46 protein-coding genes and 2 tRNA genes (2 of these 48 running past the window's edge) are annotated in these 57,671 nt (G+C 62.3%); 20 read left to right on the forward strand and 28 right to left on the reverse strand.

All coding sequences use genetic code 11. The features are described from left to right. On the forward strand, positions 1-1,376 hold the 3' portion of the coding sequence (locus ACR9Y2_RS11090; protein ID WP_435041316.1) for an Ig-like domain-containing protein. Its footprint begins 2,131 nt before the window's first position; the window shows 1,376 of its 3,507 coding nt (coding positions 2,132-3,507); its start codon lies beyond the left edge, outside the window; the stop codon is at positions 1,374-1,376. Between the two features lie 102 nt (positions 1,377-1,478). Here ACR9Y2_RS11090 and ACR9Y2_RS11095 read toward each other — a convergent pair whose 3' ends face one another. The 5 genes from ACR9Y2_RS11095 to ACR9Y2_RS11115 form a co-directional block, all read right to left on the reverse strand. Beyond that, entirely contained in the window at positions 1,479-1,835 is a 357-nt protein-coding gene (locus tag ACR9Y2_RS11095; RefSeq protein WP_435041317.1) for a YciI family protein, read from the reverse strand. 239 nt (positions 1,836-2,074) lie between these two features. Further along, positions 2,075-4,657: a family 78 glycoside hydrolase catalytic domain gene (locus ACR9Y2_RS11100; RefSeq protein WP_435041318.1), complete on the reverse strand. Its 2,583-nt coding sequence runs from the start codon at positions 4,655-4,657 to the stop codon at positions 2,075-2,077. A 64-nt stretch (positions 4,658-4,721) separates the two neighbouring features. Beyond that, entirely contained in the window at positions 4,722-7,802 is a 3,081-nt protein-coding gene (locus ACR9Y2_RS11105; RefSeq protein WP_435041319.1) for a TonB-dependent receptor domain-containing protein, read from the reverse strand. Beyond that, positions 7,789-9,360, reverse strand: a complete 1,572-nt coding sequence (locus ACR9Y2_RS11110; RefSeq protein WP_435041320.1) for an anti-sigma factor family protein — start codon at positions 9,358-9,360, stop codon at positions 7,789-7,791. The genes ACR9Y2_RS11105 and ACR9Y2_RS11110 overlap by 14 nt, the downstream gene beginning before the upstream one ends. Beyond that, entirely contained in the window at positions 9,353-9,934 is a 582-nt protein-coding gene (locus ACR9Y2_RS11115; protein WP_435041321.1) for an RNA polymerase sigma factor, read from the reverse strand. The genes ACR9Y2_RS11110 and ACR9Y2_RS11115 overlap by 8 nt, the downstream gene beginning before the upstream one ends. A 90-nt stretch (positions 9,935-10,024) precedes the next feature. Here ACR9Y2_RS11115 and ACR9Y2_RS11120 point away from each other — a divergent pair, with 90 nt between their 5' ends. From ACR9Y2_RS11120 to ACR9Y2_RS11140, 5 genes are all read left to right on the forward strand, one after another. Beyond that, positions 10,025-10,636, forward strand: coding sequence for an outer membrane beta-barrel protein (locus tag ACR9Y2_RS11120; protein WP_435041323.1), 612 nt, complete (start codon positions 10,025-10,027; stop codon positions 10,634-10,636). A 43-nt stretch (positions 10,637-10,679) separates the two neighbouring features. Continuing rightward, positions 10,680-11,183, forward strand: coding sequence for a hypothetical protein (locus tag ACR9Y2_RS11125; RefSeq protein WP_435041324.1), 504 nt, complete (start codon positions 10,680-10,682; stop codon positions 11,181-11,183). A gap of 223 nt (positions 11,184-11,406) precedes the next feature. After that, positions 11,407-12,042, forward strand: a complete 636-nt coding sequence (locus tag ACR9Y2_RS11130; RefSeq protein ID WP_435041325.1) for a DinB family protein — start codon at positions 11,407-11,409, stop codon at positions 12,040-12,042. 46 nt (positions 12,043-12,088) lie between these two features. Then, positions 12,089-12,571 (forward strand): DUF1579 domain-containing protein, encoded by a 483-nt coding sequence (locus ACR9Y2_RS11135; protein WP_435041326.1) that lies wholly within the window; start codon positions 12,089-12,091, stop codon positions 12,569-12,571. Between the two features lie 230 nt (positions 12,572-12,801). Continuing rightward, the gene (locus ACR9Y2_RS11140) at positions 12,802-13,314 is read left to right on the forward strand and encodes a hypothetical protein (RefSeq protein ID WP_435041327.1); all 513 of its coding nucleotides are present in this window, start codon (positions 12,802-12,804) and stop codon (positions 13,312-13,314) included. 17 nt (positions 13,315-13,331) lie between these two features. Here the strand turns inward: ACR9Y2_RS11140 and ACR9Y2_RS11145 are convergent, their stop codons facing one another. From ACR9Y2_RS11145 to ACR9Y2_RS11155, 3 genes are all read right to left on the reverse strand, one after another. After that, the gene (locus ACR9Y2_RS11145) at positions 13,332-14,024 is read right to left on the reverse strand and encodes a hypothetical protein (protein ID WP_435041328.1); all 693 of its coding nucleotides are present in this window, start codon (positions 14,022-14,024) and stop codon (positions 13,332-13,334) included. 60 nt (positions 14,025-14,084) lie between these two features. Next, positions 14,085-14,936, reverse strand: a complete 852-nt coding sequence (locus ACR9Y2_RS11150) for a hypothetical protein (RefSeq protein ID WP_435041329.1) — start codon at positions 14,934-14,936, stop codon at positions 14,085-14,087. Positions 14,937-14,971: 35 nt separating this feature from the next. Next, positions 14,972-15,045 (reverse strand) — tRNA-Gln (locus tag ACR9Y2_RS11155). Positions 15,046-15,132: 87 nt separating this feature from the next. Between ACR9Y2_RS11155 and ACR9Y2_RS11160 the strand changes: the two genes are divergently transcribed. Beyond that, positions 15,133-16,302, forward strand: a complete 1,170-nt coding sequence (locus ACR9Y2_RS11160) for a Gfo/Idh/MocA family protein (RefSeq protein ID WP_435041330.1) — start codon at positions 15,133-15,135, stop codon at positions 16,300-16,302. A gap of 73 nt (positions 16,303-16,375) precedes the next feature. Further along, positions 16,376-16,939: an outer membrane beta-barrel protein gene (locus ACR9Y2_RS11165; protein ID WP_435041331.1), complete on the forward strand. Its 564-nt coding sequence runs from the start codon at positions 16,376-16,378 to the stop codon at positions 16,937-16,939. 35 nt (positions 16,940-16,974) lie between these two features. Here ACR9Y2_RS11165 and ACR9Y2_RS11170 read toward each other — a convergent pair whose 3' ends face one another. Together ACR9Y2_RS11170 and ACR9Y2_RS11175 are read right to left on the reverse strand one after the other, a co-directional pair. Next, positions 16,975-17,751, reverse strand: a complete 777-nt coding sequence (locus ACR9Y2_RS11170; protein ID WP_435041332.1) for a thiazole synthase — start codon at positions 17,749-17,751, stop codon at positions 16,975-16,977. A gap of 45 nt (positions 17,752-17,796) precedes the next feature. After that, on the reverse strand, positions 17,797-18,810 hold the full coding sequence (locus tag ACR9Y2_RS11175; protein ID WP_435041333.1) for a hypothetical protein: 1,014 nt from the start codon (positions 18,808-18,810) through the stop codon (positions 17,797-17,799). A gap of 129 nt (positions 18,811-18,939) precedes the next feature. Between ACR9Y2_RS11175 and ACR9Y2_RS11180 the strand changes: the two genes are divergently transcribed. Beyond that, positions 18,940-19,015: transfer RNA gene (locus ACR9Y2_RS11180), tRNA-Ile, on the forward strand. Between the two features lie 18 nt (positions 19,016-19,033). Here the strand turns inward: ACR9Y2_RS11180 and ACR9Y2_RS11185 are convergent. Continuing rightward, entirely contained in the window at positions 19,034-20,365 is a 1,332-nt protein-coding gene (locus ACR9Y2_RS11185; RefSeq protein ID WP_435041334.1) for a M20/M25/M40 family metallo-hydrolase, read from the reverse strand. A gap of 386 nt (positions 20,366-20,751) precedes the next feature. Here ACR9Y2_RS11185 and ACR9Y2_RS11190 point away from each other — a divergent pair, with 386 nt between their 5' ends. After that, complete coding sequence (locus tag ACR9Y2_RS11190) at positions 20,752-24,462, forward strand: carboxypeptidase regulatory-like domain-containing protein (RefSeq protein WP_435041335.1); 3,711 nt, start codon at positions 20,752-20,754, stop codon at positions 24,460-24,462. 139 nt (positions 24,463-24,601) lie between these two features. Here the strand turns inward: ACR9Y2_RS11190 and ACR9Y2_RS11195 are convergent, their stop codons facing one another. The 8 genes from ACR9Y2_RS11195 to ACR9Y2_RS11230 all read right to left on the reverse strand — a co-directional run bounded on the left by ACR9Y2_RS11195 (position 24,602) and on the right by ACR9Y2_RS11230 (position 32,759). Further along, positions 24,602-25,753: an ABC transporter permease gene (locus tag ACR9Y2_RS11195; RefSeq protein ID WP_435041336.1), complete on the reverse strand. Its 1,152-nt coding sequence runs from the start codon at positions 25,751-25,753 to the stop codon at positions 24,602-24,604. Between the two features lie 13 nt (positions 25,754-25,766). Further along, entirely contained in the window at positions 25,767-26,900 is a 1,134-nt protein-coding gene (locus ACR9Y2_RS11200) for an ABC transporter permease (RefSeq protein WP_435041337.1), read from the reverse strand. Continuing rightward, complete coding sequence (locus ACR9Y2_RS11205) at positions 26,897-27,652, reverse strand: ABC transporter ATP-binding protein (RefSeq protein ID WP_435041338.1); 756 nt, start codon at positions 27,650-27,652, stop codon at positions 26,897-26,899. Before ACR9Y2_RS11205 ends, ACR9Y2_RS11200 begins: the two co-directional genes overlap by 4 nt. Continuing rightward, positions 27,639-28,550: an ATP-binding cassette domain-containing protein gene (locus ACR9Y2_RS11210; RefSeq protein WP_435041339.1), complete on the reverse strand. Its 912-nt coding sequence runs from the start codon at positions 28,548-28,550 to the stop codon at positions 27,639-27,641. The genes ACR9Y2_RS11205 and ACR9Y2_RS11210 overlap by 14 nt, the downstream gene beginning before the upstream one ends. 11 nt (positions 28,551-28,561) lie before the next feature. Further along, on the reverse strand, positions 28,562-29,740 hold the full coding sequence (locus ACR9Y2_RS11215) for an HlyD family efflux transporter periplasmic adaptor subunit (protein WP_435041340.1): 1,179 nt from the start codon (positions 29,738-29,740) through the stop codon (positions 28,562-28,564). A gap of 21 nt (positions 29,741-29,761) precedes the next feature. Then, positions 29,762-31,090, reverse strand: coding sequence for a TolC family protein (locus tag ACR9Y2_RS11220; RefSeq protein WP_435041341.1), 1,329 nt, complete (start codon positions 31,088-31,090; stop codon positions 29,762-29,764). Then, positions 31,087-31,776: a TetR/AcrR family transcriptional regulator gene (locus tag ACR9Y2_RS11225; protein WP_435041342.1), complete on the reverse strand. Its 690-nt coding sequence runs from the start codon at positions 31,774-31,776 to the stop codon at positions 31,087-31,089. Before ACR9Y2_RS11225 ends, ACR9Y2_RS11220 begins: the two co-directional genes overlap by 4 nt. 275 nt (positions 31,777-32,051) lie before the next feature. Next, positions 32,052-32,759 (reverse strand): hypothetical protein, encoded by a 708-nt coding sequence (locus ACR9Y2_RS11230; RefSeq protein WP_435041343.1) that lies wholly within the window; start codon positions 32,757-32,759, stop codon positions 32,052-32,054. A 389-nt stretch (positions 32,760-33,148) separates the two neighbouring features. Between ACR9Y2_RS11230 and ACR9Y2_RS11235 the strand changes: the two genes are divergently transcribed. Together ACR9Y2_RS11235 and ACR9Y2_RS11240 are read left to right on the forward strand one after the other, a co-directional pair. Continuing rightward, a complete protein-coding gene (locus ACR9Y2_RS11235) occupies positions 33,149-34,639 on the forward strand; it encodes a PAS domain S-box protein (RefSeq protein WP_435041344.1) in 1,491 nt (496 codons plus the stop codon). Beyond that, positions 34,611-35,264: a response regulator gene (locus tag ACR9Y2_RS11240; protein WP_435041345.1), complete on the forward strand. Its 654-nt coding sequence runs from the start codon at positions 34,611-34,613 to the stop codon at positions 35,262-35,264. Before ACR9Y2_RS11235 ends, ACR9Y2_RS11240 begins: the two co-directional genes overlap by 29 nt. A gap of 319 nt (positions 35,265-35,583) precedes the next feature. Here ACR9Y2_RS11240 and ACR9Y2_RS11245 read toward each other — a convergent pair whose 3' ends face one another. Next, a complete protein-coding gene (locus ACR9Y2_RS11245; protein WP_435041346.1) occupies positions 35,584-36,003 on the reverse strand; it encodes a hypothetical protein in 420 nt (139 codons plus the stop codon). A 387-nt stretch (positions 36,004-36,390) separates the two neighbouring features. On the opposite strand from ACR9Y2_RS11245, the gene ACR9Y2_RS11250 reads away from it, so the two are divergent. The 5 genes from ACR9Y2_RS11250 to ACR9Y2_RS11270 all read left to right on the forward strand — a co-directional run bounded on the left by ACR9Y2_RS11250 (position 36,391) and on the right by ACR9Y2_RS11270 (position 42,153). Further along, positions 36,391-36,933 carry a hypothetical protein gene (locus ACR9Y2_RS11250; protein ID WP_435041347.1) on the forward strand — a complete coding sequence of 181 codons (543 nt, stop codon included), beginning with the start codon at positions 36,391-36,393 and terminating at the stop codon, positions 36,931-36,933. Positions 36,934-37,169: 236 nt separating this feature from the next. Continuing rightward, positions 37,170-37,568 carry a hypothetical protein gene (locus ACR9Y2_RS11255; protein ID WP_435041348.1) on the forward strand — a complete coding sequence of 133 codons (399 nt, stop codon included), beginning with the start codon at positions 37,170-37,172 and terminating at the stop codon, positions 37,566-37,568. A gap of 20 nt (positions 37,569-37,588) precedes the next feature. Next, positions 37,589-38,413 carry a hypothetical protein gene (locus ACR9Y2_RS11260; RefSeq protein WP_435041349.1) on the forward strand — a complete coding sequence of 275 codons (825 nt, stop codon included), beginning with the start codon at positions 37,589-37,591 and terminating at the stop codon, positions 38,411-38,413. 100 nt (positions 38,414-38,513) lie between these two features. Continuing rightward, on the forward strand, positions 38,514-41,528 hold the full coding sequence (locus ACR9Y2_RS11265) for a hypothetical protein (RefSeq protein ID WP_435041351.1): 3,015 nt from the start codon (positions 38,514-38,516) through the stop codon (positions 41,526-41,528). Positions 41,529-41,583: 55 nt separating this feature from the next. Beyond that, a complete protein-coding gene (locus tag ACR9Y2_RS11270; protein ID WP_435041352.1) occupies positions 41,584-42,153 on the forward strand; it encodes a hypothetical protein in 570 nt (189 codons plus the stop codon). A 321-nt stretch (positions 42,154-42,474) separates the two neighbouring features. On the opposite strand, the gene ACR9Y2_RS11275 is transcribed toward ACR9Y2_RS11270, so the two are convergent. Further along, positions 42,475-43,935, reverse strand: a complete 1,461-nt coding sequence (locus ACR9Y2_RS11275; RefSeq protein WP_435041353.1) for a serine hydrolase domain-containing protein — start codon at positions 43,933-43,935, stop codon at positions 42,475-42,477. A 361-nt stretch (positions 43,936-44,296) separates the two neighbouring features. Here ACR9Y2_RS11275 and ACR9Y2_RS11280 point away from each other — a divergent pair, with 361 nt between their 5' ends. Continuing rightward, positions 44,297-44,974, forward strand: a complete 678-nt coding sequence (locus ACR9Y2_RS11280) for a hypothetical protein (protein ID WP_435041355.1) — start codon at positions 44,297-44,299, stop codon at positions 44,972-44,974. 40 nt (positions 44,975-45,014) lie between these two features. On the opposite strand, the gene ACR9Y2_RS11285 is transcribed toward ACR9Y2_RS11280, so the two are convergent. From ACR9Y2_RS11285 to ACR9Y2_RS11310, 6 genes are all read right to left on the reverse strand, one after another. Then, a complete protein-coding gene (locus ACR9Y2_RS11285; protein ID WP_435041356.1) occupies positions 45,015-46,379 on the reverse strand; it encodes an aspartate aminotransferase family protein in 1,365 nt (454 codons plus the stop codon). 21 nt (positions 46,380-46,400) lie between these two features. Next, the gene (locus tag ACR9Y2_RS11290; RefSeq protein WP_435041357.1) at positions 46,401-47,735 is read right to left on the reverse strand and encodes a Gfo/Idh/MocA family protein; all 1,335 of its coding nucleotides are present in this window, start codon (positions 47,733-47,735) and stop codon (positions 46,401-46,403) included. A 25-nt stretch (positions 47,736-47,760) separates the two neighbouring features. After that, on the reverse strand, positions 47,761-49,017 hold the full coding sequence (locus ACR9Y2_RS11295) for an MFS transporter (protein ID WP_435041358.1): 1,257 nt from the start codon (positions 49,015-49,017) through the stop codon (positions 47,761-47,763). Then, on the reverse strand, positions 49,001-50,086 hold the full coding sequence (locus ACR9Y2_RS11300; protein ID WP_435041359.1) for a LacI family DNA-binding transcriptional regulator: 1,086 nt from the start codon (positions 50,084-50,086) through the stop codon (positions 49,001-49,003). The genes ACR9Y2_RS11295 and ACR9Y2_RS11300 overlap by 17 nt, the downstream gene beginning before the upstream one ends. Positions 50,087-50,170: 84 nt before the next feature. Further along, positions 50,171-52,297, reverse strand: a complete 2,127-nt coding sequence (locus tag ACR9Y2_RS11305) for an alpha/beta hydrolase family protein (protein WP_435041360.1) — start codon at positions 52,295-52,297, stop codon at positions 50,171-50,173. Between the two features lie 11 nt (positions 52,298-52,308). Further along, the gene (locus ACR9Y2_RS11310) at positions 52,309-55,497 is read right to left on the reverse strand and encodes a carboxypeptidase regulatory-like domain-containing protein (RefSeq protein ID WP_435041361.1); all 3,189 of its coding nucleotides are present in this window, start codon (positions 55,495-55,497) and stop codon (positions 52,309-52,311) included. Between the two features lie 355 nt (positions 55,498-55,852). Here ACR9Y2_RS11310 and ACR9Y2_RS11315 point away from each other — a divergent pair, with 355 nt between their 5' ends. Further along, complete coding sequence (locus ACR9Y2_RS11315; protein ID WP_435041363.1) at positions 55,853-56,197, forward strand: hypothetical protein; 345 nt, start codon at positions 55,853-55,855, stop codon at positions 56,195-56,197. A gap of 44 nt (positions 56,198-56,241) precedes the next feature. Here ACR9Y2_RS11315 and ACR9Y2_RS11320 read toward each other — a convergent pair whose 3' ends face one another. Continuing rightward, positions 56,242-56,760 (reverse strand): DUF523 domain-containing protein, encoded by a 519-nt coding sequence (locus tag ACR9Y2_RS11320; RefSeq protein ID WP_435044855.1) that lies wholly within the window; start codon positions 56,758-56,760, stop codon positions 56,242-56,244. A gap of 805 nt (positions 56,761-57,565) precedes the next feature. Here ACR9Y2_RS11320 and ACR9Y2_RS11325 point away from each other — a divergent pair. Next, positions 57,566-57,671, forward strand: partial view of a hypothetical protein gene (locus ACR9Y2_RS11325; RefSeq protein ID WP_435041364.1) — the start only. It continues 1,433 nt past the right edge of the window; 106 of the gene's 1,539 nt are visible here — the first part of the coding sequence; it begins with the start codon at positions 57,566-57,568; the stop codon falls past the right edge of the window.

Here is a 57,671-nt window from a genome sequence, read left to right on the forward strand (position 1 = left end):
ACTTCACCGGCTACACCATTAACGTCACTCCGGGCGACCCGGTGGCGCCTGTGATCGTCCAGGGCAACAATCAGACCGGGAAGCCCGGCGTCACCCTGCCTCTGGCTCTCACCGCCCGCATCGTGGATCCCTCCGGCAACGTCCTGGCCGGCACAGCTGTCACGTGGGAGCTTGTCACCGCGAACAGCATGACGCTGATTAATACCATCTCCGCGGCCGACACCAATGGCCTGGTGTCCACCCGAGTCATCCTCGGGCCGACGCCTGGTAAATACAAGGTCCGCCTCAAGGCCGGCGCCAAGGAGACCAACTTCGACGTCACCGTCGAAACCTCCGCCACCGGGTTTGCCAAGGTTTCGGGCGACGGCCAGGCCGTGACCCCGATCAATACCGCCTTCGCGCAGCCACTGATCGTTAAAGTGACCGACGCCCAAGGCGCCGGTGTGCAGGGTGCGACTGTCACCTGGAGCACCACCGGATCCGTCACCCTCAGCGCCACCACCTCGGTGACCGGCGCCGATGGACGCGCTTCCGTCACTGTGACTGCAGGATCCGTGCCCGGTGGCATCACCGTCACCGCCGCGGTGGCCAACCTGCCCTCGCTGACCTACTCGCTGCAGTCCCGCCTGCCGGGCCCCAGCGTCACGGCCACCAGCTTCACCAACTTCGCCAGCGGCGTCGCTGGAGTTTCGCCCGGCTTGCTGGTTCAGCTCACCGGCGCCGGCCTGGCTCCAGGCGTCAGCGGCCAGGTGAACGCCAACATCCTCGCCGGTAAACTGCCTCTGACGCTGTCCGGCGTAACGGTGGAATTCCAGTGGAACGGCGGCTCCGGCTTCGCTCCAATCCTGCGCGTAGCCAACGAGAACGGCGTCGAATCCGTCCTCGTTCAGGCTCCGTTTGAGATCACCGGCACCACAGTGAATGCCGTGGTCAACGTCTCCGGCGGCAGCACAAACGTTCTGGCCATTCCGGTCAGCCTGGTCTCTCCGGGCGTCCTGGAAGATGTCAGCGGCACACGCCGTGCGGCGGTGGTCATCCGTTCCGACGGCCAGGCCGTTACCCTGAACACGCCGGCACGCCCGGGTGAAACCCTGCGTATGTACGCCATCGGTTTGGGTCAGACCTCTCCGACGGCTATCACCAACCAGGTCGGCACCCCCGAGCAGAAAGTGCTGGCGAATATCGCGGTTGGTCTCGACAATGCCGGCATCCAGGTGGTCTCGGCCCAGATGGCTGAGAATCTGGTCGGTGTCTACGAAATCGTGTTTGTGGTCCCGGTCGGAATAACGCCTGGCGACCACCCGCTCGGATTCGTCATGGAAGCCGTGCCCGGGCAGCCGGCCTATGCCAACGGTTCGATTCTGTTCGTTCAGTAATCGCCACCAAATCAACAACAGAAAGGGGCCTGCCGCCAACCGCGGCAGGCCCCTTTCTGTTGCTACACTTCCGCTCACCGGTATTCTTCAGGCGTCTCAGGACTACGCGCACGGCCCGTCTCCGGCCTCAAACACCTGCCGGATCTCTGTCTCTCCGTCGCCCGCGATCTCCATGAAACGCTTCGTGAATTCGATCGCCTGCTCCTTGGACTCCGCCCGGATCAGCGCGAAGCCGCCCACGATTTCCTTCGCTTCGGCGAAGGGGCCATCGGTGACGGCGAACCTGCCCGCTGTCATCCTCAGGCGCGCTCCGGCGATGCTCGGCAGGCATCCCTCCGTCGCCAGCAGCACGCCGCTTTGAAACGACTCCTGGACGAACTGTCCCATGCGCATCATTTCCTCGTGTGTGGGCGGAGTGCCCTCCGGTTTGCCGGGTCGGTATAAACACAGAAATCGCATTGTTCCATTCCCTTTCTGAATTTGGAGGCCGGCCGCTACCTCTCCCGCCCCGCTAGTGGTGTCTCTACTACTGCGTCGAACAACAGGTGGTCCCGATCGACATCATGTTCGCGGGAATTTTCGCGACTAGTCCCAGCGCAAATTGCCGGGGAATGCGGATCCTCGATCCGGGACCGCCTCACCGCCGTGACGAGCAGCGCCCTGCCTTCGAGCTCCTGCCCAGTACCACCGCGGCCGCATCAATCGCCCAGCTGATGCACGCCCGGCCCCACTCGCTGCTGCTCGGTCCCTCCAGGCAGGGTGACCAGTGCTTCCGTATTGGCCGGAACCGTCAGTGACATCCGGAATCGCCCTGAGGCCCGGGTCCAATTCACAGCGATCGTACCTCGTAATGTTCGATAATCCGCCTTTACCCACTGCAGGTCCTCCACCGGCCTGGGCTGGATGAGTACTCGTTCAAAGCCTGGTCTCCGCTCATCGGGAGTGATGCCGGCCAGACCCTGCCAGAACCAGCGGCACGCTCCGCCGAACATCGGGTGCATGCGCGAACCGCCGCCGTCCCAGTTCTCCCATAACGTCGTGGCGCCGGAGGCCAGCATGTGGCCGAACCCCGGCAGATCGCGCTGGTTCATCAGCCGGTACGCCAGGTCCGCGCGGCCCCACGCAGTCAGCACATCCAAAACCAGCGGAGTCCCCACGAAACCCGTGTCGAAGTGCTCCCGATTGTCGCGCTCCACAATCTCCACGGCGCGCGCGAAGACCGCGCCTTCCACCTCCCTGGGCACCAGGCCGAACGCCAGGGGGAAGAAGTTCGCCCCTTGCCGCCCGTCGACATACTGCCGCTTGCCCGCGTCGTAATACCGCGCCTGCAGCGCACCGCTGGTCCGCTGGACAAGCCCGGCCAATGTGGCCGCCTCTTCCTGTCGGCCCAATACCATCGCCGCCCGACCCAGGAGATCCGCGCAATGGGCGTAGTAGCACGTTGAGACGAACTCGGGCGGAATCGCGATCTTCTGCGGTGGACACCAGTCGCCCAGAAACCACCCCCCGGGCTCCTCCTTCACCACGATGCCCTGCGCATCCATGCGGCTTTCCAGATACCGTACCCATGCCCGCATCGCTTCATAGTGACGGGCCAGCACCATGCGGTCGCCGTAGTAGAGATACAGGTACCAAGGCATCAAAACCATGGCCGAGCCCCAGGGCGGACCGCCGCCGCCGCCCTCGAACGGAGCCGTGTGCGGCACAAAGCCTGTCTGGTGATTGCGCGAGTCGGCAATGTCGTCGGTCCATTTCGTGTAGAACCGCGCCATGTCCAATGCGTAGATCGCCGCCTGCGCCGCCACCTGGCCGTCGCCCGTGTACCCCAGGCGTTCGCGATGCGGGCAGTCGCTGGTCACGCCACCGTGCATGTTCGCCAGTTGCGTCTTCACAAACGTTTCGTGGATTTTGTTGAACAGCGGATTTGAACACTCGAAGCGGCCCGCTGCTTCCACCGCCGAATGCACCGACCGTACTTCCAGCTGCGGCGCTTCCGCCGCGCCTGTCACATCCACATACCGGAACCCATGCCACGTGAACCGCGGCTCCCAGGTCTCCACGCCCGCGCCCTTCAGCACGTAGGTATCGCGTTGCCCATAGTCGCGGCCGCTATCCTCCCGGAAGCGCAGCGTCACCTTGCGCCCGCGTGGTCCGCTGGTGCTGAGCTTGGCCCAGCCGGCGAGATTCCGTCCGGCATCCAACGTGAGTACGCCCGGGGCAGCCTGAACCGCCTGGCCCTGAATCACCTCCATTACGCGATCCGGCGGCGCGACCTGTGCGCACAGCACGCCCGTAGGCGCCCGCACCACCGCCGCTGGGGCCCACGCCGAATCGTCGAACCCGGCAGCGTTCCAGCCCGGCATCTCCAGCCGCGCGTCATACTGTTCGCCCGTGAAGAGCCCGCTGTGCAGAATCGGACCCGCCGTCGTCACGCGCCAACTCTCATCGCTCGCCACCAGCGGAGCTCCGTCGTCACCCTCGAGCTGCGCAATCATCCGCGGCGAGCCGTACCACAGCCAGCCCTCTTCCACACGGTCGCGCTGGTTGTACCAGCCATCGCCCAGCACGACACCGGCCGCGTTCGCGCCAGCCCGCAAGTAGGCCGTGACGTCGTAGGTCAGGTAGTTCACGCGCTTGGCCGTGCGGTCGTCAAAGGGGTACAGCACACGCCGGATGCGGCGCCGGTCATAGTCTGTCTGCGCCGGTGCGAGTACGTCCTCGCTCACCTTCCGCCCGTTCAGATAGAGCTCGAAAAAGCCCAATCCGCAGACATAGGCGCGCGCAGTCTTCGGGACCGAGGCCAGTTGGAACTCACGCCGGAACCACGGGCTGGGCTCCGTATTGACGCCCGACTCGCTTTCCGCCTCCGCCGCCCCCACCCACTTCGCCCGCCAGTCCGATGCCCGTAGCAATGCCATCTCGAACCACGCCGCTTCGCTCCACACGGACGCGACGCCCGCCTCGTTCCAGACCCGAACTTGCCATGAGCAGCGCTGCCGCGACCGCAGTTCCGCCCCCGCGTAGGGCACATGCACCGATTGTGCCGCAGTGACCTTCCCTGAATCCCAGACCGTCGCACCACCGCTCTCCACGACAATCTGATAAGCGCTCTGCATGCCCGCCGTCAGTTGCCACGAGAAACGCGGCGCCGTGACGTCGAGGCCCAGCGGATCCTTCAAATAATCGCAACGCAGCGCGACAGCGCCAACAGCATCAGCAGCAAAGGTGGAGGCAGCGGGCAGGGTAGCGCCGGCCGCCAGAAAACTACGTCGGGACAGCATGACCGATCAGCCGCGCCCAGGGCAGCGGCTGCCAAGCCGTAGTATATTCCAGCGCGCAGGGTCCTCAGAATCTCAGCCGTAGCTCCAGTTCCGCCGAACGCGGACCACCCGCCTGGAACAACGGAGTCAATCCCGAATTCGGAGTGCCTCCGCCGAACATCAGGTTCTGCATCGATGTCGATCGGCCAAACAAGGGGCTGGCCAGATACCGTACCGGATCCGCGAACGCCGGCCGGTTGGCCACATTGAAGATCGACACCGCCAGGTCGAGAGACCACTGCCCGGAGAACCGGAACTCACGCCGCGCCGACGCATCCACCTGCAGCACGCCGCGCCCCGTGATTGCATTGCGCCCCAGCGAGCCTTGCTGCGACTGCGAGGGCATCGCGAACGCGCCGGGATTCAGTCTCCGGCCGCCCGCGGTCGATCCGTCCTCCAACCAGATCGGAGCCCCTGTCACCAGGTCCGGCCGCCCCAGATTGCCGGGCGATACGCCCACGCCCCCGTCCAGCGTCGCGATATCGATGGGGAATCCGGAATGCGCGCGCATCACCGTGTTCAGCCGCCACCCACCAAACGGCCGCCGTAGCGCTTCCGGCATCGCCCGCCTCGACACTTCATAGGTCAACCCGAACGAAAGCGCGTGCCGCACATCGAAGCTCGATGATCCGCGCTCGTCCGCCCCCAGCGCATCGGGCCGCGCCAGCAGCACCGCTGAATCCTGCGAGCCATCGTCGATCGAATGCGACCAGGTGTATGCGGCCAGGCAGAACAGGCCCGGCGCGATCCGTCCGCTATACCGCGTCTGCAGCGAATGGTAGCTCGATCGCCCCTCCGTTTTGGCGAGGATGTACCAGAACAGCCCTGTGTCCGGAGCGACCCCCGCCTCCCGGTGCAGCAGATTGCTGCCCGCTGATCCGACATAGGCAGCCGACACCGTGCCGCCGGCCACCTGCTTCTCCAGCGAGGCCTTCCACTGCGTGGTGCGCGGCAGCCTGAGCGGGCGCAGCGGCTCGACTTGCAGCGGCCCGTCCTCCAGCGTCACTCCACGCACCTTCGCCAGGGAGGTGGTCTGCGTCCCTACGCTCCCAAACTGCCAGCTATTGAACGGCGCGCCGTTGAACGGATTGATCGCCGAGCCCAGCCCCGCATCGTAGTAGACGCCCGCGCCTGCCCGCACCACCACCTCACCCGGAGCCCGCCACGCCAGGCCCACGCGTGGTGCGAACTGTGTAAAACTGGGCCGCCAGATCCATTGGTCCAGCCATCCGCTTCTGAAGTTGGTGAGCCCCCCGTTGGGGTCCCCGTTCCACAACCCCGAGATCACGCTGTTCGACGCCGAATTGAGCGGCGGAGTGCCCAGCCACCGGACCCCATACACCAGGCTCCACCGCTCGCCTAGCCGCGCCGTATCCTGCGCGAACAGCGCCAGTGTGTGCATCGCCCGGCTGCCGCGCGGCAGTTTGGTCACGGTGACGGCCAGCGGTTGCCCGTTCAACAGCGAGTCCACGCTCGCGCTCGACATCGCAATCGCATCGATCGCCCGGTCGCGTGAAGGCGACAGCCGGATGTAGTCGGCGCCCGCCGAGAACTGGTGCCCGCGCATCGTCCTGGAGACCGAATCCACCACCTGCCACTGTGTCTGCGAAGCCGTCGCGCCGCGTCCCGACACCAACTGCCCCACGCCCCCAATCGCAAACCCCAGCATCGAAGCTCCACTGTCAACAGGCAGGCCTAACTGCGATCGGATCTCCGCTGGCATCAGAACGCCCAGGTCCACTGGAGCGCCCAGCGATACATCCGCACCCCAGTTCGAGCTGAACATTGAGCGCGAGAAGTTGAACCGGGCGTCGTGGATCAGGCCGCTGGCTCCGGCCACAGTAGCGCCCAGCGTGATGCTGCGCCAGCCATACTGGCCTGAACTCGTGCTGAGTTGCCGGGCCTCCGAAGACGAGGGCGTATTGCTGAATCGTGCAAACAGCATCGCCGACGATCCCAGCGCGTGGTCCACCCGCAGGCTCTGCGCGGCCACTGTGGAACGCCGCTCCAACTCGAGCGTACTCATCGCCAGGCCTGCGCCAAACTCCGGCTTCATCGGCAACGGGAACGCCCACAGCGCCGCCTGCATCCGCTCCGGAGCCTTCGTGCGCGCCTCCCACGACGGCACCACCGTCGTTTGCAGCGCCGTGTCCGTCATCGACAGACGGCTCGCCGACGCGAAGAAGAAGGTGCGGTCCCTGCGGATCGGCCCGCCCACCGTTGCGCCGAAATCGTAGTACGACGGCCGAGGGAAGGGCACACCCAGTGAATTCGCAAACCAGTCGCGAGCGCTCCAGCCATTGTCGCGGATGTGTGAATACGCCTCGCCGTGAACTGCATTCGTGCCGGGTCTCGTCCGCACCACAACCTCGGCGCCCGGCCGCTCGCCCGAAGCCGCCAGGAAGTCCGGAGTCCGCAGTTCCACCGCCTCCAGTTCCTCGGCTTGGCCCAGGCTCTGAATGCTGCCGATCGACGTCATCGCCGGCAGCGAGCCACCCGGGGCGGCGCCCGGCAGGCTGCTGCCGCCAATGCCATTGTTCACGCTGACTCCATCCACGCGCACTACGTTCGTGTTCGGCCGCTGGCCGTTGGCGCTGAACTGCCCACCGTCGCTGCTCGCGGCGGCCGTCTGTACAATGCCCGGCAGCAGATCGAACGCGCTCCGCAGGTCGCGGCCGTTCACCGGTAGATCGGCGCCCGGGCCTCCGCGGTGCATCAGCAGGCCCGCTCCAGGCGAGGCGCTCAACTCGCCCGCGTTGCTCTCCACGCGGATCTCCTCATGCTGGCCCACTACCTCCAGCACAAAGTCGATGCGCTCCACATGGCCCTCACGAATCGCCACATCCAGGCGCGCCACGGTATGGAACCCCGGCTTCGACGCTGTCACCTTGTAGCGGCCGTCCGCCAGGCCGGCGACGTGAAAGGTGCCGTCCGGCGCAGTCTCCGCAAAGCGCATCGCCCCCGTCTCATCGCGCTGCACGCGGATCCGCGCCCGTTGCAGAATCGAACCCGAGGCATCCATCACTGAGCCCTGGATCTCGCCTGGCCACTGCGCCGCCAACGCCAGGGGCAGCATCGACACCACCAGCAGTCTAGCGCCGCGCATTCGAGTCCATGGCGATCGCCTTCCGCAAATCCTGCAAATCGGGTCGCAACGCGCGAATCGCCCGCTCGCCCTCCGCCTGGTTGTACGACCCCGCAAACAGCAGGCTCAAGTCACGGTTCAGCCGCCGTGCCGCCGCTGTCAGGCGGATCTGGCGGGTGTCATGCAGTTCAATGCCAGCCCCGACCAGCGGACCCAGCAGCCCCTCCATCCGCTCCACCGAGTCCCTCAGCGCCCCATAATGCTGCGCCCGCAGCGATTGCAGCAACCTCCGGTCCTCCGCGGAAAGACCCGCCTCCGCCGAGCCGGGAATCCATTGCGCCAACACCTCCAGGGCATGCGCCCGCGCCAGGCTCACCCCGCTCGCCTCCAGCACCTCTTCCGTCACGGACTGCAGCTTCAGTGGTCCGCCCAGCCGCTCCTCCAGCAACGCCACAATCGTGCGCGGCCGCTGGTCCGACACCTGCGTCGACGGCTCGGGACTACTGCCCGTCATACGTGCGCCGCTCTGCCCCTGGATCCTCAGCTCCACGTTCGACAGGCCCGCCAGTTCGCTCTCCACACGCCGCTGCACTGCTTCACTCAGCCCCGTAGAACGGATCACCAGCCGCTTGCCCGCGGCATCCTTATCCAGCTCCAGGGGCTCCCCTACATCAGCTTCGGCCCGATTCAACGCCGCCAGGACGTGCAATGCATCCTCGGGGCGCAACTCCTCAGCTCCATCCTCCCGCGCCGCCGCAGCAGTGCCCTGCGGCGCAGCGGCATGACGCACCGGCGGTGTGGCCGGCTCCGTGGTCTCGCTGATCTGCACCTGCCCCAAACTGCCGAACTCAAAGCTGCCTTCGATCGGCCGCAGGTCGCCGCCCCGCAACGTGAGCGACGCCGTTCTCAGGGAACTCGCATCCGTCTCCGTGCGCACAATGTAGGTCCGATCCTGGGCCTCGGGCCCGCCCTTCACCAGCACAGCGTCATGCCGCCGGGCCAGTTGCCCGCGCCACGACAGATACGCCTTCGCGCTCAAAGGCTCGGTCCAGTCGTAGCGGGCGTTGACGAACATCGCGCGTACCCGCCCGTCTCCACCCTGCGCACCAGGCCCATCCGCAAGAACGGCCGGCCGGATCACGGCTCCGCCAAACGCGCTCACCCGCACATTGCGCCGGGCCGGTCGCCCGCTGTGCTCAGCTCGCGCCAGCACCTCGTCCACCGTCGGCTCCGTTCCGTTTGCCTGCCGGAACAGCACCACCCCCATCACGAGACTCGCCGCAAGCGCCAGCAGGCCCGCCGCGCCCCACTGTCTGGACCGCTGCCTTGCGTGTTCCTGGTCCACCTCGTCCAGCCTGGAAGCCAGCCCCGGCCAGTTCACCGCAGCCGGCCGCACCGCCTGCCGCTCCCATTCGGCGAACCCGTCGGATGCCGTGCGCAGCCCCGCCAGCCGTACTCCGCAATCCGCGCACTCGTGCAGGTGCGCTTTGACGGCCCGCGCTGCCCGCTCATCCAGTTCTCCATCCAGGAACGCCAGCAGTTGATCTTCGTCCACGTGCACCGACATCCGGTTACTCATTGAGAGACCTCCGCAGCTTGCAAAGTCCGCGCCGCAGAAACTCGCTGACCGTGGAGCTGCTGATCCCGATGGCCTCCGCAATCTCGCGGTACCGCAGCCCCGCCGCTCGCAGGTGCAGGCACTCCTTCTGCTGTGGCGACAACAACCCCACCGCCTCGTTCAATCGCGACATCCGCTGGCGTTCGATCAAAGCTGCCTCCGGGCTGCTGCCGGTCGCCTCAATGGTCCGGTCCAGGTCCGCGTCGATGGCCAGGAAGGCCGAATCACGCGACCGTGCCTTCAGAGCCAGGTTCCGCGCCACCCGGAACAGCCATGGCCGCACCGCCTGGATCTCCTGGCCCTTCGACAGTGCCCTGTACAGCGAGACAAACGCCTCCTGCGTCAGGTCCTCCGCCTGGCTCGCCGGCAGCCGGAAACACAGCAGATATAGATGGAGGTCGCCGCGTGTCTCCTCATAGATCCGCTCCACCTGGCTGTGCAGATTCACGCCGGCAACCACACGGCCGCTCTCTGCCTGTGGTTCAGCCGCGCTCCGTTCATCGGGCACCGTCTGCAATCGGAACTGCACGCCCATACGGTCCGGAAAATCAGAATTTCCCTACAGCGCACAGGAATATATTCGCGGTGTAGGAAAAACACGGCCACCGCCGACCAGATAAACGACATGCGATTCCTACTCGTGTTTCTTCTGCTGCCGGCCGCCTGGGGCCAGGTCGCCACCTTCGGTGTCAAAGGCGGCGTCCCGTTTGGACAGCCCGCGGACGACTTCGACCATCTCAAGATCAACTCCGAACACTGGACGGTCGGGCCTACCGTGGAGTTTCATCTGCCGGCTCGATTCAGCCTGGAACTCGGAGCACTTTACAGCGGTTACAACGTAAGATACGACACAAATATCTCGCTAGTGTCGCCGGTTCCTTTGCCCTATTTTCGACTGGTCGGCCACGGCGACACCAAAGCCTGGGATTTCCCCGCCGCCATCAAATACCGCTTCCGCACCCAGGGCGTCACCCCCTTCGTGCTCGGCGGCGTCAACTACCGGCGCGAAAGCACGGATGTCCGCGTCACCTGCACCGCGGAAGACGGCGGCCACTGCGGGTCCAGCATTGCCTACACCGATCGCTACAGCACCAGTCAGGATCGAGTCGGGCCCACCTTCGGGGGCGGACTCGAGTGGCGCTTTGGCCGCCTCCGGGCCGCGCCTGAGTTCCGCTACACCCGCCTCAACCGCACCGGCGCCAACCAGTTCAACCTTTTGTTCGGGCTGTCGTTCTAGCCGCCCATTGCTTTTCAAATCAGACCAGTAAGGAGACTCATCCATGAAAAAACACAGACGAATGCCCGTTGTCTTGGCCGCCTTGGCTGCCGCATTCATCCTTTGCCCCCAGGGCGCCTCCGCCGCCGAAAACACGGTGCTGGAGCGCTACACCTTTGCCATGGCCCAAGCCGGCGGCCAAACCGGAGCCAAGGACCAGTCCAGTGGTGGCGAAGTTCGCTTCCGCGACCGCTTCTTTGGCAACGGCACCGCCACCAGTCGCCTCACCCTGCTCGAAGAGAGCAGTTCCTCCGACCGCACAAACCGGCCCCTGCTCCTGACCCTCAACGTCGACCGTCAGGTGGAAGAGGGTGAGATTGTGTTCGCCCTCCTCGTCTTCCGGGTGGAAGTGGTAGGCCGCGACCTCGACGGCAACGTCGTCTTCCAGCGTGAATTCCCGGGCTTCCGCTTCGGCGACAGCGCCTCCGGACATTGGTACGAGCGCATGGGCGGCCTCCCCACCAACCTCGCGCAACTCACCGTCACTTACTTCGGTAACTACGAATAGCGGCAACGTCCGCCACCGCTCTCGCTCCGTTTCTGTTGCACGTGTAAACAACCAACCCATCGCACGATGGCCTGTCGATTCCCTCCCGCAAGGATCGACGCACAGTTGAGTACGGAATAACGGAACAGAAACGGAGCGAGTCATGAATACCCCAACGAAGTCCGCCATAACTAACTCCAGGGGCAGCCGCCGTATCGAAGACTTCAATCAATTGGAGAACCACATGAAACCTCAACGCAATTGGACCTCATCTGTCCGTCGGGCGGTCGGCTGCACGGCAATGCTACTGTCCGCGCTGACAGTCCTCCCCGCCGCGGAGGGGCTCAGTGCTTCCGACAGGCAGGCCGGCATCGCACAACTGGAAAGAACCCGCCAGGGCGTGATGGTCGCCACCAAAGGACTCTCCGAGGCCCAGTGGAAGTACAAGGCGGGCCCCGATCGCTGGTCCGTCGCTGAAACCCTCGAACACATCGCGCTCTCCGAGGAGTTCTTCCTCGATATGGTCTCGAAGAAGATCATGCAGGCGCCCGCCGGCAAACCCGATCGCGACTTCAAAGCCACTGACCAACTGGTGCTTCAGCAGATCGTCGATCGCTCCCACAAGGCCCAGGCGCCCGGCCCCCTCACCCCCACCGGACGCTGGTCGCCGCAGGAGACTCTCGAACAGTTTATGAAGACACGCGCTCGCACCCTGGCATTCCTGAAGTCGACAGAAGGACTGCGCGACCACGTGGTCGATTCGCCCATAGGCCAGCCCCTGGACGCCTACCAGTGGTTGCTCTTCTCCTCGGCCCATAGCGAACGCCACACTGCGCAGATGTTGGAAGTAAAGGCTGATCCCGGTTTTCCGGCGAAGTAGCGGCATCGCGCCGGCGGCCCGGATTTGGAAGATTCCAGGAGGAACAATGCAGAACCAAAAACAGAAAGAACACGACTGGCTTCACAAGCTCATCGGCAGTTGGGAGTTCGATGCCGAGGCGTCGATGAAACCCGGCGAACCACCCGACCGCTCCAAAGGCACCGAAGTGATCCGCTCCCTGGGCGGACTCTGGATCCTGGCCGAGGGTGAAGGAGATATGCCCGGCTGCGGCCCGGCCACCTCCCTGATGACGCTCGGCTTCGACCCGCGAACCAAACGCTTTACCGGCACCTGGATTGGGTCCATGATGGCCCACCTCTGGCTCTATGACGGCGAGTTGAACACCGCCGGCACTGTCCTGACTCTCGATTCCCAGGGGCCGGCCATGAAAGACCAGACCCAGCTGGGCCGCTACCGCGACGTGATCGAAATCGTGAACGACGGCCACCGGACGCTCACTTCCCATTTCCAGGACGATGACGGTCACTGGCAGGCCTTCATGCTGGCCAACTACCGCCGGATCCGTTAGTCGTTGCGCGGCGAGCCACCACCATTCCCTCTCGGCGGCTCGCCGTATTTTTCCGCACTCATCGCCCTCCTCCCCCAGCCCGCCGAACGAGGCTTGCCCCGTTTTGACCCCCTCCGAAAAATCGTCCGGCCAGTTGGGGATTTATTTCTGCACTGTTTTCATACACCTGCAAAATTGATCGCCAAAAACACGTACACGGCCCAGGACGATCGCGCACAGGAGGTATTTATATGGCTGCATTGCCATTGCCGAAATACGGGTTGGACAAGTTGTACTTGTTCCCCTACTACCAGACGCGGGCTCAGTACACCGAGGCTACGGGTGCTGAGCCGCCGCCGTTCGACGAACAGCGGCCGCCGCAGTATTGGTGCGATCCCGAGGCGCTGAAATCGACCAAGCGCTCGGTTATCTATGAAAACGTTCTGGCCGTGAACGAGAAAGGTGTGCCGTTGCAGGATGAGGACGGCCGGCCCTACTTCGAACCGGTGGTTATGTTGAAGCAGGAAGCGGGGACGGTTAACCTTCCCAAGCAGATGGCTGCCAACGAACCAGGCACGGAACGGCCCGCGGCCCAGATCCCACTACGGGAACTGGATCCCGACGAGGAGTTGTTCTTTGATTTCGGGGGCATCGTGCTCGTCCGGAACAAGACACTCATCGACAGCAACGCCCCGGTGGGGTTCACACCCCAGGACCGCGAGTTGTTGAAGGCCGTTGCCCGTAAGCTCAACGTGCCCGCATAGACCGGCGCCGCCAACGCTCAGACGTGCAACATCTCCTGCACGGAATTTGCAGTGACATAAGGACTTCTGAGCGTTGCGGCGGCGTCAAAATCCATCTTCTGCCCATTCTCTGTCTGCACTGTGATGCTTCGATTGATCCAATTTCCCCCCGGGAACCAGACCAGCTCTTCCCAATAGGAAACCTTCACAGTCGACGGATCAATGCCGGCGTTCGTCAGCGCAAGAGCCAGGGCCGACTTCGTATCGGCGGCCAGTGCGGGTGGATTCGCCGGAGTCACCAGCGTCATCGGCCACGGCGCGGCAGGACTCGGATCCAACTCAGTGGGGCCGGCCGAAGCCGCGGCCGCTACCGCCTTCGCCGCCGCAACAACAGGCGTCTCCGCTACGACAGGAGTCTCCGGCACAACAGGAGCCTCCGTCAAAACAGGCATCTCCGCCGCAATCGGTGGCTCGGCCGGTGTACCGGCCTTCGGAACATCCGGTGCCGGAACGGTACATTCCTCCGCAGGAACCACTGTCGCCATCGGCCTGTTCACCGTGGAGGCATGCCGCGCCGCACGGCCGGATTCCCCTCCAGCCGATCGCGTGGCCGTCAATTCTTCCCTGAAATCAGTTGTTTGGGTGCCCGCCCCAGGGGACCGGGCACCGGAGAGAGAGGCCGTCTCTTCCAGAAAGCGGCTAATGGAACGGCTGGAATTGTCTACTCGCATGGCACCACCACACAAGTCTTTGCACTTCCCCGGCCACTCCTGCGCCCATCCGGCGAATCACTACTTCTGGATAAACGGCAATTGCTTCTTCACATCTTCGGGAATGTCGAAGACCACCCGCAGCGCGATCACCGCGCCCAGCGGCTCCGCCAGTAAGTTGATGTTATAGAATGACTTCGGCGACTTGTCCGGCGGAGTATAGGTGAGCTTCAACGTTCCATGCTCGCCGCTCTCCAGGACTTTCTTGGACAGCTCCCACTTCAGCCCACCCATCTGGGCCGCTTGTACGTCCAGCCGCACCTGCCCCGGCATCCCATTGAAGATCTCGATCTCGTCCGTTGAGTCTTCATAGCCCTTTAGCAGGAACTCGCGTTTCGACAACTTAAACGCATTCAATAGGTTGCTGGGATCCGGCCGCACCGGCGCCTCGGCCGCGGAAACGCCCTTCGCGTCGCCCTTCTGCTGCATCGCGCCCCACGGACTCGCCACCACCGCCTTGTTCGGCGGCAGCACGTGATAACACCACGAGTCACCGTCCAGCTTCCAGGACGTAGCCAGCGGGAACGAGGCAGGAATCGTGCCCACCCTCGTCCGCATCTCAGACCCCAGCGTCACCACCACCGTGGCCGACTTGAAGTCCTTCTCGAAGTTGACTTTGAGAATGTCCGCGCTCTGCCAGCGGCGCTTGTCGCTGTCATAGTACGTGTCTTTGCTGTCCGCGCAGACGAATACCTCCGCCTGGCGGAACTTGCCCTCCATGTGGAGCGCGTAAAACTGCTTCACCCGGTCCCGCAGCGACTCTTCGACGCCCGCCGGCGGACGGTTGAACGTCGCGCCGCTATCCTGGCCAAAGGCAGCAGGAATGCCGAACGGAATCAGGGCCAGTAAGAATACCAGGCGGTGAGCAATCATTAGGGGAAATCTCAGGCGGGAAAGGAGGTTTAGGTTGGCTGGGAGGCAGGGACTCGAACCCCGATACGCAGATCCAGAGACTGCAGTCTTACCATTAGACGACCTCCCAGTGAGGCGAAACCCCAATATACCATGCCCCCCATGGTCGGGCGCAATCAGATTCGATTTCGGATAAAGTAGTCCCAGAGGTTTGTGCATGAGTTCCGACCGACGATCCTTTCTACGCGGCGCCGCTGCCTTCGCCGCCCCGCTGATCACGACCCGATTGAGCGCCAACGACCGCCCCACCTACGGGCTGATTGCCTCTGGTGGGCGAGGTCGCTATTTGAGTACTAATTTCAATAAGTTGGGCGCGCAATGCGTCGCCGTCTGCGACATCTACGAGCCCAACATCCAACAGGCGCTGCAGATCAACCCTGGCGCCAAATCCTACTTCCATCACGAAGAACTGCTGGCCCAGAAGGGCATCGACTTTGTCGTGTGCGCTGGTCCCGATCACTGGCATTGCCAACACCTCTTAGACGGTTTGAAGGCCGGAAAAGACGTCTACACCGAGAAGCCTCTTTCGAAGTCGCTGCAGGAGAGCGCCCTTATGGTGGACGCCGTCCGGAAGAGCGGCAAGGTCGTACAGGTCGGCATGCAGCGCCGCAGTGCGCCCATGATCATGAAAGCAAAGAAGTTGGTCGATGACGGCATGCTGGGCCGCATCACCATGGTCAAGGCGCAGTGGCATTGGAATGTGGCCAAGCCGCTCAACAACTCGCCCCTCACCGGCAAGGTCGATTGGGACCGCTTCCTCGGTAACGCACCCAAGCGCGCCATCGAACCCATGCGCCTGCGCAACTGGCGCCTCTTCCGCGACTATGCCGGCGGCAATATGACCGATCAGGGTACCCACCTCATGGACGTGGTGCAGTGGTTCACCAACGCCCCGCCGCCTAAATCCGCCTTGGCCATGGGCTACGTCGCCAAGAACGAGGGCGCTGAGCATCCCGAAATCTTCTCCACCATCTTCGACCACGGTAAGTTCATGACCACATGGACTTTAAACTACTGCAACGACTTCGAGGACAGCTGGTCCATCCTGTTTATGGGCGACCAGGCCACCATGCGCCTCAACGACGCCGGCTTCGTCGTCTGGAAGGAGCAGTGGAAGGACAACCGCGAGCCCATCATCCAGGAACAGGCCCCCGTGCCCATCGAAACCCACATCCAGAACTTCCTGGATTGCATCGTCAGCCGTAAACAACCGAACTGCCCCGTCGAGATCGCGCAACGCGCAGTCGCCGGGCCGCATCTCGGGAATATAGCTATGTCGGAAGGCCGGCTCGCGAAGTTGGCCGATGACATGGTGACCGTCTCCTGACCTTCGGATCCTGTACGTCTGTAGCTGTTTGGAGAGTCACAGGGTCTTAGGTTCAGATGGGCTGCGGAAACTCATGCTAAAACTCTGTACATTTCTCCTTTTAATCGCGGGGACGCCGCTCTCCGCTCAACTCCTGAATTGGGGTGTGAAGGGCGGTGTGCCCTTGAATGACGCGGTGAAGGCCGCTGGTACCTTCCACCCCGAATTCCATCGCTGGACCCTCGGGCCCATGGTGGAACTCAACCTGCCTGCCGGCCTCGGCATTGAAGCCGATATGCTCTACCGCAAAATCGGCTACTCCGACACCAGCCTGACCAACGGCGGTGTCTTTGACTCCAGCGCCTGGTCCTTCCCGGTCCTGGTAAAGTACAAATTCCCGGGCAATCTCGCCCGTGTGTATGTCGACGCGGGCTACTCTTTCCGCGCGCTCACCGATGTCCTGAGGCTGGACAGGAACACCTCGCAGGGCTTCGTCATGGGCGGCGGCATCCGCTACGATCTAAAGCTGATCAAGATCAGCCCGGAAATCCGCTATACACGCTGGAACAATGATGTGTTCAACGTCAACGCCGCCGGCGGCAATACTGTGAACTCGAAGAAGAATCAGATCGAGTTCCTGGTAGGCGTGACCTTCTAGTCCAAACCGGGGCGCTCCGGCGCCCCATACCCCGCTTAGCGAATCACGCCTGTGAGCGGCGAACTGGCTGAAGCATACAGCTTCCGTTCCATGCGCCCGGCCAGGAAGGCCAACCGGCCCGCTTCGACCCCGCGATTCATGGCCAGTGCCATCTTCTCCGCATCCTGTGCGGCGGCCACGGCCGTGTTCATCAGGATCCCGTCAAAGCCCATCTCCAGCGCGACACACGCATCCGACGCCGTACCCACCCCAGCGTCCACAATCAGCGGCACTTCCGTGATCTGCTCCCGCAGGATGCGCAGCGCGGCGTGGTTCTGGATCCCCAACCCGCTGCCAATCGGAGCGGCCAGCGGCATCACGGCCGCGGCGCCCGCGTCAATCAACCGCCGGGCGGTGATCAGGTCGTCGTTCGTGTACGGCAACACCACGAAGCCTTCCTTGGCCAGGATCCGCGTCGCTTCCACCAATCCGAAAACATCCGGATACAGCGTCTTCTCATCGCCAATCACTTCCAGCTTCACCCAGTTCGAGAGACCCACTTCCCGCCCCAGTCGCGCGGTCCGCACCGCGTCGTCCACGGTGTAGCAGGCAGCCGTATTCGGCAGGATGAAGTACTTCGAGCGGTCGATGTAGTCCAGCATCGACTCCTTGCTCTTGTCCGTCAGATTCACGCGGCGGACTGCAACCGTCACCACCTCAGCGCCGGAAGCTTCGTGGCACCGGACCATCTCCTGGAAGCTGCGGTACTTGCCCGTGCCGATCATCAGGCGGGAACGGAACGTGCGCCCCGCGATGGAAAACTGGTCGCTCATGCTTCTATTGTATGCGCGGACCACTCTGGCCAGCGCCCAGGTCGCCTACGTGATCGACCGGACGAAGTCGCGGGCGGCCCGGGGGTAGATGACGACAATCCGGTCTTTCAGCCCCGCGTTCCCCAGATTCATCGCATCAAACCCATGCGCCTTCAGCTTGTCCGACGCCAGCGCCTCGGACAGCTTCGGTGCGTAGGATTTCAGCTTCTCCAGCGACTTCAGGTCCTCCACGCTCTTCGGCTGGCAGAACTCGTAGTTGGTTACCCGGCCCGGCCGTGCCTTCACGTGGAAGCCGGCCTCCTGGTACTTCTTGATCGTCCCGTCCGTCATGAAGTCGCGCACCACGAAATCGCCTCTGATCGCCTCGCATTTCCGGAAGGATAGAAACATATTCCCGCTGAGCTGCGCGTTCGACTGGGCAAAGTCCGACAGCGAGCAGTAGCGGAACTTCCCCCAGTGGTAGTGAATCGCCTCATCCGCTCCGTCGTCATACGTCCCGATGATGGTGGCCCAGTGCGCCCTCTCCCCCGTTTTGGCCATCGGGTCGCCGGTGTCGCTCACATCGAAAGGAACGATCACCGGACACTCGATCCCAATCAGGGCCTTCACGATCCTGACGAAAGCCATGGCGCCCGCCGTCGAGATCACATGACCGTCGAACTCCCCGCCATACTGCGCTCCGTTGCCCTGTGCCACCTTCACCAGGTTCTCGGCATTGAAGACCGAGCCGTATGCCGTCAACAGGTTGTGTTTGCCGTAGTGACGCAGCGAGTAGTAGCTGCCCACTGTGGCCGAGAGCGATTTCTTGGCCCCGGCGAATATTCCCGACGGTGACGGCGTTGCCCTGGCATTGTGGGTTCGCGCCTCCAGCGGCTTCGAAAGTCCAAAATCACCGCCATAATGCTGCTGCCGCTCATACCAATACAGCATCACGTAGGCCAGCGCATAAAATCCGCAGTTCGGCCCGCGTTGATTCGGGCCTGCCGACGGGATAGGCGCAATCGTCTGCGCCCCTTTCGATGCAATAAAACCGCCAACTGGGATGGTAATTTCCGGCAAAATGCAGCCCGCCTTCTGCGCTGGATCATACAGGCAGAAAACGTACAGGTCAATAGGCGCCGCCATCTGCCGCACGCTGCGCCCTTTCGGCTAAACTGGGGATTGAGCGCAAGCTCGGCACGCAGCCTCGGGCCCTTAGCACAATGGTTAGTGCAGCGGACTCATAATCCGTTGGTTGTAGGTTCAAGTCCTACAGGGCCCACCACCCCTTCTCACTCCGTCATTAAGGAGCAGGAGTCGCGGCAGGAGCCCCGGTGAAATTGCGCCGCACGGGCAGCGTCCAGGCCGTGACCAGGCTCGCGAAACCGTCATTGTCGATGGCGCGCACGCCCAGCACGACTTCGTCGATGGAGACGTTCTTCAGCGTGAACTGCTCCGTCTTGCCCACATAGATCTCGCGCTCCCAGAACGGTGCGGTGGTCGAGCGCATCAGCACGGAATAGCCGGCCAGATCGGCCTCCAGGTCTTCGTTCTTCCACTTCATCACCGCGTCATACCGGCCGTCGCCGCGGCCCAAGGGCGAGACGGATGGCGGCTTCGGCGCCATGGCCAGCGAACCCAGGGAGACTCCGACACTGCGTGTGACCGAAGCGATATATGGCACGGAGACACGGTCAAACGTGTCCTTCTCGTTGTGCTGATACTCCAATTGCTCCGTCGGCGTCGTCACGCGCACGGCCGCAAAGCCATGAGTCAGGAACGGCGTATGGTCACCGCCGCGGCCGAAGCGGTCCTGCCGGAAAACGGTATTGATGCGCAGGTCGGGCTGGTATCGCTCGGCCACCTCGCGCATGTAGCGCGCCAGCGAACGCGAACTGGAATCCATCGGATCCCCGGAGTAGACGTTCACCCGTCCGCCCGCCTGGATGCCGTTGCCCGTGACATCGTTCCCGATCACGTCGACATTGATCACCGCCTCCAGTTTCTCCTTCGACTTCTCGGCCTCCTCGGCATAGCCGCCCGCGCCCAGCAGGCCTTGCTCCTCGCCGGCGAACGCGACGAAAACGATCGTCTTGTCGAACTCATACTGGCTCATCACCCGGGCCAGTTCCAGCACCAGAGCCGTCCCGCTACCGTTGTCCGACACGCCCGGCGCGACAGACGACGAAGCCGTGGCGTCCGCGTCGAATGCGCGCGGCGTCCCCGATTTGAAGATCATGTTCATCGAGTCGTAGTGCGCGCCGACCAGTACTTCCACCGCCGGCTGGGTCTTGCCCTTCAGCACCGCCACCACGTTGACGACATCAATATCTTTCACGACGCGGGCGCTCTTCTTGACGGCATGCGGGTCGAACCGGACTTCCAACCGCGGGCTGCAACTCCTGAACTGCTCCGCAATCCACTCCCGCGCTGCCTTGATGCCATGGCCCGGAGTCTCGATCACCCCGTTGGTGTCGCGCGTGCCGAAGCTCTCCAGCTTTTTGAGCGTTGCCGTGATCCGTTCTTCTGATACCTCGGCGGCGATCCTCTTGATCGAGGGATGAATGGCATTTGGCGATTGCTGGGCGAAGACCGCGGCAGCCAGCAGGGAGGCGGAGAGCAGTAGTTTGGTCATGCGAGACTCCTGGATTCAGTCATTGTATGTTGTTCCGGCTCGACGCCGTCGACTCGCCCGCCGCCCATGCTGGCTTGGCCTCGCTGCAACTGCTGAGATGCGCGTTGAGGACTTGTCCCGGCGCATGAACTGAAATAGCAGTCGTGCCAGTGGCTTGGGAGTTCTCCAAATAAATGACAGCCCTTGCAAAGCCGTCCGGGTATCGCGGATACCGCGTCCCAGCCGGACTGCCTAGTACCCTTCAGTGCGCAGGAATACCGAACGAACGGGATTGCCTGCCGGCCCTGCCCGGTGTTCTCCTGCCTTGACGTACCATCGAAAGTTTGATTTAATCTCCCAAGCCTAGGAACTTTGAGTTCCGCTCGTTTTAGGGGGTCGAACAGACGATGTGGCGTAAGCTCCTCGTGGGAGTGGCAATCGTTGCACTCTCCACCGTCTCAGCATTCGCGCAGGAAGCCCGCGGCGCTATCACTGGCCGTGTCAGTGATCCGCAAGGCGGGGTCATTCCAAACGCGAAAGTAACTGTAACCAACACACAAACCAACGAAGCTCGTCGAGTTACGACGAACGACACCGGCTACTACGAAGCCAACTTCCTGGAACCGTCCACTTACAGCGTGATCGTGGAATCGGGCGGCTTCAAGAAGCTCAGCCGTACTGGCATTACAGTAAATGTCAGCTCCCGTCTCGAGATCAATCTGGCCATGGAAGTGGGCGCTGTTGCAGAGACTGTTGAGGTCTCAGCCGATGCACCCCTGCTCGAAACGACCACCGCGAGCGGCGGCCGTGTGCTGGATCAGCAGCAGTTGATCAACCTGCCTTTTTCTGACCTGAATCCGTTTGCGTTATCGGCGCTGGCACCTGGCATGCAATGGACGGGCCAGCCGGAATACCGCCGTCCGTTCGACAACGGCGGCACCTCGTCGTTCAACACGATGGGCGGCGTCGGGCAGAACGAATACACTATGGATGGCATGAGCGTCACCGGAACGGGACGCCGCGTCGGCTTCACTCCTCCCGCCGACTCCGTGGGCGAGTTCAAGCTCGAGACTTCGAACTTCGACGCCAGCCAGGGCTTCACCTCGGGCGCGGCGATCAACGTCAGTTCGAAGTCGGGCGGCAACGCGCTGCACGGCGCGGTGTTCGATCAGCACTGGCAACAGCGCTGGAACGCGACGCCGTTCTTCACGCGCGAGCCGTATGACGCGGGCGTGCGCAACGGCACGATCGATCCCTCCAAGAAGCAGAAGCAGGCGACGGGCCGCTCCAACAACTACGGCGTATCGGCTTCAGGTCCTGTCTACCTGCCGAAGATCTTCAACGGCAAGGATAAGGTCTTCTGGACGTTGACCTGGAACGGCATCCGCCAGTCGAAAGCGGAAACGACTTCGGACGTCAACCGCACGGTGCCCGACGCAGCGATGAAGCAGGGCGACTTCTCGTACTTCCTCAACATTCCGAATGGCGCCAACCGTTTCACGATCTACGATCCGCGGTCCGCGCAATTGCAGGGCAACACGGTGGTGCGTTCGCCGTTCCCCGGCAACAAGGGCGTGCCGATCCTGAATCCGGCTTACGCCTACTTCTCGAAGCTCTATCCGACCCCGAACAACATCCCGGGCCTCGTGACGGCCGAGTTGACGAACAACTACCTGGCCACGGCTATGCCGAAGGACGAGAAGTTCAACTCCATCGTGAACCGCTACGACTGGGTGGTCAGCCAGAATCACAGGCTGAACGTCCGCTGGCAGTGGAACGACCGCCTGGCCGACGAGTACGACTGGACGTATGAGACGGCTCGCGGACTGCACTCCAACGGTCTCACCCGCATCAACCGCGGCGGCAACGTCGGCTATCTGTGGACGATTACTTCCACGAACATCCTCGACATGAACTTCGGCATTTCCCGGTTCGAAGAGGGCAGCCGCAACACGACGCGTACGAAGATCACCGCGGCACAGACGGGCCTGCCTGCCTACATCGACCAGCGCGCGGGCAGCTTTACTCAACTGCCTCGTCTGGATTTCGACACCATCTCGGACGTCGGCGGCGGCTATCCGGTCATCGATTCGAAGAGCAATACCTTTGAATACCGCGCGACCATGACCACCATCCGCGGAAATCACTCGTTTAAGTATGGGTGGCAGGAGCGCCGTAACTTCTTCGGTGCCAGCGGTCCCGGCAGCAGCACCGGTTACTTCGACTTCCGCAGCAACGGCTGGACGAAGGCGACGAACGTCGACAACGTCAGCGTGAACCATGCCCGTGATTGGGCGGCGTTCATGATGGGCCTGCCTTCGGGCATGTCGATCGACACGAATGACTCGGCCTATTGGCGGACGCCGCGCCGGGCGCTGTTCTTCCAGGACGACTGGCGCCTCACGAACAAACTGCGCATCTCCCTGGGGTTGCGTTATGAGCGCGAAGGTGGCACGAGCGAGCGCTTCAACCGTGGTATTGCAGCCGCCTATGTGGACGGGGCCAGCCCGATCACTTCCGCGGTGGAAGCCGCGTATGCGGCGGCGCCGATCGCCGGTCTGCCTGCGAGCCAGTTCTCAGCGAATGGCTACACACCTTACCTCGGGACGGGTGGGTATGACACGGCCACGAAGGGCGTACACAACTTCCTGCCCAAGGCAGGCATCGTGTACAGCCTGAACAACAAGACCGTCATCCGCGCCGGCTGGGGTGTCTATGCCGACACGCTGAACGTCTCCAACGACCGTCCGTACACGGATGGTTTCAACCAGGCGACCAGCACCCCGATCAGCAACGATGCGGGTCTCACCTTCTGCTGCGGCGTTGGCAGCATCGGCGGCCTGGCGACCGGCAAGACCCCCATGAACGATCCGTTCCCGGTTCGCGCCGCCAGCGGCAACACCCGGTTTGACGAACCGTTCCGGTCGACCCTGGCTGGCCTGGCACGCTTCAATGCTGACTTCAACTCGCTGCCCTGGGACTACAAGCCTGCCCTCCAGCACCGGTGGCGCTTCGGCTTCCAACGTGAGATCCTCCACAACCTGATGGTGGATGTCTCCTACAACGGCGGCTATGCATCGCAGCCGATCCAGCGCAGACTGAACTACCTGCCGAGCGAGTACTGGACGAAGGGCTCGGTTCGCGACCAGGCCAACGACAATGCGCTGAACGCGAATGTGGCCAATCCCTGGGCCGTCAAGAACCTCGGCGCCATCCAGTCCTCGAATCCGGACCTGTACCGCTGGATGAGTGGCAACTCGTTCTTCACGAGTTCGGTCATCGGGCGGAACCGGTTGCTGCGTGACGGTGGCCAATATGCCAACCTGCGCGGCATGAACCTGCCGGGCCAGAGCCTGCGCACGGGCTACACGAAGTATCATGACCTGGAGTTGATGGTAGAGCGCCGCTTCACGAAGGGCTTCCAGACCAGCTTCATGTACACCTATGCCACGTCGAGAGTCCGCGACTGGTATGCCAACGAGTACGACCTGCTGCCCACTGAGCGTCCGAACAACAACGTTCTGCCGCACCGCATTGCGTGGACCTCGGTCTACGAAATGCCCTTCGGCAAGGGCCGCAGCTTCATCAAGGATGGCCCATTAGCCTATATCATCGGCAACTGGAACATTTCCGGTGTCATGCAGATCCAGAGTGGCCCGGCCACCGGCGACTGGGGCAACCGTTTCTTCTACGGCGACCAAGGCCAGTTGGAGTCTCTGTTCAAGCACGACGAAGTGCACAGCAAGGACTACCTGCAGTGGTTTGACAAGTCCCTGGCCTGGACCACTTCCACCAGCGCACCGCCCAGCGGCTTCGTTGGCTTTGAAGGCCGTTCCGCCGCCCAACCCGGCAGCTATCACGAGCGGGTGTTCCCCATCCGCCTGGATGCGATCCGCGCCGACGGCATCTTCAACATCGACGCGAAGGTGGAACGCGTGTTCCCGATCAAGCCGGAGCGGGGCATGAGCGCCCGTCTTTCGGTAGACCTTCTGAACGCGACGAACCACTCCAACTTCGGCGGTCCGAACCTGGATCCGACGAGCAGCAACTTCGGCCGTGTGACCAGCCAGCGCGGCCTGTCCCGCGTGATTCAGTTCAACTTGCGCTTCCAGTTCTAAGGGACGGGAGAGCGAAGACAACAAGGCCCGCGGCGCCCAACGGCGTGCGCGGGCCTTTTCTTTTGCGGGCAGACAGCCTTCCTTCCGGAAGGTTGGGGACTATCGATTGCTCATCCGCTCGCTTACGCTCACGGCTCTGTTAGTCGAGGCGCTTGTGGAAGCGCAGTGCGCTTAAGGTGAGGATGGTGACTCCGAAGATGGCGAGCATGCACATTTGCGGCCAGAGGACCGAGACTCCGCTGCCTTTCAGGAAGACGCCGCGCACGATGTCCATGAAGTAGCGCAGGGGATTGAGGTAAGTGATCCACTGCACCGGTTCCGGCATGTTGCGGATGGGGAAGCTGAAGCCGCTGAGCATGAAGGCCGGCTGGAAGAAGAAGAACGAGGCCATCATGGCCTGTTGCTGGGTGTCGGAGATGGTGCTCATGAAGAGCCCGGCGCCGAGGGTGGAGAGCAGGAAGAGGGCGCCTGCCCCGGCGAGCGTGAGGAAGCTGCCCCGGAAGGGGACATGGAAGATGGTGAGGGCGATGGTCACCACCAGGGCCATGTCGAAGAAGCCGATGATGGCGAAGGGGATGGTCTTGCCCAGCATGAGCTCGATGGGGCGGATGGGCGTCACCATGATCTGCTCCATGGTGCCGATCTCTTTCTCGCGCACGATGGAGAGCGACGTGAGCATGAGGGTGACGAGCATGATGATGTTGACGACCACGCCGGGTACGAAGTAGTTGCGGCTGCGCAACTCCTCATTGAACCAGACGCGCCGCTCCACCCGGATGCCGGGAATACGCAGCAGGACGGGCCCGTTCTGGGTGCGGCCCACCAGTTTCCTGGTCTGCTGTTCGCGCAGCAACTGCTGGTTGAGGGTGGCGATGATGTTGTTGGCGTAGTTCGAGATGATCGCGGCGGTGTTGGAGTTGGCGCCGTCGAGCAGGATCTGCACTTCGGTCTGGCGACCTGCCATCACATCGGCGCTATAGCGGGCGGGGATGCGCACGAGGCACTGGACCTTGCCGCGATCGAGCAGGTCCTGGGCGGCGCGCTCGTCGCCGGCCTCGGCGGTGATGGTGAAGGTGCGGTTGCCCTCGAAGCGCTTACGCAATTCGAGGCTCTGGGCGGTATTGTCGAGGTCCATCCAGCCCAGGCGGACGTGCTCCACGTCGAGGTTGACGGCGAAGCCGAAGATGATCATCTGGAGGATGGGCGGCCCGATGAGGATGCCGCGCATGCGCGGTTCGCGCAGCGTCTGGCGAAACTCCTTACGAATGATCTCCATCACACGTTCCCACATAGCTATCGCCCTCCTAGGCCATCTTCTGCCGCATCTTGCGGGCAGCGAGTGAAAAGATCAATCCGCCATAAATGAGCAGGAACAGCATATCCGTCCAGAGCAGGGAGAAGCCGATGCCCTTGAGGAAGACGCCTTGCAGAATGGAAACGAAGTAGCGTGCCGGGACGATGCGCGTGAACTGCTGGATGACGACGGGCATGTTCTCGATCGCATAGATGAAGCCGCTGAGCAGGAACGCCGGCAGAAAGCTGCTGAGCAGGGAGAGCTGATAGGCCAGCAGTTGCGAGCGGGTGACGGTGGAGAGGAAGATGCCCCAGCAGAGCGCCCCGAAGAGGAACAGCGCGCCGGAGGAGACAAGCAGGAGAGTGCTGCCGCGCAGGGGGACGCCGAAGATGCCGACGCCGACAAACAGGGCAATGCCCATGTCGAACATGCCGAGGACGAAATAGGCGCAGAGCTTGCCCAGCAGGAGTTCCGTGGGGCGAACGGGCGTCGAGAGCAGTTGCTCCATGGTGCCGCTCTCCCACTCGCGCGCCACGGTGAGCGACGTCAGCAGGGCGGCGATGATCATGAGAATGACGGCGATGAGGCCGGGCACGATGAAGTTGCGGGACTTCATTTCGTTGTTGTAGAGGACGCGCACGCGGGCATCGATGGGGAACTTGGGGCGGCTCATGCCCTGGCGGATCATGCGGGCCTCGCGCAGTTCCTGGGCGTAGGCCATGATCAACGCTTCGGCGTAACCGGCGCCGATGCCGGCGGTGTTGGAGTCGCTGCCGTCGACGAGGATCTGGATCTGTGCCTCTTCGTTGGCTTCGATTTTGTGGGCGAAGCGGTTGGGGATGACGACGCCCATGAGAGCCGTGCTGCGGTTGATGCGGTCGATGATTTTGGGGTAGTCGCCCTGGGCTTCGACGATCTGGAAGTAGCGCGAGCCACGGAGGCGCTGCACCACCTCGCGGCTTTGCGGTGTCTGGTCCTGGTCGTAGATGACGGTGGGGATGCGGTCGACATCGAGCGTGAGCGCGTAGCCGAACAGGAGCAGCAGCATGAGGGGCACGGCGAGGGCCATCATGAGGCTGCGCCAGTCGCGCACGATATGGAGTGCTTCCTTATGGAAGATTGCGTAGAAGCGGCGCCACTTCATTGTTCCCGAGCCTCCTCGCGTTCAATGCTGGCGATGAAGACGGAGTCCATGGTGGCTCCTTCGCCGTGGTTTTTCTTGAGTTCGGCGGGCGTGCCGAGTTCGATCATGCGGCCGCGGTACATGAGGGCCAGGCGGTGGCAGTACTCGGCCTCATCCATGTAGTGGGTGGAGACGAAGACGGTGGTGCCTCCGGCGGCCATCTCATAGATGAGGTCCCAGAACTGGCGGCGGGCGATGGGGTCGACACCGGAGGTGGGCTCGTCGAGGAAGACCACGGGCGGTTCGTGGAGGATGGCGCAGCCCAGCGCGAGGCGCTGTTTCCAGCCTCCGGCGAGTTGGCGGGTCATGCGGGAGACTTCGCCTTCGATGCCGGCCATTTTGAGGACGTAAGCTTTGCGCTCGGGCCGTTTGGCCTTGGGGACGCCATAGACACCGCTGAAGAAATCGATGTTCTCGCCGACGGTGAGGTCGTCATAGAGGGAGAACTTCTGCGACATATAGCCGATGGATTGTTTTACGCGCTCGGGCTCTTTGCCGACGTCGAAGCCGTAGACCTCGGCGCGGCCGGAGGTGGGGCCCAGCAGACCGCAGAGGATGCGAATGGTGGTGGATTTGCCGGCGCCGTTAGGGCCGAGGAAGCCGAAGATCTCGCCTCTGGAGACGCTGAGGGATACGTTATCGACGGCCACGAAGTCGCCGAAGCGTTTGACGAGGTTCTCGACGACGACGGTGGAGCCGTTATGCGGCTGCATGGCGCTCCTCCTTACGAATGAGGGCGATGAAGACGTCTTCGAGCGCCGGGTCGAGGGGCGTCAGGCGGACATCGCCGGCCGCGCGCTCGACCTCGGCGGCGGAGGCGCCTTCTTCGAGGTAGACATGCAGGGCGGCCCCGGCGGGCTCAGCGCCCAGCACACCAGGGGTGTGCTGGAGGCGGCCGCGGGCGGCGCGGAGGTCGGCGGACTCAGCCCGGAAGCTTTGCGGCGCGAGCTGTTGTTTGAGGGTAGCCGGTTTGTCGCAGCGGATGAGCCGGCCTTTGTGCATGAGGCCCACGCGGGTGCAGCGCTCGGCTTCATCGAGGTAGGCGGTGGAGACGAGGATGGTCATGCCTTCGCCGGCCAGCCGGTAGAGGATCTCCCAGAAGTCGCGGCGGGAGAGGGGGTCGACGCCATTGGTGGGCTCGTCGAGGAAGAGCACACGGGGCCGGTGCAGCAGGGTGCACATGAGAGCCAGTTTCTGCTTCATGCCGCCGCTGAGCTTGGCGGCGGGCCGCTGGCGGAAGGGCGTCATGCGGGTCATGTCGAGGAACTCGGCCATCATGCGGTCGCGTTCTGACGGCTCGATGCCGAAGAGGTCGCTGTAGAAGAACATGTTCTCTTCCACGGTGAGATCGCCATACAGGCCGAATTTCTGGGCCATATAGCCGATCTGATCTTTCACGGCATCGAGGTTTTTGCCCACATCGAGTCCGGCCACCGAGAGGCTGCCTTCGGTGGGATCCATCAGGCCGACGAGCATGCGCAGGGTGGTGGTTTTGCCCGCGCCGTCGGGGCCTACGAGGCCGAAGATTTCGCCTTCGGCGATCTCCAGGCTGAGGTCCTTGACGGCCACGAGCTGGCCGAACCGGCGCGTTACTTTGTCGATGCGAATCATGGAGGTGGGCACTAGCGGCCGAGGACGATCTGAGCGTCCACGGGCATGTTTGACTTCAACTCGTGGTTGGGGTTTTCGACTTCGATCTTGATGCGGTAGACGAGCTTCTGCCGTTCTTCCGTGGTTTGGATCTGTTTCGGCGTGAACTCGGCTTCGGCTGAAATGAAGGTGACCTTGCCCTTGTACTCCTTGCCCTGGAAGGAGTCTGTCTTCACGATCGCGGGCATGCCGAGTTTGACGCGGCCGAGGTCGCTTTCGCTGACGTAGCCGCGGACCCACGGCTTGTCGAGGTCGCCGAGGGTGACGACGGTGGCGCCGGCGGCGAGGATTTCACCCATTTCGGCGGATTTGGAGAGGACGACACCGCCGACGGGTGCGATGAGAATGCGGTCGTTCATCTGGACGTCGAGGACGCCGGTCTGCGCCTTGGCCCGCAGGATTTCGGCTTGGCGCATACCTACCTCTTCTTCGCGACGCTTGAGATCGATGCGATTGGCTTCAGCGAGTTGGACGGCGGCCCGGGCGCGGGCGACGAGCGCTTTCTGCTGGTCGATCTGTTCCTTCCTGGGGCCTTCCTGAACCATGTTCAACTGTTCCTGCGAGCGTTTCAGCGCGGCCGCAGTGGCTTCGGCTTTGGTCTTGAACTGATCGCGTTGCGCGGTGGAGATGTCATCGTTCTTGTAAAGAGTCTGGGCGCGCTGCCAATCGAGTTGGGCCTGCTGATTCTGGGTGAGGGCCTCGGCCATGGCGGCGCGGGCGGTCTCGAGTTCCTGGGGCCTGCTGCCGTTGAGCATTTCCTGGAGGCGGGCCTCGGAGGAGGCGAGATCGGCGTGCTTGAGGGCCACGTCGCCTTCGATGCTGGCTTTCTGGAACTGAATGGCGGTGTGGAGCTGCGTCAACGCACTCTGGGCGGAGTCGACGCCGGCCATCTCACGATTCAACTGCTGTTTCAGCTCGTTGGTGTCGGTGCGCGCCACAACCTGATTGGGCTTCACGGTGTCGCCCTCGTCGACGTTGAGCTCGACCAGGCGGCCGGGCATCTTGAAGGACAGGTCGACCTGCGTCAGCTCGATGTTGCCGCTGATCCTGATTAAGTTGGGATCCTCGCCCGGATGAGCCGCCCGCCACGCCAAAGCGCCGCCGGCCGCCGCGACTAGAATCACTGGGATGATCACTTTCCTTTTGTCCACGTTCATCTTCTCCCGGAAATCTCACTGCAGCATCAGGTCGATGTTGCCTACCGCGACGCCCAAATCGATGCGCGCCGACTTCTGCCTGAACACAGCGGACACATTGTTTTCACGCGCCCGGGCCACGCGGGCCTGGGCATCGGTGACTTCGACGCCGATGGCGACGCCGGCCTGGTAGCGGCGCTCGGCCTGCGCCAGTTCTTTCTCGGATTGAGTGAGAGCCTCCATGGCGACCGCCACCTGGCTCTCGGCCGACTTGAGGGCCGTAACGGCGACACGGATCTCGAGTTCCACCTGTTGGGCCGTGTCATGCGTTTTGATGCCTTCCTGGCGGAGCAGGGAAGCGGACTCAGCCCGTTCGGGATCCTTGCGATTCACGCCGAAGATGGGCAGTTTCATTGAGATTCCAGCGGAACGGGTAGGCAGCATCATGTCGGTGGCGCGGCCGAGGACACCGTAGTCGCCGAAAGCGGAGATGCGGGGGAGTTGCTCGTACTTCATGGCGTCGTAGCTGAGTTTGGCGGAACGTTCGCGTTCGGCCTGGGCCTTGAGCTCGGGACGCAGTTCACGGGCCGCGGTGACGGCTTTGGCTGGTTCCGGCACTTCGGCCGGGACATAGGCGATGGGATCGGTGAGATCGAGGCCTACGTCGAGGTTGACGCCCATGGCGCGCAGGAGATTGAGGCGCGCGGTTTCGCGGTCTTCCTGGGCGACGATGAGGCGCTGGCGTTCATTGGCCAATGACACCTCAGTGCGGGTGACATCGATGCCGGTACCGGTGCCCGCGGCCTTCTGGGACTGGGCCTGTTTGACCAGCCGCTCGGCCAGTGCGACGTTGGCGCTGGCTGTATTCCAGGCTGCGTCGGCACGCAAGGCATTGAGGTAGGCTTTGGCGACTGCGCCTTTGGTCTGGTTCACCTGGGCTTCGTTGTCGGCCCGTGCCGCGGTGACCTGCGCCTTGGACGCCTGATAGCGCTTGATGGAGGGCAGGTCGAAGATGCTCTGCGTGGCGGTGAGCCGATAGTCGCTGGTTTCGATGGGGCCGACCAGGGTGGGGAGTTGGAAACCGGTGCTGGCCGGGATGCTGATACCCATGGCCTGCAGATTGTTGGTAAAGCTGCGGAAGGTATAGCTGCCGTCGACGGTGGGCCGGAGAAGGCCCAGGGCGCGAGCCCGCCGGGCATCGGCGGCTTTGATTTGTTCCGCGGCGAGACGGACACGAGTGGCGCCATCGGGCGCGGTGGCGATTTCGACGGCCTTGGCCAGGCTCAGCGAGAGGGCCTTCTGATCCTGGGCGGCACAGGTGCTGACCGCCAACCCGATCAGACAAAGTAGACGCGGTGCGCTCATTGCGCAGCCTCCTTATTCTGAGTTCGCAGGGCGCGCAGGCCGCCGGCCATGTAGGCCACGAGGTGCTTGAGGGCTTCCATGTGGTCGTCGGGGTCGACTGTGCCGCGCGAGATGAATTTCAAGAGTTCGCCGGCGGCCAGGAAGTGAGCCATGGAGCCGATGCCGAAGTGGAGTCCCCAGGCGAGCCCTTCGGGGCTGAGGGTGGGTTCGGCGCGGCGAATTGCGGCCGTGAAGCGTTGGGCGGCCGGCGCCATTTCGCGTTGAAAGAGTTCCATGAGCGAGCCATGCAGTTCCGTGTAGAGCCGGCCGAGCAGTCGCGGCCAGTGCCGCATTTCAGGGCAGGACGTGCGCGCCTCCAGGACGGGCAGGAGAAAGGCGCTGAGGACGTCTTCCAGGACGAGGGGGCCATCCTCACCGACGGTGAAATCCAGGGCATCCATGAGGTCGAAGCGGCGTTTGTTGATGGGGCCGATGCGCCGGCTGAGGACAGCGCGGATGAGGGATTCCTTGTTCTGGAAGTGGTAGTTGACCGCGGCGAGGTTCACTTGCGCCTCGGCCGTGATCTGCCGGAGGGAGGTGGTAGCGAAGCCGTTTTCGGCGAAGAGCCGTTCAGCGGCGTCCAGGATGCGTTCTTTGGTGTCCTGGACCCGGGTAGCCTGGTCGAGTGTTTCAATCGTTTGATTCATACGACTGTTTGAATCATACGAATGCTTGAAACGGCTGTCAAGAGAAAGGGAGATGCGGTGATGTAAACTCTGGCCGGACGCGCCGGGGCGGGTACCGTGTGGAGTAAAGAGGTTTATTTCCAGCAGTCTGGACGTTTGAAGGGTCGATGGCCGCGGCGGGAGCCGGGCGCTCCCGCGATGTTGTCGAGGAGGTGAGGTTGTCAAAGATCCGGTCCGGGGAGAACCCGGGTGGCTTCGTTTCGTCATTCCTGCCGAAGCCCGGCAGGCTGTCGTGATCAGATGCTGGACACGTTGTGGAGCATGAGCGGCACTCCGTCCAGAACGGGGCAATTGGGTTCGTTTCGCGGAACGAGAACCGGCTGGAGATCGGCGATGGGGTCGTGGTTGTCGGGGTGGTTCGTGTCGGTGCCGGTGGTGAGGTATTCGAGGGCTCTGCGGGGGCGGCCATACCCTTCATAGAAGAAGAGTTCTTCGGTGTTTTTGGTCAGCCGGGTGACTTCGGCCAGGGGGACGTTTTCGCGGATGCCCTGCACGACGTCGGGATGCTGCTGGCCGAGGGCGGCGCGTTCGGTTTGCAGTTTGCTGAGCTCTTTGATGGCGCGATAGAGGCCGCGTTCGAGGTCGCGGCGATAGCGGGCGTAGCGGTCGAGTTTGGCGGCGTGAGGGTCGGTTTCCGCCAATGGGTCCGTTTCGGCGAGGATGAGGGATTCGAAGTATTCGATGCGGCGCAGGTTCCAGGTGTGGGAGAGGATGCGGTGGAAGATCTCCTCTTCGAGGGAGCCGTAGGGCCGGGTGTCGAGACGCAGGGTGGCCTGGAGGGCATTGAATTCGGCGCGGTCCTCGGGGGTGATGTCGAGGTTGCGGGCGGTGAAGCCGTGGCTGCGGGCGTTCTGGGAGGCGCGGGCCTTGCCGACGGGGGACACGGGTCCGGTGGAATGTTTCGCGTTCGCCTGGTTGGCGGTGATCTGAGCTGCGGTCGCCATGATGTCAATCTCCTTGTAAATAAAAACGGCCGGCTTGGTGGCCGGCGCGATTTCAGGATAAAGGGCGGGTCAAGGGGAAAGGGGTGGTTTCGGCAAGCGGCTGATGATAATAAAGGATAAAAAGATTCTGAAGTCCTGTGAATGAAGACGGCTTAATGGGGAAAGTAGCGGAGAAGTGAGGTGAGTGCGTGGGGGGTGGTTGGCTGCCAAGATGAAAATGCCGCCATGTGGTGAACGATGTGCAGACTGAGTTGGTGCAGAAAACCGCCTCCTTCCAATATGCAAAGACTACTCGTGAAGTGCTAATTCGCAGAGGGAAATTCTCCCGGATGAGAATCCTAAGTAAATCACCTGCCGCAGCCGATTGATACCCGGGTACACAAAGAGAAATGAAGGACAGGGTCATCCATGTGCTTCTGATTGAGGACAATGCCATCGATGCGCTCTTTGTGCGGGGATCGCTTGTTGGGACATCCAATCCGACGTTCGAATTGCGGCGAGCAGACCGCCTCTCTACCGGCCTGAGTCAACTGGCGGAAGGGGGTGTCGATGCACTTCTTCTGGATCTTTACCTGCCTGATAGTGAGGGGCTCGAATCATTTCGAAGAGTACAAGCCGCTGCACCCGAGATACCCGTTGTGGTGTTGAGCAGCGAAGACAATGACGAAATGGCCATCGCCGCGGTGGCTGATGGCGCGCAGGATTATCTGGTGAAGGGGCATTACAGCACAGATCTACTTACGCGATCTCTTCGTTACGCTATCGAGCGGAAGCGGTCGCAACGGGTGTTGAACGAGTTAGCGGCACGGCTAACGCATCATGTTGAGAATTCCCCCATGGCGGTAATCGAATGGGGGGCAAACCTGGACGTCATTCGTTGGGCTGGGGAGGCCGAGCGGATGTTCGGTTGGACGCCAGAGGAAGTGCTGGGGAAACAATGGGGCGCCTTCCCATTGGTCTACGCCGGAGATGAGGCGCCTGTAGCGGAGATTTTCGCGAGGCTGTACTCGGGCGGAAATCAAAAGTGTTTTTCGGCCAACCGAAACTGCCGCAAGGACGGATCGGTGATTCATTGTGAATGGTATAACTCTTCACTGATGGACGCCCAGGGCAACCTGCGTTCGATCCTGTCGCTTGCATTGGATGTGACCGAGCGGAAGCACGCCGAGAAGGGGCTCAGCCTGGCCAACCAACAACTGCAGCGACTATCCACTGACTTGCTTCGTTCCCAGGATCATGAGAGGAGGCGAATCGCCCGCGAGCTACATGACAGCACCGCCCAGATTCTCGCGGCGCTGAGCATGAACCTCATCCGGCTGCAGAAGCCCGGAGGTGAACCACTGAAGAAGCAGGCGTTACTCGCGGAATCGATCGAATTGGCCGCCTCGAGTTCGCGGGAGATTCGGACAGTGACATATTTGCTGCATCCGCCGCTACTGGACGAGATTGGGCTGGTGAGTGCGTTGCAGGCTTATGCCGAGGGGTTCAACCAGCGTACAGGTATCGAGATTCAGCTGATCCTGCCGCCTGATTTCGGGCGGCTCGAGAGCGAGTTGGAATCGGCACTTTTCCGCATTGTGCAGGAGGGGCTGGCGAATGTCCACCGGCACTCGGGCAGTCCGTTGGCCATCATCCAGCTTGAGCGAAACCTCAAGGAAGTGTGTCTGGTATTGCAGGATCGTGGCTGCGGCCTTCCCTCGAACCTGACTGCCCCGGATAGTGGATATGTGGGGCTTGGCGTCGGCATCCTGGGGATGCGCGAGCGAGCAGATCAACTGGGCGGGCGACTCGAAATCACCTCAGCCGGCAATGGTACGAGAGTGACCGTGAAATTTCCTTTGGCTGTACAAAATGAACAACTTGCGCATATTAGTGGTTGATGATCACCAGCTTGTGAGAAGGGGTGTCGTCGCCGCGATTCGAGACGAGCGACCGGAGTGGGAGGTCTGCGGGGAAGCCTCGACCGGCCGTGAGGCGGTGGCCGCGGCGGAACGCCTTGACCCCGACATTGTTGTGATGGACATCTCCATGCCGGATATGAACGGACTGGATGCGACCCGGCAGATCCTGAAGGATAACCCACGACGGCAAGTCCTGATCCTCTCCATGCACGAATCGGAACAGATCCTGCATGATGTCCTAGAGTCCGGAGCGCGAGGTTATATTCTGAAGAGCGACGCGGGCACAGACTTGCTGGGTGCCCTGGATGCATTGCGCAACAACAAGACTTTCTTCACCTCCAAGATCGGGGATGTATTGCTACGCGGGTACCTGAAAGGCAATGGAGGAGAGAAGACAAGTCCGGGCAGCCTGGTAAGTCCTCGCGAGCGGGAGATTATTCAGTTGATCGCAGAAGGCAAAGCCAACAAGGAAGTGGCGACAACACTGAGTATCAGCGTAAAAACCGTTGAAACCCACAGGGCGCGGGCAATGGCCAAGCTGGATCTGCATTCAGTCAGCGACCTGGTGCGTTACGCGATTCGAAACGGCATCGTCGCGTGCTGACCGAATACGGCGCTTGCTCCCGGGCGGACTAAGAGGACGGACAACGGTCCGGCCTTGGGTCGCCTTTGTGAATTGACAAGGCGGGCGCGTTGACCTGTCTTCGATTCGCCGTCATCTAAGCGGGAGGCCTTTCGCGCAGCAAATCGCGCAGTGGCCAGGGTAACCCGGACACCGTGTACAGGATTGCATCCTGAGGATTCCGGGTTTGTACCGATTGAAGGGCGTGCCGCGATCGATGAAACTAGCAGGAGAGAAGAACATCGAATGGCATGCGCGATCCGGCGCGGAAGGGAGTACAGGTCCAAGCCGTATAGGATTATCAGTCGGGAATCACCGACAGAACGAGAGGCAAGCCTGAACCCGATTCCGGAATGCGGATGGGGATGGTGGCGTCATAGGGGAGACCAGGCATTCTGATGGTATGTTCTCCACCATTAATGACGATAATGTATTGCTTACTTCCGCTATTCGCTTTCAAAACACGGATGGATACCGGTCCCGGTTTCACGGAGAGCCTGAGGCTGCCCCCCTCGGCCGCCCCTTGTCCAATGGTTAGGGATTGTTCCGAGGCAGCCTCGACGTAATAGGACGCCTGGAGATTGCCGGAAATGGCGAGCCTACCGGAAGCCTGTTGAGCGCAGGCTGCTGAACAGCAACCGGCAACCAACAATGCCGCCAGCGGCCGGAGGACGAAGGCTGCAAAGTCATCGTTGATCGTCGCCTTCCAAATTGCCTTCATAGTGCCCTCCGCTACCACGCAGTGTGCTTCAAGTCTTCGCCATCTGCTCTCCTAGCCTATCAGGATCATGCCACGCCCTGGGATGTGGAGGGCCTGCATGGAGAAGCACGCCCGCCCCCAAGACCCGGCCCCCTTCCCCCCTTTGCCTGCACGAGAGCCTTGAAGAGTTGGCTGATCCGAGCTTGTTTGGCCTGACGGGCTAAGCCGAACGACCTAGAGCCCCAAGGGGGGGGCTGTACGTTTTGTAGAAGGCAGCCCTTCGGAGTAGATGCATATTCGTCCTGTCGAGAATCCTGGTTACCACTGATTGTAAGAAGCACTAAATCATCCAACAATAGCAATATAGGCGCAGTTGATTGCACCTAAATTGTAATCAGGAAAATAACAATGAAAAAGACTTTAGCAATGGCGGCCACGATCGTGATGATGCTCACGGCAACCGCTGGCGCCCAGACCACGAACAACGGCTCCCTGGCGCTGACCGGCCAGGTTGATGGATCCATTGTTCTTTCGTTTCATCAGAACACCTCCGGCGGGTTTACACTGTCCTCCGGCGACGGCACGGCAGCCGCGGGCGCCAGCCTCTCGACGGTTTCCATGTACGGCACAGGCGAGGGCCCCGTCGCCGGCAGCAATTTTGTGAAGAGCAACCAGTCTGACGGGTTCACGCTCAGCGGCCCGATGGATGTCCAGGTGGACAAGGCCAATATCACCTCGAGCGGCTATACCCTGACGGCGCAGCTGGCGAGTTCCGATAGCAGCGAGTGGACTCTCGGCGGAGCCTCCCTGAACAGCACGAACCCTGTGATGGTCGTCAGCAACGGTACGTACGCCACCAGGACGCCGTTGTCTTTGTCGGTGAAATTCCCGAGCAGCATGAATTCCGGCAGTGTCAGCAACACGATCAACTTCGTCGCCACTGCACAGTAATGCGCCGTATGGTGTGTACCCGCAGGCCCGTTCGCCCTACTTGTGACCGGGCCTGGTGCGCCACCAGTGTGATCCATCGGACCAGGCCAAGGCTGAACCACTCCATGCACTCTTTACCGCGGATACACGCGACACTCGCGTTGCTTCTGGTGCTTCCGCATGCAGTCGCCGCCGAGCAGCGACCAAGCACGCTGGCCCAGGCGATCGCGGCAGCCATCAACCGAGGAAGGCCGACCGTGACGATATTGGCCGCGGCTTCGGGCGCACCGATGCACGGGCTGGGGACGGCGAACCCCGCATTGTCATTCGGCCACACCTCTTACTATGCAGGGCGGTCGGCGCCGGGAGTTTCCCAGAGGAGCAGCGGCGGTTCGATCGTAATGACGACGCAATTCGCGCTGAAGGTGGACTGCAGCGACACCCAAGCCGTGCTGGTGGAGATTGAGATGACTTTGATCTCCCCGGATGCTTCCTACACGGTGATTGTGGACGGGGCTCCATTGTCCACGATGACGTCGGCCACCGTACAGCGCTGCGGTTCAGTGAGTGAGCACCGATTGGAGATTGAGGTACCAAAGACGAGGCCAGCAGGGCCCTTCGGGAGTACCGTTTCGTTTACCGCGATTGCCAGATAACGCCAAACCAAGGTGTCCAGATGACCACGAAGCCGTACCGATTCAATGCCTTTTGCCTATGCGTGCTGCAGTTTGCCGGCGCCGGGGTGCTCTACTCCCAGCAACCTGGGGTTGTCCCGCCAGCGGCGGCGCCGCAGCGCGCGACAATTGCGCTGTCACCCGCGGTCGCCATGTTGCGCATGAGGCCAGGCCAGAGCGTGACCCAGTCGTTTACCATCGCGAATCAGTTGCCGATGGAGATGCGATTTGCCATCGAGACGCAGGATGTAGTGGTGCTAGACGGAAAGCGCACATTTGTCCCCGCGGGGCAAGTTCCCCTGGGCATCGCGTTCAGTGCGATCGCCGCACCGTCCTCAGTGGTGGTGCCGGCCGGGCAGACGGTATCGGCGAGTGTGACGGTCACGGTTCCTCCAGAGACAGCCCAGCGTGCGGTGGTGGTGTTCTTCAAGGGGCAGATTGCTGCTCCAGATAAGGGTTCTGTCGGCTTCGGCGCATCACTGGGTGCGCTGATCACCTTCAACATTTCCAATGATTCCAACTTATCGGCGGGCGTCTTGACCGTCTCGCCGCAAACGAGCAGCGCCAACCTGGGCTTCTCGGTGGCCCTGGTCAACAACGGTGTCGAACCCGTGGTGCCCAAGGGCGTCATCGCAATTCTGGATGAACAGGGGAAGCGCATAGCCAAGGCCGCTTTTGAGCCACACCGTCTATTGCCGGGGGAGCGGGGTCAGTTCGCCACGTTCAGTCCCGCGGTGCTGAAACCGGGGCGCTATCGAACGTTGTCGTCTTTTGAGTATGAAGGGAAAGTCCTGACCAATGCCGGGGAATTTACCGTTTCCGAGTAGATGGGTATCCCTTCTGTGGCTGGCCATCGGGTGTGGCGGGCTTGATGCGCAAACGTACAGAGTGGAGGCGCACAAGACCATTAGCATCACCGTGGCTGGTGTGACTGCAGCATACTCGCTGGATTCGACGTACGCCGAAGCCAGCGCGGAGAACGGGCTGGTGATGGTTTCGGGAAGGATTGCCGGAGCCACGCATGTGATGGTGGTGACGGCATCCGGCGCGCAGGCTTACGAAATCCTGGTGATCAATGCGCCTGCGAGGCCGAGAACAGATTCGCTGAACCCGCTGAATGTGAATTTAGGGATCGAGAATGGCTATTCGGAGTCGAGGTACGCGTCCTCGCCCAGCCAGGTGCAGAGTACACTCGACCTCTCACGACGCCAGGGCGATACAAACACCCACCTCCATATTGTGGGCACCCGCCAATTGGGGCCGCTCTCGAGTGACCAGGACAGAACCGCACTCTCATCTGCTTCGTACCAAATAACGACGGCGCGCCGCGATGTCACCATCCTGGATCAATATGTGCAGGAATCGCCGTTGGGCATCGCTGGTTCCATCGTGCGCGGGATACATATTCGCCAGGATGGTTGGCTGCTGCATGCGGGCTACACGTCGGTAGCGTCGTTTGAAGGACTATTCCTTCCGACATGCGCGGAGGGAGTCGTTGAGGTGGGGTATCGAAAGCCATTGACAGAGCATTCCTCCCTCACCGCTTCGTTCAACCACTTCAGCGTGCCTTCCTCTGATGCGGTGGGGCGCTCAGGCAGTGTTGGTGTGGTGACGTACGATTACACCTCCGGCGAGGCGCTGCGGGTGAGTGCGGACGTAGGGTTGAGCCGGGGCGTCGGTGCATCCGCGCGACTGGACTACCGCGGTGATCGCGATACGGTCCGAGGCAGCTTTCGTTATGCTCCGTCGACGTTTGCCTCACTGGGCGCCAACAACGTCAAGGGGTTCCATTCGGACCTTTCCTGGACGCGCAAGCTGGTGGGCAGACTCTCCAGCGAAGTGACGCTTTACGGTAACCGCCTGGCGCTACCCGGCCTGCAGCAAACCACGATGACGGCCGCCGCCAAATTGCAGTACCTGATTGGAGGCCACTGGTCGGTCTTTGGGGGTGCGACCGGCTCGACATACAAGACCGCCATTCCTCCTCGTCCGCCGGTGAGCAACGTGAGTGCGCCAGCCGGGCTCAGCTTCAACTCCCGTCATTTCGGGGCCCAGGGGCAGTACCAGTTTTCCGAGGTGTCCAAACAGGACGCGGGCGGGCACCAGTTCCGTGCCTCGGTCCACGGGGGTGGAGGCGGACTTTCGGTCTCAGCATTCGCCGAAAGGCAGACCCACGCGCCCACGCTTTCTTTTCTGCTGGACCAGGCGCACGGTTTGCGGCAGGCGATCGAATTGCTGGGCATACAGGCAACCACCATCGAGCAGGTCGACAGCCTGCTCAGGGACAGTGCGTATCTGTTCGCTGCCGGCTATATTCAGGGCGCCACGGTGAACATCGCGCCGGTGCGCAGCCAGGTGGGCGGGACGCTGGCCTGGAACGGCCGCGGGCGCAAGCCCCAGGTGAGCTACAACTTCCTCTATAACGACAATCAAGATCTGATCGGTAGCACGAGGAGTACGATTCATTCGGTTGTGGGAACGCAGAGAATTGGCACGGAGGAGTTTTCTGCTTCCTACTCCGTAGCGGGCATGAAGTTGCCAGGATTGATGCCCATCTACCGGCCGGTATTCTCGGTAGCCTGGCGACACCCGCTGAATTCTGTTCCTTCGTTTATCATCCCTGAGCGCCATGGCTCCATCTCAGGTACGGTGTTTCGCGACGACAACTCGAGGGGCGCCTACGAGACCGGGATGCAGGGCATGGCGGATGTTCAATTGGTGCTGGATGGGTCGCGGCGCACGCGAACGGCCGCAGACGGGTCGTTCCGGTTCCTGCGAGTGCCGGTTGGGCGGCACAGCGTGGCCGTGTCCTACCGGGCCGACCGGCCGACCTTTTTCTCGACACAGTCGGATGTGGAGGTGGGTGAAGACGGGACCGTCAACTTCGGAATCGGATTCTCGCTTTCCGGTCTCATCGGCCGAGTCGCGAACGATGCTGGGGAAGGAGTGACAGGCGTAAGCGTGTCGGTGCGGAACCAGGACCGGCGGTGGACGGCGACTACGAACGGCGATGGCGGCTTCTTTGTGCGGCAGCTTTCCGAGGGCATCTACGAGGTGGAAATCGACGCGGACTCGATTCCGGCGGGTTATCTGACAGCGCAGTTGGAGGCCCAGCGCGTAAAGGTAGAGCTCGCGGAACCTGGCAGGGCGGAGTTTGCCGTGCGTGCGCTGCGATCGATTGGCGGGCGCGTATTTGCCTTTGATGCGGCAGCTGCCAAGGTTCGTCCGGTTGCGGGCAAAGTGGTGACGCTCAAGGAGCCTGACAAGACCAGCACGACGGATGTCGAGGGTCGATATTTGTTTCGGGACCTGGCTGCCGGCTCGTATACGGTTGTGGTGGAGGCAGGGGCACGCCTGGTTACCAGCCGGGTGAGTCTTCCGGCGTCCCCACTGGCGCTCTCCAGCGTTGATCTCCAGATCACTGACGTGCCGCAGGAGCGAGTTCCACCCGCGCCAGAGCTGAAAGGCCCCGTCGAAGGCCGAATCCTGGCGAGCCCTGTGCGACGCGAAACGAAACCCGCGCCACCCACAGTGGACGCCAGGCCACCGGCAGTCAGCCAGCCGACGGCGGTTGCGGCAGGAAGCGCGGCTGGAGCCGCGGCTGCGAGGCAGCATGATCGCGTGGGACGACAGAAACTGGCGTCCGGGCAATATCAGGCAGCGATCGCGGAACTGGGCGAAGCGATTCGAATGGAGCCGGGGTATGCTCTTGCGTACAACGCCCGCGGGTTCGCCTGGTACTTGTTGCACGACTTGAGCAGCGCCATTGCGGACCTCGACCGGGCTATCGCCCTGAACCCGAATTATGCGAATGCCTATCGCAACCGGGCGGTTGTGCGAAAGGCAGCAGGGGATCTTCCAGGAGCAGAAGCGGACCGCCGCCGTGAGGCGATGATCATGGCGGGGGAGCCTGATCTCGCGAAGAAGAAGAAGCGGAACTGAAGTCTTGGGCCGCTAGCGGCGGTTCAGACTGCACAGCGATGGAAGACGCGACTCCGTGGCGGATACGGAAGATCGGACACAGGAGAAAGACATGACGAATAGCAAGCTGATACTCTTAGCGGTTCTCGCACTGGGACTTGGAGGGGCGGCCCACGCGCAGCAGTCGGGCGGCGGGTCGGTCGCGATCACGGGTGAGGTCCAGGGATCCATCGCCTTGTATTTCTGGCAGGATCCGACAGGGTATCAATTGAGCGAAGGCGGGGCTAGCACCCTGGTCGAGATTGGCGATGTATCGGCCTATGGAACCCCAAACGGCCTGCTCGCCAACAGGTTCACAAAAGGGATGCAGAGTGATGGTTTCTACCTGAGCACGCCTTTTCTGGTGCAAGTTCTGCGGGCCAACCTTCCCTCCAGCACCGGCTACACACTGACTGCCCAATTGGGCGACGACGATGACACCATGTGGGTGATTGATGGCAACCTGCTGAGTACCACGCCGGTTTTGATTTCAGCCACCGAAGCCTACACGACCAAACGCCAGCACGTTCTATTCGTGAAGTTTCCATTCTCAAAGGCAGCGGGGGGACTGAGCGACACCATCACCTTCACGGCAACAGCGAACTGAAGGACAGCTAGACGCGGACTCAGGTACGTCACGGGAGCTTTCAGGCTGGATTCTGCTATCGGCCTATTGCCCGAGGTCGTGCGGACCCAAGCCGAGGCTGGTCAGATGCTCACAGAGGGGGCCTCAGCATCACTGGCAGATCCGGGAGAGTGCGGTGCTGTTGGGATCCAGACAGCCTGGGGCTATCGATCCTGGGATGGCGCGTGGCAGGAGTTGATCCGATCACCGCGCTGCGAGACGAGTGAAGCGCAACAGCAAGGCGCTGATGGCGAGATGCGGTGGGACGCGTATTTCGCGCCAGGCTGCTTGGGGATACTGCCATCAACTTATCTTCCTGAACCTGACGCCTTTTGCGCCAAAGTTTGAGATCTGGAAGCCGGTGATCTGGTGGTTTCCGTCTCTAGTAAATTCCACCTCAACCGGAAACTCGATTCTTCCTTGAAACCTATCCTTGGCTGCCGCGGTCAGTTCAACATCACCGATGCGGCTATGCGAGAAGATCAACTTGCCGGCTGCCGCTTTCACCTGATAAGTTGCAGAAAGTTCCTGGCTGTGGAACTCCCCTTCAAAATCCCTCAAGTTTGCAGGGCGGGTTTCGGCCGGTTCTGGCGTTTTGCCGACAGTGGTAGGGGCAACCGAAGGCGACCGCTCTTTCAGGTGGTCCTTGAGGTAGTAACCAGCGATGGTCAGTCCGGACTTGAGGATTTCGTAGTGCTCATCGTTGCTCAGGGTGATGATGGATAGCTTTTTTTCCGGAAAGCGTACCAGGTAGGATCGGAAGCCGGCGTCGTGGCCACCATGGTTCAGGAGAGTGACGCCTCTGTAGTTTCTGATGATCTGGCCCTTGGCGTGGTAGTTCGTCTCGCCCTCAATGACAGCATAAACAGCAGGCTCCCCATTGTCCAACAGCGATGGCGCATTGAACCGCGCCAGCAGTGCAGAGTCGCCGACCACTGGTGTTTCAAAGTTCAGGGTCCATTTTGCCAGATCCTCCACGGTTGTCAGGAGGCTGGTTGCTCCGACATTGGAGTAGTTCAGGTTCTTCTTTTGGTAGATCTGGTTTTCCAGTTCATAGGAATAGGCCCTGTTTTTTACTATTTTATTGAAATCGTCATAGAACTGTGTTTCGGCCATACCGAGAGGGCTAAAGATATTCTCCCGGGTAAACTCCGCGAGCGTCTGCCCGCTCACCCGCCTGACGACTTCGGCTAAGAGCGTGTAGCCAGAATTGCTGTAGCCAAATGCGGTGCCTGGCTCGAAGTTGAACTCCCGCTGTTTCCTGAGGATGTTGAGGATGTGATCCGTCGTGATAATGTCGTCCATCCGCCACCCGGCCAGGGTGAGGAGAGCCCACTGATCCCGGATGCCGCTTGTGTGCGCGAGGAGGTGCTTCAGCTTGACCGGTCGACCCAGGCCGGGCATCTCCGGGATGTGTTTTCTGAGATCATCCTCGAGCGAGAGCTTACCCTGTCTCTCCAGTAAATAGATGGAGAACGCGGTGAACTGTTTCGACACCGAGGCAATGTGGAAGACGGTCCTCGGGGTGATGGGAATGCCATATTCCAGGTTGGCTGTTCCATACCCTTTCTTGAAGATGACCCCTCCGTCCTTGACAATCGCGACTGCCACGCCGGGGGTGTTGGAGTTATAAGCCGAGAAGAGCTCGTCTATCTTGTGACCGATCGGGTCCTCTGCTGGTTGCCCATAGAGAGCGCTGCCCGCGGAGGCTATGAGGACTGCGAGCAAGAGCAGAAGTTGTGCCGGAATTCGGTGTGTGTTCATGGTGGTGTGGAGGACTATTCAATGGCGCAGTCAGTGGATGACTGGCTTGGGGGCAGGCTGTCCAGCTTGGGGGATTCCTGTCCAGCGCGACGAGGTCCGGATTGGAGAGAAGGGTGGACAGCAGAGATATCCTCCACCAGGCTGGCGGTGTCGCGGTGTGGATTCATGGAACATTTGGCCGACAGAGGCGGAGTCGAGCGGTCATTGTTGAGCCCAGCAGAATTGACGTGACAGGAGACTAAACGTTTGATGCCGTGATGCTTGTGGGGCTTCTGCCACCGATTGATATGATGAAGGCCAGCCAGTCAATCACTCCGATTTCGGGAGATTGGGACTTGCCCAACGGGAAGGGATGGTGATCATGACGTCCCACATCTCAGTTTTCACCCTGCCGATGGGGCTTGTCCTGATTTGCGCCCTGGTCACTCCTGCTTCCGCGACGGGTGCCCAGGAGCCTACTCCCTCCTTCGCGCAACGCAGCCCATTTGAGACCGTTCCCGAACCACTGCGGTCCCGGCCGGCAAAGGCCTCCGGGCCAGCCATCGTGGCGGTCGAATTCCGCGGCGCGGCGCGCCAGCCGCAGTCTGCTTTGCGTGTTCTGATTGCCTCCCGTGCGGGCGGCCCCTGCGATCCTGAGACTCTGCGCCGCGACGCGCTGGCGTTGAATAGCACCGGCCGTTTCTCCGATGTCGGCTGGGAAATCGAGGAGAGCCGCTCAGGCCCGATCGTGCGTTTCGTCGTCGTCGAGCGGCCCGTGATCCAGGCCATTGAATTCCGGGGCAGCGACGCAGTGACCCTTCCGGAGATCCTGGAACGGTTTGCGCAGCAGAAGGTCAATCTCCGGGTAGAGACGCTGTTGCAGGAAACTGAACTCGCGCGGGCGGCAGCGACAGTCCGGGCCCTGGTGGCTGAGCGGGGCCGCAGACAAATCGCGGTCTCCCCCTATGTGGAGCCGATCTGGCCGGCATCCGGTGTTCAGAAGTGGCCGCCTGCAGCCGTGAAGATCATCTTCCGAGCTGAGGAGCAGTTGCTGCCATAGCTCCGCCGTCACGGTCCGGCCCGGCTTCCAGGAGCCCCGGTCATACTGTGCGGCCGGTAGCCTCCGCAAATGCATCGGCAAGCACGGAGAGTCCTTCGCGCATCGCCTCTTCGGTGATCACCAGGGGCGGTGCAATCTTGACCGTCGCCCCGCCGTAGCCTACCGGACTGAAGAGCAGCAAGCCGCTCTCGACGCAGCGCCGTACTACTGTCCAGGCCAGATCGCCATCGGGCTCCTTCGTTCCGGGCCTCACGCAGGCCAGGCCGGCTACCAGTCCTTTGCCTGCCACGGCGCCGATTTGCGGAAACCGCACCTTCAACGCCTCCAACTGCTGGTGCAGGATTGCGCCCACGCGGCGCGCGTTTTCCGTAAGGTCCTCCCGCATCAGAATATCCACGGAAGCCAGGGCCGCCTCGCAGCAGAGTGGATTGCCCGTGTGCGTGGAGGTCATGCTGCCGGCGGCCGGCAGGTCGAGGATTTCCGGCCGGCCCGCCACGGCCGAGATGGGTAGAGAGCTCGAGATGCCCTTGCCAAATGTCGCCAAATCCGGCACTACGCCGTAGTGTTCGAAGCCCCAGAGACGCCCGGTGCGCCCGAAGCCGGCCTGTACTTCGTCGCACACCAGCAGCGCGCCGTTCTGGGTGCACCAGCGCCGGAGAGCCTGCATGTACTCCACGGGAGCAAAGGCCGCGCTGCCGCCCTGATAGGTTTCCAGGATTACCCCCGCCACCGACTGGGGTGCGACTGACAGTTGCTCCAATGCCCGCGTGAAGCCGCCAAAGGACGAGTCCTCGGTGCGGAAGCCGTCGGGGAAGGGGACCTGAACAAAGCCCGGATCCAAATGACCGATCCAAGCTTTCAGAGCCGGAATTCCGCCGGCCTGCTGCGAGCCGAGTGTGCGGCCGTGAAACGCGTTGTCGAACGACACAATCACATGGCGTCCGGAAGACTGTCCATGGATGCGGCAAAGTTTGATGGCGCACTCTACGGCTTCGGATCCCGTGGTCAGCAGGAAGACCTTTTTGAGCGGTTCAGGCAGCAGCCCGGCGAGCCGCTCCACCAGCCGCGCGCGGCTCTCGCTGGGGAAACAGTAGCTTGTGAGCAGGTGCGCATCCGCCTGGCGCTTGATCGCCTCGACGATCTCGCGCCGGCCATGGCCCGCGTTGGTGATCAAGACACCGGACGACCAGTCGAGCCAGCGGTTGCCCCAACGGTCGAAGACCTGGAACCCTTCGGCGCGATCCCAGATCACGGGCGGCTGGCCGCGCATCGCCTGTGGTTCGTACTCGTGCAACCGATTGAGGATGGGGATGGATTCCGGTACAGGGAACTCCGTCGCGATGCGCCGGAACTGAGTCTCGACCGTGGGCACACGTCGAGCGATGGTGCTGTATTCTCTTGCCATGTGTTTAAAATGCCGCGGGCGTCAGGCTGCCGGCGGATGGTCCATAATCTGTTCGTTTTTGCGGTCCCAGAACATTTTGCGGCCTTCGCGATAGCTGCGATTGGCCATCACCACGGCCACCGCATGGGCGAAGCCCGTCTCGATGCTGCCGTTGGGTGTTTTGCGGTTTCGCATGCACTCCAGCCAGTTGTCGGTGTGGTACTTCAGATTGTCGTCCTGGTCGACGGGCGCGAGTTCCGTTGTGCCCGGCAGCAGCAAGGGTTCCGGCTTCCCCTTCCCCTTGTGCAGGTCGAACACCACGTTGGACCCCCAGGCGCTGCGGGTCTCTTCCTGAAACCACCACTGAGGACTGCCCTCGCCGCCGGGCGAGTAGAGGGTACCCTTCGTCCCGCGGATGATCGTGTGGTCGCCATAGGAGTTGCCGAAGGTGGTGCTGTAAGTGTAGAGCACCTGCTTCTCCTGGAACGTCGAAGACATCATCATGGTGTCCGGGTTTTCCCGTACGTCGTGCCAGGCGAAGATGCCGCCGTTGGCCATGGTGTCGTCGGGAATGAACGTATCCAGATAGAAGTGGGCGAGACCGGAGCCATGGCTGTACCACTGGTCTGTGATGCCGCCGGAGAAGTCCTTGAAGATGCGGAATTCGAAGTAGACGCGGGGGTTGAAGGGCCGATACGGGCGCCCCATCAGCCAGCGCTTCCAATCTGTGTCCTCTTCCCGGATGGCGGCGATATCCGGGTTTTTCGGCACATGCCAGCGCGGGCCGCTGAAGTTCCAGCTTTGGTCGATGGCCACGATTTTGCCGAGCTTGCCGCCGCGGATGAAGTCGCGGACCAGTTGCTGATAGGGATCACTCAACCACTGCGACCCCATCTGCGCCACTCGTCCGCTGCCGCGTACCGCGTCGCGAGCCAGTTTGGCGTCTTCCAGCGTGTTGGCCATCGGCTTTTCGCAGTAGCAATCCTTGCCGGCCTTCACGACTTCGGCGAGGAGGCGCGCGTGCTGGTGGTCGCCGGTGCCCAGCATGACGGCGTCCAGTTCGGGATCGGCCAGGAGTTCTTCCGAGTACTTGAAGGTTTTTGGCTTCATGCCGAACAGGCGTTGCGCGTCGTCCGCCGCGCGCTCACGGTTCACCGACCAGAGATCGCAGACGCTGCGGAAATCAAACTTCGGATCCGTGGCCAGCGATTTCTTGAGCATCTTGCGGTGGCCTGACGCGCGGTGCCCGCAGCCGATTGCGCCGATCTGAATGCGGTCGTTCGCGCCGGGAATCCGTGAATAGGATAGAGCGGTGGTGGGCAGAGCCGCAGCCGCCGCCGCGCCCACGAAGCCCCTTCTGGTAACTCCGTACTTCATTGCGGACCTCCTTCGAAATCGCTTCTTATGCGGACGGGCACTCGTCGCCCGGCCGGATCAACAACAGAATGCTGAGCGTTGCCAGCAGCGGCAGAATGCCGGCCGCGACAAACGCGGGCCCATACGAAAACCGGTCCACCAGGACGCCAATGGAGAGGGTAAACAGGGTGGAAACGGCTCCGGCGCCCAAGCCGCTCAACCCGGTGACGGAGCCGACCACCTCCCGGGGAAACAAGTCAGAGGGGAGGGTCAACCCCATGGTCGACCAGCTTGCATAGCCGAACAGCGCCAGGCAGATGAGGGCCAGCGCCCAATAGGGACTGTGCACCGACGCTGCCGGGATGCCGGCCAGCATCGGCAGGCAACTGCCAACACAAACGGCCTTGCGGGCCTTCATCACCGGCATGCCGCGAGCGATCAGGCGTCCGGACAGGTAGCCGCCGGCGAAGTTCCCGGCATCGGCCGCGACAAAGGGGATCCAGGCGAACAGGGCGATGCGCTCCAGGCTGAACCCGCGTGCGTCGCTGAGGTATTGGGGCAGCCAGAACACGTAGAACCACCACACGGGATCCGTCAACGACCGGCCGAGCACGACGCCCCAGGTGGCCCGGCGCCGGAGGGTGGGGAGCCAGAGCCGCATTGAGCTCGCCGCGCCGCCGTTCACCCGTGTGCCTGCCTTTGGCCGCGGATAGGCCATCAGCCACCAGGCGAGCCAGGCGAAGCCCAGCAAGCCGGAGAAGGCGAATGCGGAGCGCCAGCCAAAACGGAGGGCGATCCAGGGGATGCAGAAGGCGGCCAGGGCACCGCCCACGCTGGAACCGCTATCAAAGATGGCGACCGCGAGCCCGCGTTCCTTGGGCGGAAAGACCTCCGCCACCGTCTTGCTGGCTCCGGGCCAGTTGAAGCCTTCGCCGATGCCCAGGAGGAACCGCAAAGCGCCGAACGAGGCCACCGAGTTTGCGAAGGAGGTAGCCAGGCTGACGAGCGACCACCAGATCACGGCTAATGACAGGCCGAGGCGTGTCCCGACGAGGTCCAGCGCGATGCCGCCGAGCAGCCACATTACGGCATAGGAGACCTGGAACGCGGCGAAGATTCGCGACAGGTCGCTATGGCTGAGGTGAAGCTGCTGCGAGATGAGCGGCGCGAGAACCGACAGGGTCTGGCGGTTGAAGTAGTTCAAGACCGTCGAGCCGAAGAGGGCCCAGACGATCCACCACCGGCGCTGGTACGCCGCGCCGCCGGCTGATTGCTCAGGAACCGTGTCAGTCGCCTGTTTCATGAATCCCACTGGTCGTCGTCACCAAGCCCGCTTCGGGGTCCACCGGCACTGGCCGATCGGCCCACACGGGCCGGGTGGAGGCCCGCACGACAACCCGCGTTGGAATGATCAACTGCTGCGCTTCGCGATCAGGCTCCTGGACCCGCCGCAGGACAAATTCCGCCAGGTGCTTGCCGAGTTCTTCGGGAAACTCGCGGACGCTGGTCAACGGCGGATCCATCAGCGCGCCTTCGCTGTCGTTGAAGCCGGCCACGCTGATGTCGGCGGGGATGCGCAGACCGGCCTGCTGGAGCGCTTCATAGACGCCGCGGGCGATCTGGTCGCTGCCCGCGATGACGGCGGTCACCGGCTCGCGGCGCGACAGCACTGAGCGCATGGCCAAGTAGCCCAACTGGCGGTCGTCCGAATGGATTTCGCTGAACCGTGGTGTCAGGCCCGCATCCACCATTCTCTGGCGGTAGCCTACCGCGCAGCGAGCGTACCACGGCAAATCGTTATCGCCGATAAACCAGATGTCGCGGTGCCCTTCGGCGATGAGATGCCCCGTGAGGTCGAAGGCGCCCTGTGTATCATCCGAATACACGGCGTCCACGCCTTCGGAAGACCACTGACCCAGCACGTTATTGCCGAGCACCGAGAAGGGAATCTCGCGTTCGCGCAGCGCCTCGAGCATGTTTGGGGAGTTGGTGCCACCGAGGATCACCGCCCGAACGAGGGCGCGCTGTGTCAGGATTCGCGGCAGGTGCAGATCCCGAGACGGCACTGAGGGGGAGTAGCGCAGCGTGAGGAAGAGCAGTTCCTTGCTTTGCGCGGAGCAGTAGTTTTCCGCGCCGAAGAGAATGCGCGCCTGAAAATTGTGGAGAATGTCGCGGTTGGCGAGAAGGAACGCGATGATGGTCGACTTCTCGTTCCTGCGCTGATCGAGGTCGATGCCCAACTCTTCGGCCGCCACCCGCACCCGTTCCCGGATTGCGGCATCCACATTCACCTGACCCCTGGCAATTCGCGACACTGTGGCCGTGCTGACATTGGCTCGCCTGGCCAATTCCTGAAACGACGGCTTCTTCATCCGGCTATGCTCCTTGCGCTCACTGACCTGGTGTTCGATTCTGTCAATCCAAGCCGCCTCTCAGTATAGGATGCGTTTCCCATTTCACAAGCAGAGGGAGCGCAGCAGTTCTTCGCTCCAATCGGCCTCGGCCCGCACGGATACGTGTCCGCCGCGGAGACCTGCTGAATAGATCTCGTTCATGGATGGCAGGGAGTGGTGCTGTCCCGCCGCATCCACCGCTCCGCCGATGATTACCGTTCGTGGCGCCAGTCCCGCCACCAGTTCCGGCAGGTCCGTCTGCCCGAGCACACCTGGTATGAAATCGGCCAGGGAATGGCGGTAGTCCTGAGTCTCGACGAGACTGCGGAAGGAGGACAAGCCGCCCGCGACATACAGCCGCGCGATCCCCGGATCCAGAGCGGCCGCGCACACCGCCGGTACCGCCAGGGCTCCGAAGGCGGCCAGCGCCACCTGTCGCCCGCCCTGCCGTAATGCGGCTGCCAAGGCGAGAATATCGGTGACACGCTGCCCGACCAGCGGGCGTCCCAGGATCAAGGAGCCCCAGGCGTAGTCTTCTTCGGACTGGTGGGAGCGCGTATAGCCGGGAGCACCTCCGCTGAACTCCGGCGCGAGGTCGCCGATGCCGCGCAGGTCGGCCGCGCAGACAGTGACACCGCTCAACGCCAGCCGCTGGCACAATTCCCCCTGATGCCAGGCCCGATTCCGCCCGCCGGGGTGCAGCAAGAGCAGCACAGGGGCAGCCGCCGCCTGCCTGGGGACAAACCGCCAGGCCGGCAGGACGACACCCGGAGCGGAGGCGATTTCCAAAGCCTCGACCGAAACGCCGCCGGCCGAAGGGACGGACTTGAGCACCTTGGCCGGAGTGGCAGCCGGACGTTCCAGCCGCAGCAGCTTTTCCAGCGAAGCGTCCTTTGCTACGCGGGGCAGTGTGGCTGCCCGGGCCTTCGTCAGGGTGAACGGCGTCTCCCCGCCAAAGGCGGCCACAGTGCTCGCCTGGGCTGTTACGCACAGCGCCGCGTCCGGCTCAGGAGCGGTGCCGGTTTCCTCGGAGACCGTCCGGGTTTCCCCATTGAGGTGACGCAGCATCCAGTTGTAGAGCTGCAGGCGGCTGTCGTAGGAAAGTCCGTGGGGCAGCGGCGTATCGACCCAGCGCACCGCCTCCGCTGCCCCCAGTACACGGTAGACTCCGGCCAGTTTCTGGAACTCCGGCCAGCCGTCGTGGAGGTAGTTGGGAGAGTAGGTGCCGAAGCTGTCCTTGTCGCTCACAGAGATCAGCATGGGCTTGGGCGCGAACGGGTAAAACAGATCCCAGCGATCAAAGCCGAGCGGACCCGAGCCGACAAAATCCTGCTCCGCGTCGTCGGTGGAGCCCGGCGGCAGGAAGTCTTTACAGGCCACATTTTCCGTATTCCCGCTGAATACGGCCGCGGTCTTGAGGCGATCGTCGACCGCGCACAAAAGCATGGTCAAGGTCCCACCGCCGGACTGGCCGGTGGAGGCGAGACGAGTGGTATCGGCCAGCGGGTGGCTGGCGAGGTAATCCAGGCTCCGCACGGCGTCCCACAACTGCAACTGCGTGGAGGACGTTCCGGCGAGGAGCATCTGCATGCCAGGGGTCGTGTGTTCGCCATCGGCCCCGCCCTCGAGACGCGAGCGCTGACCGGGCACGCCCGGATAGTAGATGCGTTCGCCCTGGCCCATGGGGTCGAAGGCCAGCACCAGGAAGCCCAGTTTCACCAAGCCCTGGCAAGCCCGTTGATAGCTCTCGTAAGCCTTCCCATTCCCCGAATGACCCAGCTGAAACAGCACAGCCGGGAAGGGGGGCTTGCCGACGGTTGGGATGTACAGGTTGGCCGGGACGTGGAAGGCGGGGCGGCTCTCATAGACCAGGTTCTCCACCCGATATCCGGAGCGCTGCAGCGAAGCCACTGTCCGGGCATTCAGGGGTGTCTTTTCCGGGAAGCCGCCGATGATCGAGATCAGCGTGCGACGGACCCAAGCCTGGCGCGCCTTGACCGCCGCCGGTGTTGTCAAAGTGGCCAACGCCGACTGCCGCTTCTGATAGGCAGCCGCGGCCAGCCTCCGGAGGTAGTCCGGCAGGCAGCGCGAATAGAGTGAGTATTGCGTGCCTGGAAATTGCGCCTGTCCGAAGAGGGCGGGGGCGCCGAGCGCGCCCCCCAGGAAGCTTCGCCGCGAAGAGACTGTCATGCCCATCTACTTTAGAAGGTCAGCCGGAGTGCCATCTGCAGGGTCCTGGGCGAACGCGCCCCAAGAATGCGGCCGAAGTTCGTATCGCCCACGGTCGTATCGGGGTTTTCCAGTTGGGTGTGGTTGAAGAAGTTGAAGAACTCCGCCCGGAACTGGAGTTGACTCTTCTCAGTGAACCGGAATGCCTTGTGCATGCCGAAATCCAGGTTCACTGTGCCCGGCCCGGTCATGATGTTGCGGCCTGCGTTCCCGAACGTGTTGTCCGCCGGGATGCCGAAGCATTTTGTGTCAAACCAGCTGGCGATGCGGTCGCCGCGCGATCCGCTGGTGTATTGCGGGCTGCAGGAGAGTTGCGCCTGATCGTCGCCCACGGTTGGCAGGCTGAACGACGTGTCGTTGGCTGTCGAGAAGTTCAGCGGGAAGCCGCTCTGCCATGTCAGGATGCCCGACGCCTGCCAGTCGCCTAGCACGAGTTTGGCCACGCCGTGCGCAGGGGAGGGGAGTTGCCAGAGCGAATTCAGAATGAACCGGTGCGGCGTGTTGAAGTCCGATACCCCGCGATAGGCGTTGACATTGTAGGGGTTGATGACGTTGATTCCGTCGAGATCGGTGGCGTAAGACATCGGGTCGATGCTCTTGCTCCACGTGTAGTTCGCCGATAGAGTAAAGCCCTTCGAGAAGCGCTTGTCCACGGAAAGCTGGAGGGCATTGTAGTTCGAGTTTGCGCCGGAGAGGTTCTGCGTGAACTGCAGGAATTGCGAGTAAGGCCGCCGGTCGTCCTCGTTGTCGGCCGTTGCCGTGGGGCTGGGCAGCGGAGCATTGATGTCCGTGTTGTAGTTCAGATGCGTTCCCTTCGAGCCGACATAGGAGATGCGGGCCAGCAGGTCCTTTGTCACCTGTTGCTCCACTGTGAAGTTCCAGTTGAGGACGCGCGAGGGACGCCAGTCCGGCGAATAGGAAACCGCCAGGCTCAGGGGCAGTTGGAAGGCGACGTCCGCGGCCGGCAACGTGGTGGAAAACTGCGAGGGGAAGGGGTTGAACGCCGAAGCGTAGGGATTGGAGAACGGCACCCGGAACAGCTGGACCTGCGGGCTGAAGGGGGCGCTATCCGACATGTTGTTGAACGCCTCGAGGAAAGGCGGCTGATAGAACAACCCGGCGCCGGCGCGCACCACTGTTTTGCCGCCATTCGGGTTGTACGACAGCCCTACGCGCGGCGCGAACTGCGCCCAGCGGGAATTGAAGCCGCCGGCCGGGCAGCCGCTGTCGCCAGCGTATAGATATCCAGACGGAGCGTTGCGGAACCGCGACGATTGCGCACCTGGAACGAAGCACTCCACCTTGCCGTCTTTTTCAGTGAACGGATAGAAGGGATCCCAGCGCAGGCCCATGCTGATGGTCAGATCCCGCCGCACGCGGTAATTGTCCTGGATGAACAGGCTGGCCATGTTGCCGCGCCGCGTCTGATATTCGCCGCCGCCCTGGATGAACCGGTCTGCGTAACCCAGCACCACATCGGTGAGGGGATTGCCGGAGTAGCTCGTGCCCCGGAACCGGTATTGCCCGTTCTGGCGGTAGGTATTTGTCCCGTCGAAGTTCGACCGCAGGTAGTCGCCGCCCACCGCGATCTCGTGCTTGCCTTTGATCCAGTGCAGACTGTCAGCCAACTGGAAGGTGTCGCGCACAAAGCTGCCCGGATGGCCACTGTTGATGCTGAAGTAGCCGGAGACCGCGATCACCAGCTCCGCCGGATTTGTCGTGGCAACATTCTGGATGCCCAGCGCCGAGTAGTCGAACGGAGCGCCGCTGAGTACCTGGGAGGAATTCCTCGTATAGGAGGCGATGAAGCTGTTCAAGAGCGTCGGTCCGAGCGTCATGGTGTCGTTGAATGACGTTGTCTTCGTCGGCAGGTCCACGCCACGGCTGGCGGTGATCAGATATGCACCATCTGAGACCGCGTCCCGTTTGTAGGTGTTGTCGAAATAGCGGGCATAGAGCCTGTGGGAGCCGACCAGGTAATCCACGCGCCCCATGAATTGGTTTTCCTGATCCCGATGCGGCAGTTCGTAGTAGACGAGCCCATCGGCGGAGGCCGAAACGGGCAGGTGCGTCAGCAGTTTGGCTGCCGCCGGGTCGAACCGGCTGAGCGGGATGCGGTTGCCCGCGAACGGCGTCTTCGTTATGGGGTCGACAATCTGCCGGCTCAAGCCACTGAAATCTCCGCCCTGCTGGGCCGCCGTATACACTGTGGCCGATTGCCCGGCCTGCACGTCTCGGAGTTGGGTCCCCTGGTAGGTCCCGAAGAAGAACAGTTTGTTGCGAACGACCGGTCCACCGAAGCTGCCACCAAACTGGTTGCGTTTCAGTTCGTCGTGGCGTTCGGCGAAGAAGTTTCGCGCGTTGAGATTGCCGTTCCGCAGGAACTCGAACAGGCTGCCGTGAAACTCATTCGTGCCCGACTTTGTCACTACGTTCACGATTGCGCCGGACCCCCGGCCATATTCGGCGCTGAAGCTGTTGGTCTGCACGCTAAACTCTTCAACCGCGTCCGGATTTGGGAACGGATTGTTCACGTTGGTGTACGTGTCCTGGTTGCTGCCACCGTCCAGGCTGTAGTTGGCCGTGTCCGCGCGCCCGCCATTGGCAGAGACGGACACAGCGCTGGGCGACGAGATGGTCTGCAAGGTGTCGCCGGCGCCTCTCGAATTGCTCGCGCGGAGATCGACGGTGCCCGGCGCCAGCAGCACCAAAGAGGCCGCATTGCGTCCGTCCAGCGGCAGTTCCGAGATCTTCTGCTGATTTACCACCTGGCTGAGCGCACCGGAGCGTGTTTCCACCATAGCCGCGCCGGCCGTGATTTCCACTGACTGGCTGGTGGTTCCCAACTGAAGGTGGATGGTCACCGCGGCTGATTGGTCGGCCGCCAGTTGGATCCCCTTCTGTTCAAACCGTCCAAAACCGCCGGCTTCGACGGTCACGCGGTAGGCGCCGACCGGAAGCAGCGGAAAGACGAAGCTGCCATCCGTGCCGCTTTCCCCTTCGCGCTTCAATCCTGTTTGCGTGTTGATGACTGAGACCTTCGCGGAGGGCACCACGGCGCCCGCCGGATCCAGGACGGTGCCCGTGAGCGTGCCGGTCGGTTCGGCAGCCGAGAGGATACTCACCACAAACATAAGCAAACAAATGAGTAGACGAGTCATAGGCTTCCTTTTCATTCCCACGGTTGAGTTGTGATGTGCGGAGACAATTAGTTCCGGAGGTTCGTGCTTCTCATTGGGCCATAGAAATTTCTCTGTGACAAGAGAAATTTCTCCAAAGATAGGGCGAAAGAGTCTCGTCAGAAGTAAATGTTACTCGGCGTGGTGTCGTGACGGGGGTGGTGTGCTGTCTGGTGCCGCGAGGGAGACGATTGGGCGAATGTCACTTTGCGGCGAGAAAGGTACTTGGTAGTTGACATGGCACTTAGTGCCAAATATACTTGCGGACATGATCCGCGCACTTCGCTGTTCCGGTGCGGCGACGGGTCTGTGGATTCCGCAGCAAGGAGCGACCGCAATGAAACTGCTGATGGTTTTAGGCTTGATAGTCCTGGCCGCACTGAGCCTGAGCGCGGCCGATCTGGCGGGCGCCTGGAGGGGTTCCATGGAGACACAGATGGGCGTCTCGGACGTGGTGATCACGATCCAGCCTGGAGCGGCGCTGGCCGGCAAGGTGAAGGCCGGCGAATATGAAGCCGCTATTGAGAAGGGGCGGGTGGACGGCGAGAAGATTGCTTTCGAAATGAATATTGAGCACGGGAAGATCCGTTACGAGGGGACCGTGGCCGGCGACGAGATGAAGCTGAATGTGACGGGGATTCAAGGCGACAAGTATCTGCTGGTGTGCAAGCGGCAGAAATAGCGGGTATTGGGCGTGGATTTGGGGCGTTTCGGTGGGGTAGCCGCTCACTCACGTTCGTGGCTAGGTCTGGCTTCCAGTTCTTGCACCAACCGCTCCGCGTCCAGCAGCGCGTGCTGAGCAAAGACCGCCACGCCCTCCGCCTGGAGCAGGGCCGCTGTTACGCCCATTTGCCCTGGCAGCATGCCGGGGCCGAACTTCCCGTCGTGAATGGTGGTGCTGCCACACGACGGGCTGCGGTCTGTGAGTACGGCGACCTGTGCTCCGTGTGCCCGGGCGAGCGCCAGGGTCCGGCGGGCTCCTTCGACGAATGCCGCGGTCACCTGCCGGCCTTCGGAATCTTTCACCTGCGCCGAACCCTGGAGCACCGCCAAGCCTCCGCCCTCACCCTGGATCTCCGCCGGTGACCGCGGGACCCCCAGGCCGCCCGCCAACTCCGGGCATACCGGAACCAGCCGTCCTTCGGCCTGCCAGCGAGCGAGAATGTCATCTTCCACTCGTTTATCGCCGCCATCAAACCGGACAGGTTCCCCCAGAAGGCAGGCGCTGACGAGGACTCGAATCATCTTTCCATTGTCGCTGAGACCGAGTTCCGGGGTCTTGTTGCGCACCCATGTTGGGCCTCTTCGCAATGAACGGCCGCCTGCGGGCCATTGACATACGCTCCGGCGCCTGGTTGTGTGGAGTGCCGCAGATGATGCGGGAATGCGTAAGTCTGAAGGACGGAAGTGCGACTGAAAGCTGTAATTTATCACGGTAATCCGATCTGATAATAATCTGGACGAAGCATCCGTGACTTACCAGGTACAGGGTTGTCTTCTGGCAATCGCGTGGATTTGTGCAGCGCACGCGTGGACTGGTGAAGGGCCGAGTACGCTTACCTGCGTATCCGCCGCCAGTCTGCAGCCCGCCACCGCGCCAGGCTCGCTGGTCAGCGTGTTCGGGACGCAGTTAGCTGCCACGTCAGAGAGCGCACCGCCCACCCAAGTGGCGGAATCGCTGGCAGGACCCTTGCGGCGGTCCGTTCCGCCGATGAATCGCGGCCGTTATTCAAAGAGGCGAATGCGTGTGGAGGCTCCATGCCACGCCCCTGTTGAGATGTCTCTCAGGGTGACCAGGGGGAGTGCCCTGCGCAGCCGTGCGTGTGTGCCTTTCAAGGCGCGAGAGATGGAACATCCTTCCGCAGTGGAAGCTCTACGGCGAGCCGCAGACGCGTTTCGCCAGAGGGCAGACGCGTCAGCTTCAGTTCAAGACGGTTGCGCACCGAAGTTCGTCGTAAGGCTGCTCTCGGGGTGATGGCGTTTCGATTACCAACCGCCGGATAGTGACAGAATATACGTCGGAAGGCGGTTCGAATTCGGAGGCGCTCCGATGGTTCTCAGGGTATTTCTGTTTTGTGCGGCGGCCGGATTGTGCGCGGAGGAGCGCAACAGTGCGCTGGAGTTGATTGAGCGCGCCAGGAGCGCTCCGGCGGAGA

The sequence above is a fragment of the Paludibaculum fermentans genome, assembly GCF_051172195.1.
GTDB lineage: Bacteria > Acidobacteriota > Terriglobia > Bryobacterales > Bryobacteraceae > Paludibaculum > Paludibaculum fermentans_A.

What these genes read in the sequence shown, in the direction of transcription:
- ACR9Y2_RS11095 (WP_435041317.1), bottom strand. Translation starts at nt 1,835, where the DNA reads ATGCGATTTCTGTGTTTATACCGACCCGGCAAACCGGAGGGCACTCCG.
- ACR9Y2_RS11100 (WP_435041318.1), bottom strand. Translation starts at nt 4,657, where the DNA reads ATGCTGTCCCGACGTAGTTTTCTGGCGGCCGGCGCTACCCTGCCCGCT.
- ACR9Y2_RS11105 (WP_435041319.1), bottom strand. Translation starts at nt 7,802, where the DNA reads ATGCGCGGCGCTAGACTGCTGGTGGTGTCGATGCTGCCCCTGGCGTTG.
- ACR9Y2_RS11110 (WP_435041320.1), bottom strand. Translation starts at nt 9,360, where the DNA reads ATGAGTAACCGGATGTCGGTGCACGTGGACGAAGATCAACTGCTGGCG.
- ACR9Y2_RS11115 (WP_435041321.1), bottom strand. Translation starts at nt 9,934, where the DNA reads ATGGGCGTGCAGTTCCGATTGCAGACGGTGCCCGATGAACGGAGCGCG.
- ACR9Y2_RS11120 (WP_435041323.1), top strand. Translation starts at nt 10,025, where the DNA reads ATGCGATTCCTACTCGTGTTTCTTCTGCTGCCGGCCGCCTGGGGCCAG.
- ACR9Y2_RS11125 (WP_435041324.1), top strand. Translation starts at nt 10,680, where the DNA reads ATGAAAAAACACAGACGAATGCCCGTTGTCTTGGCCGCCTTGGCTGCC.
- ACR9Y2_RS11130 (WP_435041325.1), top strand. Translation starts at nt 11,407, where the DNA reads ATGAAACCTCAACGCAATTGGACCTCATCTGTCCGTCGGGCGGTCGGC.
- ACR9Y2_RS11135 (WP_435041326.1), top strand. Translation starts at nt 12,089, where the DNA reads ATGCAGAACCAAAAACAGAAAGAACACGACTGGCTTCACAAGCTCATC.
- ACR9Y2_RS11140 (WP_435041327.1), top strand. Translation starts at nt 12,802, where the DNA reads ATGGCTGCATTGCCATTGCCGAAATACGGGTTGGACAAGTTGTACTTG.
- ACR9Y2_RS11145 (WP_435041328.1), bottom strand. Translation starts at nt 14,024, where the DNA reads ATGCGAGTAGACAATTCCAGCCGTTCCATTAGCCGCTTTCTGGAAGAG.
- ACR9Y2_RS11150 (WP_435041329.1), bottom strand. Translation starts at nt 14,936, where the DNA reads ATGATTGCTCACCGCCTGGTATTCTTACTGGCCCTGATTCCGTTCGGC.
- ACR9Y2_RS11160 (WP_435041330.1), top strand. Translation starts at nt 15,133, where the DNA reads ATGAGTTCCGACCGACGATCCTTTCTACGCGGCGCCGCTGCCTTCGCC.
- ACR9Y2_RS11165 (WP_435041331.1), top strand. Translation starts at nt 16,376, where the DNA reads ATGCTAAAACTCTGTACATTTCTCCTTTTAATCGCGGGGACGCCGCTC.
- ACR9Y2_RS11170 (WP_435041332.1), bottom strand. Translation starts at nt 17,751, where the DNA reads ATGAGCGACCAGTTTTCCATCGCGGGGCGCACGTTCCGTTCCCGCCTG.
- ACR9Y2_RS11185 (WP_435041334.1), bottom strand. Translation starts at nt 20,365, where the DNA reads ATGACCAAACTACTGCTCTCCGCCTCCCTGCTGGCTGCCGCGGTCTTC.
- ACR9Y2_RS11190 (WP_435041335.1), top strand. Translation starts at nt 20,752, where the DNA reads ATGTGGCGTAAGCTCCTCGTGGGAGTGGCAATCGTTGCACTCTCCACC.
- ACR9Y2_RS11195 (WP_435041336.1), bottom strand. Translation starts at nt 25,753, where the DNA reads ATGTGGGAACGTGTGATGGAGATCATTCGTAAGGAGTTTCGCCAGACG.
- ACR9Y2_RS11200 (WP_435041337.1), bottom strand. Translation starts at nt 26,900, where the DNA reads ATGAAGTGGCGCCGCTTCTACGCAATCTTCCATAAGGAAGCACTCCAT.
- ACR9Y2_RS11205 (WP_435041338.1), bottom strand. Translation starts at nt 27,652, where the DNA reads ATGCAGCCGCATAACGGCTCCACCGTCGTCGTCGAGAACCTCGTCAAA.
- ACR9Y2_RS11210 (WP_435041339.1), bottom strand. Translation starts at nt 28,550, where the DNA reads ATGATTCGCATCGACAAAGTAACGCGCCGGTTCGGCCAGCTCGTGGCC.
- ACR9Y2_RS11220 (WP_435041341.1), bottom strand. Translation starts at nt 31,090, where the DNA reads ATGAGCGCACCGCGTCTACTTTGTCTGATCGGGTTGGCGGTCAGCACC.
- ACR9Y2_RS11225 (WP_435041342.1), bottom strand. Translation starts at nt 31,776, where the DNA reads ATGAATCAAACGATTGAAACACTCGACCAGGCTACCCGGGTCCAGGAC.
- ACR9Y2_RS11230 (WP_435041343.1), bottom strand. Translation starts at nt 32,759, where the DNA reads ATGGCGACCGCAGCTCAGATCACCGCCAACCAGGCGAACGCGAAACAT.
- ACR9Y2_RS11235 (WP_435041344.1), top strand. Translation starts at nt 33,149, where the DNA reads ATGAAGGACAGGGTCATCCATGTGCTTCTGATTGAGGACAATGCCATC.
- ACR9Y2_RS11240 (WP_435041345.1), top strand. Translation starts at nt 34,611, where the DNA reads ATGAACAACTTGCGCATATTAGTGGTTGATGATCACCAGCTTGTGAGA.
- ACR9Y2_RS11245 (WP_435041346.1), bottom strand. Translation starts at nt 36,003, where the DNA reads ATGAAGGCAATTTGGAAGGCGACGATCAACGATGACTTTGCAGCCTTC.
- ACR9Y2_RS11250 (WP_435041347.1), top strand. Translation starts at nt 36,391, where the DNA reads ATGAAAAAGACTTTAGCAATGGCGGCCACGATCGTGATGATGCTCACG.
- ACR9Y2_RS11260 (WP_435041349.1), top strand. Translation starts at nt 37,589, where the DNA reads ATGACCACGAAGCCGTACCGATTCAATGCCTTTTGCCTATGCGTGCTG.
- ACR9Y2_RS11275 (WP_435041353.1), bottom strand. Translation starts at nt 43,935, where the DNA reads ATGAACACACACCGAATTCCGGCACAACTTCTGCTCTTGCTCGCAGTC.
- ACR9Y2_RS11280 (WP_435041355.1), top strand. Translation starts at nt 44,297, where the DNA reads ATGACGTCCCACATCTCAGTTTTCACCCTGCCGATGGGGCTTGTCCTG.
- ACR9Y2_RS11285 (WP_435041356.1), bottom strand. Translation starts at nt 46,379, where the DNA reads ATGGCAAGAGAATACAGCACCATCGCTCGACGTGTGCCCACGGTCGAG.
- ACR9Y2_RS11290 (WP_435041357.1), bottom strand. Translation starts at nt 47,735, where the DNA reads ATGAAGTACGGAGTTACCAGAAGGGGCTTCGTGGGCGCGGCGGCGGCT.
- ACR9Y2_RS11295 (WP_435041358.1), bottom strand. Translation starts at nt 49,017, where the DNA reads ATGAAACAGGCGACTGACACGGTTCCTGAGCAATCAGCCGGCGGCGCG.
- ACR9Y2_RS11300 (WP_435041359.1), bottom strand. Translation starts at nt 50,086, where the DNA reads ATGAAGAAGCCGTCGTTTCAGGAATTGGCCAGGCGAGCCAATGTCAGC.
- ACR9Y2_RS11305 (WP_435041360.1), bottom strand. Translation starts at nt 52,297, where the DNA reads ATGACAGTCTCTTCGCGGCGAAGCTTCCTGGGGGGCGCGCTCGGCGCC.
- ACR9Y2_RS11310 (WP_435041361.1), bottom strand. Translation starts at nt 55,497, where the DNA reads ATGACTCGTCTACTCATTTGTTTGCTTATGTTTGTGGTGAGTATCCTC.
- ACR9Y2_RS11315 (WP_435041363.1), top strand. Translation starts at nt 55,853, where the DNA reads ATGAAACTGCTGATGGTTTTAGGCTTGATAGTCCTGGCCGCACTGAGC.
- ACR9Y2_RS11320 (WP_435044855.1), bottom strand. Translation starts at nt 56,760, where the DNA reads ATGATTCGAGTCCTCGTCAGCGCCTGCCTTCTGGGGGAACCTGTCCGG.